This is a genomic window from Blastocatellia bacterium (assembly GCA_025055075.1).
GTDB lineage: Bacteria > Acidobacteriota > Blastocatellia > HR10 > HR10 > HR10.
Window position 1 is genome coordinate 115,344 of the sequence record JANWYV010000053.1, and the last position, 51,987, is coordinate 167,330.

Sequence of the window (51,987 nt, forward strand, 5' to 3'; positions counted from 1 at the left end):
CTCCTCCCACGCGGATGCGATGCTCGGCGAGTGCTCGGCGCGCGCGTTCGGCCTCCGCTTCGCCGAATTCGACCGTTGTCATCGCTCCCCATAACTCCGGGTGATCCGGGGTGAGCAGTTTCGCTTGCGGGAGACGTTGAAACCCCTCATACACAAGACGGGCCAACTGACGTTGTCGAGCGAAGATGCGTTCGGGCCCGATCTGCTGATGAAAGCGAAGGGCGGCCAACAGGCCTTTCAATAGAGAGAGATTGCACGTCCCCAGGTTGCTGAAGCGATAGGCCTTCAGCGCCTTGTTGTTCCATTCGCCACTGGCAATGTTGACCCACAGGCGATCCTGAACGGTCTCGCGCAAATAGAGAATGCCCGTGCCTTTGGGCGCGAGCAGCCACTTGTGCGGGCTCGTCCCATAGAAGTCACAGCCGAGCTCTCGCAAATTGAGGGGGAGTTGACCGATCGCATGCGCTCCATCCACGACCGAAAGGATTCCTCGTTCGCGCGCCATGGCGCAGATCTCTTTTGCTGGGAGGACGAGCCCCGTTGTCGTCGTGATGTGGCTGAAGCTGACGACGCGCACTTCGGGCGTGAGCGCTCGATCGAAGAGTTCGAGGAGTTGCTCTTTGGATGCCGGCGGGAGCGGTAGCCTCACATATCGGAGCCGAATGCCAAAGCGCGCCTCCTTTTGCTGCCAACAGCAGAGGCCTCCCGGATGCTCCTGATCCGTCGTCACCACAACGTCCCCTCGGGCGAGGTCCAAGCCATTGCAGACTGTATTCATGGCTTCCGTCGCATTGCGCACCAAGGCGATCTCATCCCGGGAGACGCCCAGGAATCGAGCCATCTCCTCGCGCACCTCACGAATGTGCTCATTCTCCCCGTAGCCCCACCACGGATAATCGGGCTCATTGAACGCCTCTGAGGTGAACAGATGCTCGGCGACGGCGCGGATCACCGGCAGTGGGCAAACGCCCAAAGAGCCGCAATTGAGATTGATGTGATTGGGATCGAGGAGAAACTGGCGTCGCATTTCCGCCCAGTACCATTCGGGATCGCGCTCATAAAGCGCGTCCGAGGGGAGCGGCGGCGCTTCCACTCGCAGTAAGTGCATCGCTTGCTCCCACGAGAGGCCGAGCACGGCCGCCGCCATCGCCTGTTGCATGAAATCGCGCCGCTTCATAAGAAGCCTCCCTCACTCGTGGGGAGAAGGCTGCACCGATTCTGACGCCGCGCGCGTTCGTCGCCGTTCCCGTTCGGCGACGAGTTGATTGGCTAAGAGCAAGCTCTCGAACGTCCCCGCGTCGGTCCACCATCCATCTAAGATGTCGTAGGTCAATTCCCCGCGTTCCAGGTAGGCGTTGTTGACATCGGTGATCTCCAGCTCTCCGCGCGCGCTCGGTTTGAGCGTGCGGATGATGTCGAAGACTTTCTCGTCGTAGAAGTAAATTCCAGTGACGGCGTAGGGGGACCCCGGGACCTTCGGCTTCTCCTCGATGCGCACGATGCGCCCATTCTCGATCACCGGGACGCCGAAGCGCGTCGGATCGGGGACTTCCTTGAGCAAAATCTTGGCTCCCGATCCCTGCTCCAGGTACCGCTGGACATAGGGCGCAATGGATTTCTCGATGATGTTGTCGCCGAGGATAACGCAGATCAAATGTCCATCGGCGAAATGCTCGGCCAGGCTGAGCGCCGCCGCAATACCTCCTTCGCCTTGTTGATACGTGTAGTGCAAGTGCTTCAGCCCGAACTCCGCACCGTTGCCGAGCAATCTGAGGAAGTCGCCGGCATTATTCCCCCCCGTCACGATCATGATGTCGCGAATGCCCGCCTGCACGAGCGTCTCTAGCGGATAGTAGATCATCGGTTTGTTGTAGACAGGTAGCAGGTGCTTATTTGTCACCTTCGTCAATGGATAAAGCCGCGTTCCTAATCCGCCGGCCAAAATCACACCTTTGATCGTCCGCTTCCCCATAGCTTAGCCCTCTCCCGCTCGATTCTTTGTCGGGGGAGATTTTGGCATGGTTCCGGATCAAAGGTAAAGGGGGAAGTCGCGAGCCTTTCAGGGGGGGCATAGGATCTTTCAACTTGACTCTTCCTCGAAGGGCGGCTATACTGTGGCCGACCTTTTTGAAGGAGTGACCGAAACTAAGGAGGGATTCGGTTATGCGTAAGACGTGTAGGCTGCTAGTGGTGGTCCTTCCCCTTGGGTTCTCCCTGGCAGTGGCAGTCCTGGCTCAGACGGCCACGAGTCGGATCACGGGCACAGTTGTAGATCCGACAGGGGCGGTGATTCAGGACGCCGTCGTCATTGCTCGAAACGAGGCCACAGGGGTTGAGTATAAGACGACAACGACGTCGGCCGGCACCTATGCGTTGGAGTCGTTGCCGGTCGGTACCTATACGATCACGGTGGAGTATCCGGGATTCCGAAAATACGTGGGGACGAACAACGTTCTGACCGTCGGGGCTCCTCTCGTGGTGAATGTAACGCTGGAGGTTGGACAGCCGACGGAGATCGTCGAGGTGACCGGCGCCTACGAACGCATCGCGACGACGCATGCGATGCTGGGCGGGGTTGTGACCCGGCGCGAGATCGTCGAGCTACCGCTCAACGGACGCAATCCCTTGAGCTTGATCATCTTGGAGCCGGGACTCGTGCAGCGCACGACGGGGGCTCTCGGTTCGGGGACGCACGTCTTTGGCTCGCGCGATCGCGCGCACAACGTGACCATTGACGGTATTGATGCGAACGAATCTTCGGTGCCGAATCCGCAGAGTAATATCTATCGGCTCAATCCCGACAACGTGCAGGAGTATCGTGTGGTCACGCACAATGCGACGCCGGAATTCGGGCGCAACAGTGGGGCTAACGTCAACATCGTGACGCGCTCGGGCACGAACGAGTTCCACGGAGATCTCTTCTGGTTCCATCGGAACACGGTGCTCAATGCCAACGAGTGGTTCAATAATGCAGCGGGGTTGGAGAAACCGGTGCTGCTGCTTCATCAGTTTGGTGCTTCCGGAGGTGGGCCGATCGTCAAGAACAAGACGTTCTTCTTCGCGAGCTGGCAGGGGAATCGCATCAAGCAGACGATGCCCATCGCGCAGTCCTTTGGCGTGCCGCTCGTTTACACGGACACGTTGAAGAAGCAAGGCATCTTCCGCTACTTCGTCCCCGATCCAGCGAACCCGCTTATCCTCGATGGGGTGGTCATCACACGGAATTCCCCGCGGCTGGTGGACCCAGTCACAGGTGCGTTGCGACCGGGCGTGCGCATGTGCGCGACGCCGACCGAAGTGGGGTGCATTCGCACGTACAATATCTTCGCGAACGATCCGGCCGGCATCGGTCCCGATCCCCTCATGCGAGATATGCTCGCGAAGTTCCCATCGCCCAATACGTTCAACGTGGGCGATGGCTTGAACACGGCGGGCTTCATCTGGAATCCGCCTTCGGAATTCAAGGGCCCGCACCTGATGTTCCGCGTGGATCACAAGTTCGACGAGAATAATAGCATGTTCGGGCGGTTGCTGCTCTCGAATTGGGACACGCGCGAGGGCGATTTCCTGAATGCGCGTCCGGCGATTTTCCCTGGTTTTGCTCCACTTGGAGAGGTGACTCGAGAATCGCAAGGGTTGGCACTCAACTACCGACGCGTCATCTCTCCCAGGTTGGTCAACGAGTTCACGACTGGATTCAGTCGCTTCATGTTCACCTTCCTCCTGCGCGAAGCCAATACGAAACTTGGGGTCGAACCTCCACCCTACGGACAGGAATGCTTCGGCGATAATTCTCTCTCACTTGTGGACACACCCTTCTGCAACACGCCCTTCACGCGTCGCGCAGTGAGCACAATCCAGTTCATTGATAACCTGAGCTACATGCGGGGGGCGCATAACATCCGCACGGGGATCAACTTCCGGTTCTACCGGCATAACGACAATCGGGGCGTGCCGGGTGGGTTCAACATGTGGCCGACGATCATCTTTAGCCAGAGCGTGCGTCCGCCGACAGCCAATACGGCGCCGGGGGTTGCCGCAGGGTTCCCTGGAGCTCCGGGGATCAACGCGACCGACAACGTGAACCTCCTGCAGGCGATCGTTGAGTTGATGGGCATCCCGGCGCGCGTGCAGCAGGCGTTCGTCGCTGATTTCAAGCGCGACCAGTATCTCTTCGCTCCCTTTGTCGCGGGTACTCGCGTCAAGCAGTACAACTTCTACGCTCAAGATGAATGGCGCGTGCGGCGGAACTTCACGTTGACCTACGGGTTCCGATGGGAGATCAATGCGCCGCCCAAGGACTGCTGCGATCGCGTCTTCGTGCCGGATCGCTCGTTGGATGGGAGTCAAGGTCCGGTGACGTATGTCCCTGCGGATAAGTGGTTCAAGCGGATGAACTGGACGACGATCGCCCCACGGGTGAGCTTCGCGTGGGATCCGCGCGCGTCGGGTAAGATGGCGATTCGCGCCGGGTACGGGATCGCTTTCGACACGATCTCAACGTTCCAGGTGACGGCGATCTCCGGGATGGTTCCCGGCAGTGTCCTCCGCTGCATCGTGAACGTGCAAGATCCGCCTACTGGTCCCTGTCGAGATATTCCAAACGACGTGCGATTGAGCCAGCTCATGGCCGCTTTGAGACCGCTCGATCTCGGGCCACCGACGCAGAAGCCGTCGGAGCAACTGCGACTTCCAGAGCGGCCGCTCGGTCTGGCGCCACAAGTCGGTGCGTTCGAGCCGAACCTCAAGGTCCCGACCGTCCACGAGTGGAGCTTAACCATTCAGCGTGAGTTACCTTATGCGTTTGTGGGGCAGGTCGGCTACATCGGCAAGCGCGGGATGCGCCTCTATCGTGCCTACGATCTGAATCAGTTCCGCTACCCGCCAGAGTTCCTGCAGGAGTTCCTGAAGGCGCAGAAGAACATCATGATCTGCAAGCTCAATCCGGATGCTTGCCTGGCCGCGCAAGCGGCAGCGGGCATTCCGGCCGCGAGCCGTACGGTGGATAATTTCGCCTATTTCGGATTGCCGGGACAGGAGCCCTTGCCCTTGCTCAGCCGATTGCTCAATGCGCCGTCACCGACGTCGGCGCGCTATCGCGGGGCCTTCGCGACCGACGTGCTCAATGGCGGCGTAGGTGATCTCGCAGTCCGAATTGATCAGCTCTCGGGGGCGGACTGGATCGTCAATCGTGGCTTCCCGGCCAACTACTTCCGACCCAATGCGCAGTTCGGGCAGATCTTCTACTTCGATTCCGGAGGCAGCTCGAGCTATCACGGCATGATCGTGCAACTGCAACGTCGCTATGAGAAGGGGCTGACGTTCGGCTTGGCCTATACGCTCTCGAAGTCCATTGATGACATGTCGGTGGATCCAGTGGCGGCGACTTCTGGTGGCGGTTTGAGCACGACCAATTCGCGCACGCCGACCGATGTGCGGAACTTCAAGCTCGATCGCGCGCGCTCGGACTTCGATAATCGGCACGTGCTCGTCGTCAATTGGCTCTACGATCTGCCCTTCGGACGCGGGCAGAGGTGGGGGAGCGCCTGGCCAGGCGTCCTGCAGCACATTTTGGGCGGCTGGACCGTCACGGGCATTTACATCTATCAGAGCGGCGAGCCGTACACGATCAATTCGGGCGTGCGCACCGTTCATCAAACCAAGCAATCGCGCGCCGAAGTGCGCGGGCCGATGCCCAAGTCCAAGCTCCAGTTCGTTCCCGGAATCCAAGGGCCTGTGGTCTTCCACGTTGGTGATCGCATCGTGGATCCGGCCAGCCCCTTCTTCAACTGCCGGCAAGTGATCGGGACCGAGAGCTACTTCTGCATTCCGGCTCCCGGGCAGGCGGGGATGGGTCGGAACGCTGTGCAGGGGCCTGGCTTCTGGAACGTGGACATGGGGCTCATCAAGAAGTTCCAGCTCACCGAGCGCGTGAAGCTCGACTTTCGCACAGAGCTCTTCAACGTCTTCAATCACCCGAACTTCGAGAACCCGCGGAATGCGAGCGTGGGATCGCCGACGCTCACAAGCGCTCTCTTTGGACAGACCTGCTGCGTGACGGCGGCTGTGCCCAGCTCGGCGACGATCATCGCCAGGGGCGAGCCCAATCGCGTGATCCAATTCGCCTTGAAGCTCAGCTTCTGATTCTCCGGAAGCGGCCGGGCTGTGACGGCCCGGCTGCTTCTCGTCCTCACGAGTGGTAGAACGCCGGGGGATGGCCCCTGGCGTTTTCGTTTGCGCAGTAAGCCGTTTTGAAATCATCTCCGCGCTCATTTCGATCCGTGAGGGGGGAAGTCCTCTCCATTGAGAAAACGCCTTGCTCGTGGTATCTTCCATCCCTTGGATACGGGGAACAGGGCGATGATCCGCGTCGGGCCAGCCGGATGGTCGTACGAAGATTGGAAAGGGACGGTGTATCCGGATCCCCCGCCGCGTGGATTCGATCCGCTCCCATACATCGCCGAGTACTTCGACACCGTCGAGGTCAACAGTAGCTTCTATCGTCCTCCGACGGAGAGGATGACCCGCAGTTGGGTGCGGCGCGTCGCACATAACCCCTGCTTCAAGTTCACGGCGAAGCTCTATCAGCGGTTCACGCACGAACGTGGAGCGGCCAGCGCCGAGGATGAACATCTCGTCAAGCGCGGAATGGAACCGCTCTTGGACGCTGATCGGCTCGGTGCCTTGCTCGTGCAATTCCCCTGGTCGTTCAAGAACACACCCGACGCGCGCGCCTACTTGCGGGAGCTTCTGGAGCGGTTTCGCGAATATCCGCTCGTCGTCGAAGTGCGTCACGGCTCTTGGAACGTCGAAGATGTGTATCAGTTCCTCGCTGAGCGCGGCGTTGGATTTTGCAATATTGATCAGCCCCTCTTTCATCGCTCCCTGCCGCCGACGTCGCGAGTGACGGCCGCCGTCGGATATGTGCGCCTGCACGGTCGAAATTACGAGAATTGGTTTGCGGAGAATGCTGATCCCGGGGCTCGTTATGATTATCTCTATTCGCCCGAGGAGTTGGAGCCATGGATCGAGAAGATCCGGCAGATCGGCGAGATCGCCCGCGAGGTCTACGTGATCACGAATAATCACGTGCAGGGGAAGGGAGCCGTCAACGCCTTGGAATTGAGAGCGACCTTAGAAGGGCAGAAAGTCGCTGTTCCACCGCCGCTCCTGCAGCATTATCCCCGCTTGCAGGCGATCGCGCGTCCATCGGTATGAGAGAGCGCCTCACCATCGTGATCAGCTATGAGGATGAGGCGATCTTCGAGCGACAGAGGGCGCATTGTCAGCAGCTCGGCGAGCCGCTGCCGATTCGCGGCCTGCGACTGGATCCCGGATTCTCCGGTGCGGCCCTGAACGCACTTCTCGATTCGCTGAAGACCGATTATCTCTTGCTCCTTCAGGCGGGAGCGTTCATTGAGATCGGCGAACGATCGCTCGCGCGGTTTCTTCAAGTCGCCGAGGAGAGTGAGGCCGGGATCGTCTACGCCGATTATTTCGAGGACAGCGCCGGCGAGTTGCGCGCATGTCCGCTGAACGACTACCAGATGGGGAGCGTCAGCGAGGAATTCGATTTCGGACCGCTCCTGCTCTTGTCGCATCGGATCGCGCGTCAAGCGATCGCGCGATGTGGACCGATCCCCGTGGATCTCAAATGGGGCGGACTCTATGATCTGCGGCTGAAGATCGCGACTGTCGGTGACATCGTGCGCATTCCCGAATGTCTCTACTCCTATCGTCGCGAAATTCGGATGTCGAGCGCGGAGCCTCCGCTGGAAGCGATCTTCCGCTACGTGGATCCCAGGAATCGCCCGGCGCAGCAGGAGATGGAGCGCGTCTTCACCGAGCACCTTCGGCGCGTGGGCGCCTATTTGGCGCCGACGTTCGCTCCGATCCCCCCGCCCGACGACGAGTATCCGGTGCTGGCGAGCGTGATCATCCCTGTGCGAAATCGCGAACGAACGATCGCCGATGCGTTGCGCAGCGCGCTCTCGCAGCGCACATCCTTTCCCTACAACGTGATCGTCGTGGATAATCATTCGGCGGATCAGACGACGGAGATCGTGCGACAGTGGGCGAGCGCGTTCCCGCATCTCATCCATCGGATTCCCCAACGTCGCGATTTGGGAATCGGGGGATGTTGGAACGAAGCCATCTTCTCTCCGGAGTGCGGGCTGTTCGCCGTGCAATTGGATTCGGATGATCTCTACGCGGATGAGACGACGTTGGAGACGATCGTGCGCGCGTTCTTCGATTTCGATCCAGAAGTCTTCGCTCAGGCGGTGGGGGAGCGATCGCGTCGAGAGGGGCCGACGCCCCGCTACGCGGCGGTCATTGGGGCTTATCGCACGGTGAATTTTCGTTTGGAGGAGATTCCGCCTGGCGTCGTGGATCATCGCGAATGGACGCGCGAGAACGGGCGCAATAACGCCCTGCGCGTGAAAGGCCTGGGAGCCCCTCGCGCTTACTACGTGCCGCTCCTGCGGCGCATCGGATTTCCCAACGTGAGCTATGGCGAGGATTACGCCGTCTGCTTGCGCCTCAGCCGCGAGTACGAAATCGGTCGCCTCTTTGAGCCGATTTATCTGGTGCGCCGATGGGAGGAGAACACAGATCACGCTGTATCGCGGGAAGTGTGGAATCGGTACGAGGCGTACAAGGATTGGGTGCGAACGGTAGAGATCCGAGCGCGGCAGCGGCGAAATCGCGAGATCGGGGAGGGACCATGATCGCGATTGATGGAAATTCGCTCACGCTGGAGCAACTCGAGGCCGTGGCTGTGGATCGAGAGCCGGTGGAGATCGCCCCAGAGGCATTCGCCCGCATGGAGGCCTCGCGCCGCGTGGTCGAGGAGATTTTACGAAGCGGGCGCGTCGTCTACGGCGTGAACACGGGCTTCGGAAAATTGAGCGGGGTGACGATCCCACAGGAGGCGACGCGCCGATTGCAACTGAACCTCGTGCGCAGTCACGCCGCGGGCGTCGGTGAGCCACTCGGCGAAGCTGAGACGCGGGCGATGATGCTGGCGCGGGCCAACGTCCTGGCCAAGGGATATTCGGGCGTGCGCCCGGTCGTTGTGGAGACGCTCGTGGGCATGTTGAACGCGGGGATTCATCCCATCGTCCCTTCGCGCGGATCCGTGGGGGCTAGTGGCGATCTCGCTCCGCTCGCCCATCTGGCGCTGGCGATGATCGGCGAAGGAGAGGTCTTATATCGCGGAGAACGCCGAAAGGCTCATGAAGCGCTCATGGAAGCGGGGATCGCGCCCCTGCAGTTAGAGGCAAAGGAGGGGATCGCCCTTTTGAATGGCACGCAGGCGATGGTCGCCGTCGGCGCGCTTTGCTTGCAACGTGCCAAACGCCTAGCCGATATCGCCGACGTCGCCGGCGCCATGTCTCTGGAGGCCTTGCATGGCACAAATGCTGCCTGCGATCCGCGTCTGCAGGCCGTGCGGCCACATCCCGGACAGCGCGAGGTCGCCGAGCGCATCCTCCGACTCACCGAGGGGAGCGAGATCATGCTCTCGCACAAGGACTGCCCGCGCGTGCAGGATGCGTACAGTTTGCGCTGCATGCCTCAAGTGCATGGAGCCGTGCGCGATGTCATCCGTCATGTCGAGAACGTCGTGAGCATCGAGTTGAACAGCGCCACGGATAATCCCCTAGTTTTCGCCGAGACGGGCGACGTGCTCCTTGGAGGGAATTTCCATGGCGAGATCCTCGCGCTCGCGTTCGACTATCTGGCGATGGCGCTCGCGGAGCTAGGGGCGATTTCCGAGCGTCGGATCGAACGACTCGTGAATCCGGATTTGAGCGAACTGCCGCCGTTTCTGACGACGAATCCGGGCATGTGCTCCGGAATGATGCTCTTGCAGATCGTCGCTGTCTCGCTCGTCGGGGAGAACAAGGTCCTTGCGCATCCGGCATCCGTGGATTCGCTGCCGACGTCGGGGAATAAGGAAGATCACGTCAGCATGGGGATGACATCCGCCTTGAAACTCCGGCAAGTGCTTGACAATGTCGAGTACATCCTGGCCATCGAGCTGCTCTGCGCAGCTCAAGGGTTGGACTATCTGAGCCCCTTGCGTCCCGGACGGGGGGTGCAAATGGCTTATGAGCGCCTTCGCGCGTTGGTCTCACCGTTGACCGAAGATCGAGTCTTGGCGTCTGATGTCGAGCGCGTGCGCGCGCACCTCATGGATTTCGCCACCATCCCGATCTGACGCGGTCATGGCTCCGTCTCTTGTGGGAAAGAACGCATCGGCTTGCAGCGCGCCTTGCGGCAGTGGCGGTCAAAGTCCCTCCCTTGAAACGCCGAGGATGGCTTCTTATCATATACTGCTCATGCGAGGACTCTCATGCGGTTCTCCGCAAAGCGAGGTCGCGAGAGCATAATGCCGTGGGACACGTCCGGATGAGCAACAGGAAGTCACCACAGCAAAGGAGGGGCCTTCGATGTGGGATGCGATCAAGGAAATGCTGCTCATTAATGTCATCTCTCTGGTGATCGCCCTGGTCTCATTGGGCTTGGCGATTTGGGCGGCGGTGAGCGATCGCTTCAAGGGAGGCATTGATGACCTTTTCCTTGTATTGGCGGGCGCGCTCTTAGCCTTGCTCTTCTTGATCCCCCCGATCCTAACGCTCAAGCGCAGCGGCGTGCTCGAACGCCTTCGCGCCCGTGCGAAGCATCCGGTAACCGAACCGGCTCAACCGACATCTCCTTCAGTGGCCGAGGAAAAGGCCACGGTCGAGTGAAGCGCCTGATAGGACAGGGGGGATGCCTCAGGTAAAGGACGTCGAGATCTCGCTTCCGATCGAGCGGAAGGTAGGTTTTCCTCCTGCGCGCCTCTCCGCTGGTCTCTTGGCGACGATCTCATTGTGGCATCGGGAGCTGATCCGCTTCTATCGTCAGCGAAGTCGCGTCCTCGGCGTCATCGGTTCTCCCCTGGTGTTCTGGTGGTTGGTCGGGTCGGGATTGGGAGATTCCTTCCGCGCGAATGGACACGGCACGGGGTATTTGCAGTATTTCTTCCCTGGCACCGTGTTGCTCATCGTCTTGTTCACGTCCATTTTTTGCATGATGTCGGTCATCGAGGATCGGCACGCGGGATTCTTACAATCGGTCTTGGCCGCTCCCATCCCGCGAGCAGCTCTCGTATTGGGGAAGGTTCTGGGAGGAACGACGCTCGCCACCCTGCAAGGAGCGATCTTGCTGCCGCTAGCTCCATTTGTCGGTATCTCGCTGACGCTCGGACAGGCGGTGGGGCTTGTGGCTTTTCTTTTCCTGCTCGCTTTCGGGATCACGGCGTTCGGATTTTTCCTCGCGTGGCGACTGGACTCGACGCACGGCTTTCATGCCGTCGTCAACCTGATCCTCATCCCGATGTGGCTCGTCTCCGGGGCGCTCTTCCCTATGAGCGGTGCATCCCCCTGGGTCGCTTGGCTGATGCGGGTGAATCCGTTGACCTATAGCACCGCTGGCCTTCAGCGGCTGCTCTTCCTTCAACATCCCCAGGCGGTGACACAAGCGCCGAGCTTTTCTCTCGCGCTCGGCGTGACGCTGCTCTTCAGTCTTCTGGCTTTCCTCCTGGCTTTAGTGGTCGTCGCTCGGCGCCCATATCAGGTCACAGGATGAGGACCCGTGGCCCACACCCTCGTCTCCGGAGGAATGGTCCTCACAAATGGTAGAGCATCACGTAAATCGCTACCCCCGTGACCGAGACATAAAGCCATAGCGGAAGCGTCCACCGAGCGATCTGCCGATGTCGGACATATTCTCCACGCAGTGCGCGAAGGAGCGTCACAAGGACCATCGGGAGGATCGCCAGCGCCAGGACCGTGTGCGAGATCAAAATCGTGAAGTACACGATTCGGATGGCCCCGCCTTTCGGAAAAGGCGTGGTGCCATGAAGGGAGTGGTAGGCCACGTAGGAGAGCAGGAAGAGAACCGAGCTGGTGATAGCGGCGAGCATGCACATGCGATGGGCGTTCACCTCCCGCCGACGGATGAACCGATATCCCGCGAGCAAAAGGAGCGCGCTTGCCAGATTCAACCCCGCATTCACCGTCGGCCAGAGCATACGTATCAGCTGGATGACAAGAGGGAGATTATACGCGACATTCCTCGCCTGTGGCGAGAGGGCGATGAAGAGTTGCCGTCTCCTCGGGAAGTTGATGCCGCCGATGCCAGCGGCGATGGCGGCATGCGTTGGACCGATGGCGTTAAGGCACTGGAAGCCCGGTAGAGGTATCGCGAGGGGAGATGTTTGCGCGCTGGCGGGAGGCCCGGATAAAATAGCGAAGGAAATTCCGACATATGGTTGAAGTCGTGAGCGCTGGGATTTAGCGACTGATCTGCAAGGAGCCTTATGCCGATATTTGAGGACGTTGAAAGGTATTGACGCCACAGAAGACGTGGAGGCAGAAGGAGGAGTATGCTGAAAACAGTCGAAGCGGTCATTGATGAGCAGAACAACGTTCGCCTATTGGAACCGGTTCAATTGCCGGGGCCGCGGCGGGCTCTCGTCGTCATTCTCGATGAGCCGGTAATCCGCGTCCCCGAAACGGCACTTTTGAGCGAACCTGCATTAGCTGAGGATTGGAATAGGCCAGAAGAAGACGCCGCATGGTCCTACCTACAGTCGGAAGCGTAGTGGTGGTGCCCTTCCCGTTCTCCGATTTATCGCGAGCTAAGCTGCGACCGGCCGTGGTCTTGGCAGATGCCGGGCGCGGAGATTGGATCTTGTGCCAGGTCACCAGTAATCCTTACGGCGACGCACGGGCGGTAATGCTCACGGAAGCGAGCTTTCGCACGGGCTCCTTACGAGTGACGAGCTACGCGCGCCCAGGTAAGCTGTTCACAGCAAGTCACAATCTTATGATGGCACAGGTCGGACATCTGAAGGATGAGTCCTTGAAAGCAATCGTTGAGGCGGTTGTGGATATCCTGCGAACTGGCCTCACGCCATGAGCGACTTGGGAGGGCGCCGAACCGTCCGCCGTGAGGCGTGCTCCATAACACTCCGCATGCCGGTCGGGAATCTACCCTTCGTCGCGAATGAATCCTTCGGGCTAATTGAGGAGGGGAGAGAAAAGGGCTGAGCAGGTTACGGCAGCGCGCAATGAGGGGGCACCTCCCGCCGACGGATGAACCGATATCCCGCGAGCAAAAGGAGCGCGCTCGCCAGATTCAATCCTGCATTCACCGTCGGTCAGAGCATGAGGTGTGGATGGTACACGACTTCTCCCCTTGCGCTCAAGGGCCAATGGGAAGGGCGGAATCCTTTGATGCGATTGACGTCGCTGAGCACGTTCGACTACCTTACTCCAACGGCATGAAGGCGTCATTCGTTCAGATTGTGATTCCGACGTACAACGAGCGGGAGAATATTCCGTCTCTCATCGCGGAGATTCGTGCGCGCTATCCGGATGCCGATATCGTCATTGTAGACGACGATTCGCCCGATGGAACAGCCGATATCGTGGAGATGATGGCCGTGAGCGACTCGCGCCTTCATCTCCTGCGTCGCCGAGGACGTCGCAGCTTCGCGCGTTCGCTCATTGAGGGCATGCTGTGGGCGCTCGCCCGCGAGCCGCAGTTCGTGATCCAGATGGACGCCGATCTCTCGCATCATCCGCAGTACATCGGCGATCTCCTTCGCGCAGCCGATGAGGCCGATCTTGTCATCGGTTCGCGATATGTGGGACGGCGCGTGAACGTCATCAATTGGCCGCTCTCGCGCTTGTTCTTGAGCGTCTTCGCCAACGCATACGTTCGGACGATCACACGCTTGCCCGTCTTCGATACCACGGGAGGCTTCCGCTGCTGGCGCGCTGAGGCGCTCCGGGCCATCGACCTTCCTTCGATTCGATCCGAAGGGTACGCGTTTCAAATCGAGACGCTTTACCGCGCCCATCGGCTCGGGCACCGCGTCGTGGAGGTCCCCATCATCTTCACCGAACGCAACGCTGGTGCCTCCAAGATGAGCACGCGCATCATCCTCGAATCAGCGATCTGCCCATGGTTGCTTCTCCTGTGGAGGAGTGCGCCTAGATCCCGCGCGTGAGCCAATCGCCTAGACGCCGTCGCCAACGCGGCGCATCGGTCGCGACGCGTGGGCCGAGATACCGACCGAGTGGAAAGGCCAATCCCTTCGCGAAAGCTTTGACAATGACGCGGGGCGTGATTCGCTCGTGAGGAAGCTTGAACAGGTTCACGTAGATGTTGTAGGGGATCGCGTTGAACAGCGTGAACCAGAGCGATGGCGGATCACCTCCGAACAATTCGTGATACAGCCGGTAGCTCGCCACGAACCGCTTGAAATCATACCACGCCGAGCGATCGTGCGAGTGGATGACGACCGAGTCGGGTTGGTAATAGATCGCGTATCCAGCTTCCATAACCCGTTTGGCCCAACGGATATCTTCTCCGAAAGCAGCGCGCCCGAACGGAAATCGCTCCCACACCGAACGTCGAATCGCTGAGGAAACGTTGTCGAAGCTGAAGAGTGCGATCTTCTCCTCAAGGGATAAGGCGGAGAGAGTTTGCGCGCTCTCAAGCTTCTGTAAGCGTGGTTCCGGGCGCGAGGCGATGTGATCGCTCACGTGTCGTCGGACGAAGGCATCGCTCCCGGGGCGCGGAACTTGTCGGCTGTACGTCCCAGCGATAGACGCATCTCGACGCATGGGTTCGATGAGGCGTTCCAACCACCATTCATTCGCAGGCAGGGCGTCTTGGACGAGGAGCGCGACGAATTGACCGCGGGTACGGTGAATTGCGCGGTCTCGTGTCTCACCGTGGTCGAATTCCTCGGGGGGAATGGAGAGGACCGTCACCGGGAATCGAGCACATCGCTCGACTGTCCCGTCCGTAGAACCGGAGTCGATCACGACGATTTCGAGAGGGGAGGAGGTGCGTTGCGCTAGGAGGCGTTCGAGCACATTGGGGAATTCCGGTCCGGCGTTGCGCGTCGGGATCACAATGGAGATGGCTTCGTTCATCGGTCGCTCACAGAAGCTTGCTCAATCGGCGCTGTGCGACGAGGGACCACAAGGTCTTTGAGCTCGCGTAATTCTGGGCGAAGGAGCAAGGCCAGAGCAAGCGCATAGACGATTCCACCTCCGAGGAAGAGCGCGAGGAGCGTTTGCCACTCGGGCAAGGCGAGCGACTCCGAGGCCTGCCGAAGTAACCACGTCACAAGCAAGACCCCTCCTGCGCCGAGGCCGACAGGACTCAGAGCCGTCCAAAGATCCGCGAGCTTCCAACGAAGCGTGCGGAGAGCGATCGCCGTGACGACTCCTGATAGACTCAGGAAAATGAGCGCCGTTGCTGCGGCAACACCGACGATCCCCCATCGCAGGCTCATCGCCACGGCCACCACGAAAACGGGAACCGCCGCGAGCGAACATTTAAAATTGAGGTCAGGTCGCCCGATCGCGTTGAATAACTCTCCAGCTCCGAGCATCAGGCATCGCCCGACGGCGTGAAGGAGTAGCAATTGGAGCGGAAGGACAGCGGGCGTCCATTTCTCCCCGTAGATGACGCGCACGTATTCTGGAGCAGCGACGATGAGGAGGAGAAGAGGAGGAATCGCGATCCCAGCACTCGTGCGCGCGAATCGAAAGTAAGCGGCGCGCAACTCGTCCGATCGCTCGCGGAGCCGCGCGAAGATAGGGAAGACAACGTGCGAGAAAACGCCCATAAACAGCGTGGGCAACATCAGGCTCTGATTGTAGGCGAACGTGTAATAGCCGAGCGGTGACGCGCCCATCCATCTCCCAATGAGGATGTAATCGGCATTCTGCATGGCATATGCCGTCAAATCGTTGCCGAGGACGTGTCGTCCGTAGCGGACGATCTCCCTCCACGAACGGCGAGACCAATGAGGTGCAGGACGCCACGGGGAGAGTTTCCAATTCAAAGCAGCAGTGATTAAAGCGGCGAGGACGAAAGGTACGACGAGACTCCAAACACCAGCTCCCCATCGAGCCAGAACCAGACCGATTCCTGTCCCAATGAGCGTCGCCACAACTTGGGGCAGCACGAGCTTCCCGATCTCCAAGCGTCGGCGCAGAAGTGCCGCGTGTACGCTCCCCCATGGAGCGATCAACAAGGTGAGACCCAAGGTGAGGAGGATGGGGACGAGATCCGGACGCCCATAGAACTCAGCAATCGGAGGGGCGACTGCGGCCTGAAACGCAAAGAGGCCGAGACTCACGATCACGCCAAGCCAAAATCCCGCCGTCAGGACTTCCGGGCGTTCTTCGGGATGATAGATGAGGTAATGCCCGATCCCCACATTTCCGAAAAGGGCGATGAGCGTCGTCACGGTGAGGCCCAAGCTCATGAGGCCGAAATCTTCCGGCGCAAGCCAGCGCGCGAGCGCGATCCCAGCGAAGAAATTGATGACGCGCACGAAGATCTGCGCGCCGATCCAAGAGATCGAACCCTTGTAGAAAGCGCGCTTCAGCGCTTCGTGGCGAATGCCCTCGCTCATCCCATCTCCCAACTCGGGTTCATGCTGCTTATGATAAAGAGCGCGCGCGCGTCAGACAACATTCATCCGCGGGGAACGAGCTTGCGCGGCATGCCGGGAACGCGTATGATCTCCTCTATTTCCGAACGGGGCAGAGGATATGAATCTCAAAGGAAAGGGCGCGATAGTCACCGGGGCGGCGAGGCGCGTCGGAAGGGCGATCGCGCTCGCTTTGGCCGAACGCGGCGCCGATGTCGTCGTGCACTACCATCGTTCCGAGGAAGACGCGCGGGAGACCGTACGCGAGATCGAGGTCCGGGGCGTTCGTGCACTCGCTGTGCGAGCGGATCTCGGGGAGGTCCGCGAGATCGAACGATTGATTGAAGAAGCGGTGCGATTCCTCGGTCACCTCGACGTCTTGGTGAATAACGCCTCGGTCTTCTTCCGAACGCCCTTCGGCTCGATCACCGAGGAGCAATGGGACCTCAATCTCGACGTGAACCTCAAAGCACCCTTCTTTTGCGCTCAATACGCGGCGCGGGTCATGCAGCAGCAAGGCGGGGGGAAGATCATCAATATCGCCGATTGGGCGGGATTCCGCCCATACGCGGGCTATATCCCATACTGTGTCTCGAAAGCGGGGTTGATCGCACTCACGCAGGTTTTGGCGAAGACGTTGGCGCCGACGATCCTGGTCAACGCGGTCGCGCCCGGTCCAGTTCTTCTGCCGGAAGAGTACGGCGAGGAGGAGACGCGCGCGATCATCGAAGCCACGCCGCTCAAGCGGCTCGGATCGCCTGAGGACGTCGCTCGCGCCGTGCTCTTTTTAATCGAGGGAAGCGATTTCATCACCGGACATACACTCGTCGTGGATGGAGGTCGGCTCATCGGTTCATGAGCCGAACGCGTGGACAAGCAGGAGGACGAGATGTTCAAGGCGACGAAGGAGATCTTCTTCTGCTACGGGCATCGGCTCTTGAATTACGCGGGTAAGTGTCGCAATCTTCACGGACATAATGCCCGCGCGGAGGTCGAGTTGGCCGCCGAACGCCTCGATGATCGCCACATGGTCGTTGATTTCGATGAGATCAAGGCGGTCGTGAAGTCGTGGGTAGACGAGCACATTGATCACAAGATGGTCTTGTGCAAGGACGATCCATTGCTGCCTGTGTTGCGCGAACACGGGGTCGCTTGCTTCGTCTTGGAGACAAACCCGACGGCTGAAGCGCTGGCCAAGCTCATCTTTGACGTAGCGGCCGAGCGCGGATTCCCCGTCGCGCGCGTGACCGTGTGGGAGACGGAGAGTTCGTTCGCGACATACGAGCCATCGCGCGGAGAGTGAGGCCAAACGCGTCTTCGCCGTGAGGGTGGCCATGGCGTTGCTTCTGACCGAATCGGATGTGGAGCGCTTGTTGACGATGGAGATGGCGCTCGAGGCCGTCGAAGAGGCGTTTCGCGAGCAAGCGGAAGGGCGCGCGATCAATGAGCCGCGTCGCCGCCTGCGCGTCCCACGTGGGACGTTACATCTGATGAGTGCCGCCGTGCTCGCGCGAGGCGTCGTAGGCTTCAAGGCCTACACCTCGTTCTCAAGCGGCACGCGGTTCCTCGTCTTCCTCTATGACGCGGAGGAGGGATCGCTTCTGGCCATTATCGAGGCGAATCGGCTCGGGCAGATGCGCACGGGAGCGGCCAGTGGCGTCGCCACTCGATACATGGCACGACCGGATGCGCGTACGCTTGGCATCTTCGGAACTGGTTGGCAAGCAGAAAGTCAGGTGCGCGCGATTTGCATCGTGAGACCGATCCGACGGGTTCTCGCCTACAGCCGTAGGCCGGAGCAACGAGAAGCATTTTGCCGAGAGATGACGGCGAAGTTGGGGATCGAGGTCATCCCGGCCGAGCGGCCTGAGGAAGTCGTCGCTGAGGCCGATGTTCTCGTTACAGCGACGACGGCGCGCGAGCCTGTCTTCGAGGGACGATGGGTACCCGAGGGGGTTCATATCAACGCGATCGGAGGAAATTCCCCTCTTCGTCGCGAATTCGATGATGAAACGATTCGACGGGCACGCGCGATCGTCGTGGATTCCAAGGATCAGGCGCGGATCGAGTGCGGAGAGTTCCTGCATGCCGTCGAGCGCGGGCGCTTGACGTGGGAAGCCGTCCATGAGTTGAAGGAGGTCGTCATCGGACGCTTCGTCGCCCGGCGGCACCCTTCGGACATCACGCTCTTCAAATCCTTGGGGATCGCCTTGGAAGACGTGGCGGTCGCCGTTCGCATCTTCGAGCGCGCCCGCGAAGAGGGCATCGGCCAGCGCATATCCCTCTTGGAGTAAGTTCAGGCCGTTTGCTAAGAGCGCTCACGTCTCGGATGGGAAGGGATTATGGAACGCACGTACAGGGCGATTGACGTTCATGTCCATATCATGCCGTGGTGGATGATCAAGCCGGAAGTGGCCGTGAGTCTGCGGCGAGGGACGCGAGAATTCGAAGAGCTGATTCGGATCATGGAAGATCCGGATCGCTTCATCGCCTTACTGGATGAAGCGGGGGTCGAGCGAGCGGGCCTTATTAATTACGTGAGTCCAGACGTCATGGGATTCACCGACGAGGTGAACGATTTCTCCGCGCGATACGCTCGTCGGTATCCCGATCGATTGATCCCCTTCGGCTCGGTCCATCCGCGATTCTCCAGGGATCCGGCGGGGGAGATGGATCGGCTGGCCGACCTCGGCATTCGGGCGATCAAGATCCATCCTCCGCATCAATTGATCTATCCGAACGATTACCTGAATGGCGTGAAGGCGCTTGAGATCATTTATCGCAAGGCCATCGAATATCGCATGCCGGTGATGATCCATACGGGGACATCCATCTTCCCCGGCGCGCGCAATAAGTTCGGTGATCCCATTCATGTGGATGATGTGGCCGTTGATTTCCCAGAATTGACGATCATCTTGGCTCACGGAGGACGTCCGCTCTGGATGTCGACCTGTGTCTTCTTGCTTCGTCGGCATCGAAACGTTTACATGGATATTTCGAGCATCCCGCCACAAAATTTGCTCGCGTATTTCCCTCAGCTTGAGAAGCTGGCCGATAAGGCCATGTTCGGCTCGGATTGGCCAGGACCTGGCGTTCCGGGGATCAAGACCAATATCGAAGCCTTCCTCCAGCTCCCTATCTCGGACGAGGCCAAGCGGAAGATCTTGCGGGAGACGGCTCTGCGAGTCTTTGGCGAATGAACGGGCCGATGGTTTCGCATATAGGAGTCACGTGACAAAAGCTCCGTTGAAGCCTTGACTCCAACGGAGCGAAGGGGCTCTATGAACTGTGACGATGGAGAGGATAGTGGAGAAGGGATTCGTGAGCCATACGGCGATCACCGTATTTTCCCGTTGGCTAGAGCCGTATTTTTTCTCTTTGACGGGACGTTGTCTCCCCGAGCGGGGAACATCGAGCTGTCTTCCGCTTTTTTCAAAAAGTCCTTGATGTCACGAGGGAGAGCGTACTATAAGATGCCGCTGTGGGGTGAACGGCCTGAGGAAAGGATGATGGTCACTATGTCTCAAGGCAGCGAAGGACTTTGGGAAAAGCTCTCTCGTTTATCTCCCCATATCGAAGCGATCACGGTGTTGCAAACCCTTCGGCAGTTGGATCGGGAATTCGAACACTTGCCTCCCGACCAACGGCTTCTCTTCCTAGCAGAAGCTCTGCGGCAACGGAACCTTTGCTCCTCATTTCAAGGAGGCTTGGAGATAGCGACATTGTGGATGGATTCGAACCTGCGCGACCACGCGGGCCCCGACGCCGTTATGGAAACCGCGGGCACTTCGCGCGATCGGCCGAAGGACGTAGAGAGGGCCATGGCATCTCCGACTCCAGCATTTGGCGTGGCGGTTTCACCGAAGCGGGAGGAGAATGAGCAGGCTTCTTCCATCGAAGGACGGGAGGCGCTGATCCGGGAGTTGATCCGCATGCTCATCGGTCAGATCGAGTCCTCGTGCGGATGGGGCGAACGTGAGTTGGTGAGCGTGGAGCGAGATGGAGTCATGCAAATCCTCGACCTGCTGCGCCTGCTACGTGCGGAGCCGGAGCTTTTCGAGTACGCAATCGAGAGGCTGCGAGAGCTTCTGAATCGGCTGGAGGCTGAGCGAAAGGCTCACGTGAGGAAGATTCGGCAAGAGGCGGAGACCGGGAGAGAACCGCCATGCGGAGAGATGGAGACGTAGATTGCACTTTTGCATCATCCGGTCATGAGACGAGCTCCAAAGGAGCGATCCCTTCTATGAATTTTCGCTTTCCGGCGCCTGCGAAGACGACGGTCAATGTGACGGAGCCCCCCCTCTCCTCTCTGCCGATGACCTGCCCAACGCCATAATGCGGATGACGCACGCGAGCGCCAACGGGGAAGCGCGAGCGTGGGGAAGTCGAGGCGTTCTCCTGCTGCTCGTGCGAGACGTTTTGAGTCGCTGCGGGGGATTTCCCGAGTGCGATCGTCCGGCCGCGCTCCCGGAAGAATTGCTCGATTTGCGCGATCGAGTTATACGTGGGGCCGGTATACGAGGGACGCTTCGGAATCGAAGAGAGGTCCTCCAGAAGATCGGATGGAAGTTCCCGCAGAAATCGCGAGGGAGTCGTCGAGGTGGGCTCTCCCTGGTAGCGTCGCGTGCGCGCGTGCGTGAGATAGAGCTGACGTTCGGCGCGCGTAATGGCGACATAGAAGAGGCGGCGCTCTTCCTCCAGTTCTTCCGGGTCCTCGCTCGAACGCGCGTGGGGGAAGAGCCCTTCCTCCAGCCCGACGATGAAGACGACAGAGAATTCGAGGCCTTTCGCGCTGTGCATCGTCATCAAGGTGACTGGCGCGTTAGGATCATAGTCGTCCGCGTCGGAGACGAGCGCGGTGCGATCCACGAACTCGCGAACACGTTCTCCCCGCTCATCAGCCTCGGCGGCGGCGCTGAGTAGCTCCTCCAGATTCGAGAGTCGGCTCTCGGTCTCAAGTGGATCAACCGCCGCGCGCAACGCTTGGGCATATCCCGTCTCGTGAATGGCTAGGCGGAAGGTCTCAGCGATCGTCCCTCGCTGTGCGCAAGTGCGAATGCGTTCGATGAGCTGAATGAAGGCGCAGGCACCGTGCAGAGCCCGCTCCGGCAGCCGTCGCTCGAGCACGGCCAGTCGCAAGACATCCCAGAGCGAAAGCTGAGCCGTTCGCGCCCATTGCTCCAGCGCATCGAGCGTCTTTCTCCCGATCCCGCGCGGGGGGACATTCAGAATTCGGCGCAGGCTCTCATCGTCCCACGGATTCAGCGCGAGCCGCACATAGGCGAGCACGTCGCGAATCTCCGCCCGCTTGTAGAAAGAAAAACCGCCGACGATCCGGAACGGCAGGCCCACGCGGCGACAGGCTTCCTCGAAGAGTCGCGATTGCGCGTTCGTTCGATAGAGCACGGCCACGCGCGTCTGGGACTCCCGTTCGAGATGCGCGCGAATTCTCTCTATGACGAAGTCCGCCTCGTCCTCTGCCGTCTCGGCCAGATAGTATCCGACCCGGGGGCCATCTTCGTTCTCCGTCCATAGGATTTTCTCCTTGCGTTTGGTGTTGTGACGGATCACTGCATTGGCGACGGCGAGGATGGTCTTGGTCGAGCGATAGTTCCTCTCGAGCGTGATGAGGCGCGCGTTCGGGAAATGACGCTCGAATTCCAGCACGTTGTGCGGATCGGCCCCGCGCCATCGGTAGATGCTCTGATCGGGATCTCCGACAACGCAAAGGTGTCGGTTGAACGACACCCCTCCAGGCGTCTTCGAAGCGGAGTGCACGGTGTGCTCCGCGGCGAGCAAGAGCAGAAGCTCCAACTGCAGAGGGTTTGTGTCTTGGTACTCGTCCACGAGGATGAACCGGAACTGCTCCCGGTACCGAGCGCGCAGATCCCGTCCCTGTCGAAGCAACGCCACGGCTTTCAACAAGAGGTCATCGAAATCGAGGGCGTTCGCCGCACGTAGCCGCTGTTCGTACTGCTCGAAGAGCGAAAGCGCGAGCGCGCGTTCTGGCGTCAGCATCCATTCCGGATCGTCGTGGAGATCCGCGGGGGTGAGCCCGCGACTCTTGGCGCGACTGATGCGCGCTTGAATCGCACGAAGAGACAATGTGCGTTCGTCAAGCCCGCGCTCCCGTAGACACGTCCGAAGCAAGCGAAGTTGATCTTCCTCGTCGTAGATGGAGAAATCCGATGTATAGCCTTGGCCCAGACGCTCGATGTGTCGTCGGAGGAGGCGCGTGCAGAACCCGTGGAACGTCCCGATCCAAGGGAGGGCACTCGATCCATCGGCGTTGAGCAGCCGAGCGACGCGTCCTCGCATTTCTTCCGCGGCCTTGTTGGTGAACGTGACAGCAAGGATATGCGCCGGATCGATATTAAGGTGGTCGAGCATATATGCGATCTTGTACGTAATGACGCGCGTCTTCCCCGATCCCGCCCCCGCGAGCACAAGCAATGGGCCTTCCATGTAAAGGACGGCCGCGCGCTGGGCGGGGTTCAAGTCATCCAAGTAGCTCATGGCGTCTTCTCTCCAAGGTGAAGAGCAGCGATTCCGCCGGTCAGATTGAGGTATCGCACGGCGGCAAACCCAACGGCTTCCATCAATCGCGCTAATTCGCGCTGATTCAGGAAGGCTTGTACGGAGTCGTAGAGATAATCGTAAGGCCCCGGCACGCCGGAGATCCACCTCCCAATACGCGGGAGGAGATTTCGGAAGTAAAAGAGGAAGAGATGTCGGAAGATCGGGAGTGAAGGCCGTGAGAATTCCAGGACGGCGGCGATCCCTCCTGGGCGAAGCACGCGATAGATCTCGCGAAGCCCTCGTTCCGGGGATTCCAGGTTCCGAAGGCCAAAGGCGATGGTCACCGCCGAGAAGACATCGTTGGGGAAGGGAAGATGCAGGGCATCGCCTTCGACGAGGAGAACGCGAGCTCGACGCCGCGCGATCTTCTCCTGCCCGATCCGAAGCATAGGACGGCAGAAATCCACGCCGATGACGTCGGCCTGATCGGCCAGCTCCAGGGCCAGATCGCCCGTGCCGCAGCAGAGGTCGAGGACGAGTGCTCCTGAGGATAAAAGGTATGGACGAAGCCGACGCACCGTGAAGCGGCGCCAGAACCGATCCACATTGAGCGAGAGGAGATGGTTGAGCAGATCGTATCGAGGCGCGATCGCTGCGAACATGTGCCGGACGCGCTCTCGATGATCGCCTCCCTTCGTGATGGAATTGCTCATGCTTCTTCCCCCTTCGCCTTGCGCCCCTTTTCTCACGAGAGGTAAAATACCGCTTGTGGTGACTTCCAGCAATAGGAGGGAGTCCCGCGTATGTGGGTGACTGAGATCTTCCATTCTATTCAAGGTGAATCCTCGTACGCGGGATTGCCGTGCACGTTCGTGCGCTTGACCGGATGCAACCTTCGCTGCGTCTATTGCGACACGACCTACGCCTTTTTCGGGGGCCAGAAGATGAGCGTCGAGGAGGTCATCGCGCGCGTGCTCGAGTTTTGGGAGGGGATCGAGCCGAGGTTTCCGCTTGTGGAGATCACCGGCGGAGAGCCGCTCTTGCAAAAGGACGTCTATCCGCTCGCGGAGCGGCTCTGCGATCTCGGATTCACGGTTCTCATCGAGACGGGCGGGCAGCTTCCCATCTGGCATCTCGATCCGCGCGTCGTGCGAATCATGGACATCAAGACGCCCGGAAGCGGACATGAACATGCCAACCTGTGGGAGAACATCGAGCACCTGCGGCCTCGGGATGAGGTGAAGTTCGTCCTCATGGATCGGCGCGACTTCGAGTGGGCGTCGGACGTCATCCGGCGATACGATCTCCCGCGTCGGGCGCACGTGCTCATGTCGCCCGTCTATGGCGTCCTCGATCCGAAAGCGCTCGCCGAATGGGTCTTGCAGAGCCGGCTGCCCGTTCGGTTGCAGATTCAGCTCCATAAAGTCATTTGGGGACCGGATGCGCGGGGGGTGTGAGCGTTGTTCGCTAGGCCCGCATGGCCGAGTGCCCTTCCTGGCCTCTTTTTGTGCAGGAGTGGTACACTTATTAAGCCCGATCGCACCCGGAGAAGGGAGATCGGGCGCAGGGATCAGCAAGAGGAGGTGAGTCATGAGACGAATGCTCGCGCTTCTCGGGTTCCTCGCGATGAGCGGCTTTGTCAGCTTTTCACCTGATGTGAGTGCGCAGACGGCGGGAATCGAAGGGGAGGTCATCGTCGTGCGACCGGATGGATCGCGGGTTCCAGCCGTCAACGCGCTCATCGAATTGTACCGCTTGGACGTCAAGGGGAAGTACCAGACGAAGACCGACAAAAAAGGGCATTTCGCACATATTGGACTTCCGTATGGGCGATATGCCATCATCGTGTCCGGTGAAGGGCTGACGCCTTATTATGAGTACAACGTGCGCATTCCGCCTCCGGGAGAAGCGACGCTGCGGCGTACGATCGAGATGGTACCCGGAGATGGGCGGCGTCCGACGCTGGAGGAAGTTCAACAGGCGGCCACACGCTCCGGACAAGCCGGAGCAATTGTGCCGCAGATGACCGAAGCTGAGCGGAAGCGCTTGGAAGAACAAGCTCGACAAATCGAGGAACAACGCAAGCGGGCGGCGAAGGATGAGGAGATGATCCGGCAGTTCAACGCGGCCAATGAATTGGCGCGCGCTGGGAAGTATGCGGAAGCGATCCCGCTTTATAAATCGGCCTTGGAGACGAGCCCGGATCACCCTCAACTCTATGTCGTGATGATTCGCATGGCCGAAGCTTATCACAATCTCGGCGTGGAACGCTTCAACAACCGGCAGCGGGAGGAAGCCAAGGAAGCGTTCAACCTGGCTATCGAGACGGCTCGCAAGGCGATCTCGATGATCCCGCAGGATAAGCCGGAGCAGAAACCCGAGTATCACGGACTCCTCTGCCGCTCGTTGGCGGTTGTGGCGACGTATTTAGATCAGACGCGACTCCCCGAGGCGATCGCAGCGCACGAGGAATTGATGACCATGCAGACAACGCCAGCGGATCGCGCGCGCACGCAGGCGCAGATTGCGAAGATCTATCTCGATACGGCGAAATCGGAAGAGGCTGTCGCCGCGTATCGGAAGGCACTGGAGATGGATCCCAATAGCCTCGATGCCCTCTTCGGACTGGGGAATGCGCTCGCGCAGTCGCCGGATCCCTCGAAATATCCAGAGGCGCTAACTATTTTGAAGCAGTTCGTCGAGAAGGCGAAGAACGATCCGCAGCGGGTCAATCAGGTGCAGCAAGCCAATGAGATGATCGCGGCCTTCTCGGCGTTCCTTGAGGAGCACAGGAAGGGGCAGCGGAGGCGACCCTGAGCGGCGTCGCTCCTTCCGAACGTCCCCGCGGAGGGGAAGGATGATCCTTTTCCACGCGGGGCGTTTCTCGAGTGGGGGGGAGAAGGATGGTTCGCGAACGCGGATTCTCGCTCATCGAGCTTTTAATCGTCATCGCGATCATCGGCATCATCTTGGCGATCGCGATCCCGCGGTTCACGCGCGTTCGCATCCCAGCCAATGAGACAGCGGCCATCGCCAATCTCCGGGCGTACAATCAAGCGCAGCTTTCGTTCTCGATCTCGCACAATAACCTCTACGGCGATCCGGCCGACTTGCTCGCTAGCGGTGACATCAGCGAGAGCTTAGCGGAGCTTTTTGGAGCGAAAGGGGCGCCGGTCGCGCGCTCTGGATACGAAGGGAGCGCGGCCGATACGGGCGATGCGCCGAACGGCTTGGGAACGGGATACGCCGCTGAGTTGCATCCCACGGCTCCGGGCTCGACCGGCACGCGATACTTCGGTACGGATCAAAGTGGCACGATCTACGAATCCTCGACGGCCGCCTTCTCGGCGAGCAATGGGGTTCTCTCCAAGCCTGGAGACGCGCGCCCTGTGCAATGAGAGTTGGCGCCGATGAATCGTCGCAATGTTGGGCGTAGAGGAGAGGGTCGAGGCTCAGTAGGAAATGCGATGGTCGAGGCGAGGGAGTCGCCGCCCTGTGGTGTAGGGTGCGAGCGGAAATGAGGAATGACCTCGGCACATGACAAGGCGACTTCAGGTGGCACGCTCTTCTCCACGCCCGTCCGAGCTCGTCCTTTACGGTTTGGACGAATCATTGCCATAGCTCTTGCATCCTTTCGAGAGGTCCTTCGGGAGCGAACCCTCTACGTTCTCGTCTTCTTCGCCCTGCTTTTGATCGGAATGGCGCTTTTGCTCGGCGAGTTGTCCGTCGGCCAAGAGCGCCGAATCGTCCTCAACGTCGGATTGGGGGCGATTCGAATCTTCGGGACGGTGATGGCGATCGTCCTTGGGGTCCGATTGGTCGAGCGGGAGATCGAGCGCCGAACGATCTACGTCCTCTTGGTCAAGCCCGTTCGACGATGGGAGGTGCTTGTCGGCAAGTTCATTGGCGGCGCCCTCGTCTTGCTCCTGAATGTGACGCTGATGATGGGAGGATTGGTGCTCACCCTCACGGCGGTGACGCAAGCGTGGGTCGAGACGCTCCCCCTTTTGCTTCCCGTCGTCTTCCTCTTTTGGCTCCAATTCCTCATGGCGGCGGCCATCGCTATGATGTTCTCGACGTTCTCCACGGCCGTGCTTTCGCTGTTCTTCGCCTCGGGCATCGTCCTCATCGGACATGCAAGTCGAGAATTCGCGTATTGGGCAGAGGCGGTGCGATCGCCCGTGATGGCGTTCGTGTGCCGGGTGCTCTACTATGCGCTTCCGAATCTGCAGAATCTGAACTTCACGGCTGCCGTCGTTCACGAGCGAACGATCCCGCTCTCGATCGTGGGGTTGGCTTCGGCCTACGCCGGCCTTTATCTCCTCGTGATGCTCCTTCTAGCGGCGATTCTGTTCGATCGGCGAGAATTCCGATGAAGGGACAATCGGCGATCGTCGGTCTCGTGCTCGTGCTGGCGATCGGGGGGATCGTCGAGTTTGAACGGCGTTTGGAAGCGCGAGTCGTTGCGTATGAGCGTGAGGATGAGGCGTTGTGGCTTCCTTCGGCGGAGATCCTCAAGCGATGGAGCTTTGGGTTCGACGGGCTCTTGGCCGACCTCTATTGGTTGCAGGCCGTGCAGTACTACGGGCGACGCCTCTTTCATCCAGGAGCACGGTTTGAGCAATTGGCAGCCCTGCTGGATCTGGTAACGACGTTGGATCCGCAGTTCCTTGCGGCGTACCGATTTGGAGCGATCTTCCTCGCGCTCCCACCTCCGCAAGGGGCAGGGCAGCCGGATCGCGCGCTGGCGCTTTTGGATCGAGGTATCGCGGCCAATCCCGGGGAATGGAGGTTGATTCTCGATAAGGGATTCGTCCTGCTTTGGGACGTGCGCGATTATGCCGGGGCAGCGGAAGTCTTCCTGCAGGTGAGCCAGCATCCTCGGGCGCCCACGTGGACGCGGGACTTGGCGGCTGCCGTTTACGCGCGCGCGGGTCGTCGCGAGATCGCGCGGCGCATCTGGCGGGATCGTTTCGAGCACGGCGAGAGCGAGCAAGTGCGAGAGAACGCGCGGTACCAACTCCTCTGTCTCCAAGCCGAGGAAGAGCTGGAGCGCTTGCAGGAATTGGTGCGTGCGTTTCGGAGAGAGCGCGGGCGATGGCCTGCTTCTTGGCAGGAATTGATCCTCGCGGGCGCGTTGAAACATCCCCCCCGAGATCCCCTGGGATATCCGTACCGATTGGATGCGACGACGGGGACCGTGCACCTCTCCGAGCAGTCGCCTCTTATTCTCCCGCGATTGTGAACACTATGTCAGCCGTCATCATCGCGGAGAATTTGACGAAGGAGTACGTGAGCGGATGGCTCGGTCGTCGGCGACATCGTGCCGTGGACCATGTGACGTTGGAAGTAAGAGAGGGAGAGATCTTCGGCCTGCTCGGTCCCAACGGCGCGGGGAAGACGACGACGATTAAGCTCCTCCTGCAGTTAATCCGACCAACGGAAGGAACCGTTCGCCTTTTCGGACGCCCGCCGGGAGATCCCGCGGTGCGCGCGCAGCTTGGATTCTTACCGGAGCATCCTTATCTCCCCGAGGCTTTGACGGCGCGCGAACTCCTGGACTATTTCGGACGGCTCTTCGGCCTCTCTCGCTCAGAGCGGTCGGCGCGAGCGACCGTTGTGTTGCATCAGGTGGGGATTCCCACGTCGGTCGCCGACCGACCACTGCGGCACCTCTCGCGAGGGGAACTCGCGCGCGTGGGGTTTGCGCAAGCTCTGCTCCATGATCCGAAATTGCTCATCCTGGACGATCCGTTCGGAGGATTGGATCTCGAAGGGCGACGCCAAGTGCGTGATTTACTAATCCGGTGGCGCGAAGAGGGGAAGACGATCTTCCTCAGCACGCCACTTATCACGGAAGCGGAGATCATCTGCGATCGCGTGGCTCTCCTTCATCGCGGGCGCTTGTTGGCATCCGGATCGCCAACCGAACTGGTGCCGCCGACCGAACGGGGGACAATGGAGATTCTCGCGCGAGATCTCGCTCCGCAGACGTGTGAATCTCTTCGCGCGCTTGGGTGCGATCTCCATGCCGATCGGACTCTGGTGCGCATCTGCGCGCCGGCATCAGCGGATGCTTGGGAAGTCGTGGACTTCATCCGACGGTCTGGCGGGCGCGTGATCACCGTGAATCCCTTGCGGAGTCCGTTGGAGCGATTCTTCGAGGACGCCGTCACCGCTTCAGAAGCGACGCCGATGTGATCAGGTCGTCCAGGGCTTGAAGAGATCCCGTGGGCAGACGCATCTGGAGCCATGAGCGTTCGGTCAGATAATAAGCGCGCATCCCATCCAGGTCCCCTTGCGTGCGCAGCGCGAGCAATACGCGGGCGATAGCGCGAAAAAGCGCGGAATGATCGCGTTCGGTCGCGGGCCGTTCGATCAATCGGCGTTTGAGCGTCTCATACTCGGTGCGCGCAGTGCTGGCGAGTGCGGAGAAATAGGCGGCGTATCGGTGAAGCGACATGCGGCGGAAAGTCCCATCTTCGTAGGCGAAGACCTGCGCTGGGTAACGCACAGGAGATTCTGGCTCCATCGGGTTCGCGTATTCCGCATGGAGCACGATCTCCATGATCTCATCGCCGTCGAGGTCGCTCAACTCGGGCGTTCCTTCCCACGAGGCGAAGAGTTGGTGAAGATACCGCCCGCGCTTCGTCAAGATCACCAGGCCATCGGTGTCGTTCGACGGCGATGAGGTCTTCCGCGGGCGAATGACGATCTCCATCCGGCCATCGCGGGTGAGATCTTCGAGTGTCACCCGCGTCTCCAGGGGAAAGAGTCGGGATTCGCTTTCCTGACTCTCATTGGTGATCTCCGTCGGCGTCCACGTCCGCGATTGTGGATCGAAGTCGAAGAAGCGGATGCGGAGGCCCTCGTCTTCCTCCCGCGAGGCTTTTCGCAAGAGGACGAGGTACTCCAGCTCGGGATCCTCATCGGCGTTCCCGACGAGGACGTTGACGAGAACCCATCCCTCTTCCGGTATTGATGGGGGAGGAGGGATTTGTCGGGCTGAAGAGAGGAGCAGAGGGGAGCCACAGGCGAGGATCACGGAGAGGAGAATTCGCGGCAGCATATTCGACCAATGACCAACGTCCCTCGACCTTCGCCAGCGGTCGCTCCGCCTATCGGACGACGCCTTCCAGAGGGCTGCTGGCGCTGGCATAGAGTCGCTTAGGAATGCGCCCGGCGAGGAAGGCTTTTCGACCCGCCTCGATCCCGAGCTTCATCGCTTCGGCCATGAGCGGCGGATCCTTTGCCATCGCGATCGCCGTATTCATCAAGACGCCATCGTAACCCATCTCCATAGCGATCACGGCATCGGAAGCCGTGCCCACGCCCGCGTCCACGATCAACGGCACCGAGGTGATCTGTTCGCGAAGGATGCGCAGGTTCGTGTAATTCTGGATGCCGAGGCCAGAGCCAATAGGCGCAGCCAGCGGCATGACGGCCGCGACTCCGAGATCCACTAATTTCTTCGCAACGACGAGGTCGTCGTTGACATAGGGCAGGACAATGAAGCCTTCCTTCACCAATTGTCGCGCGGCTTTGATCGTCTCCTCGACATCGGGGAAGAGCGTCAACTCATCGCCGATGACTTCGAGCTTGAGCCATGGCGTTCCGAGCGCTTCGCGCGCCAGATGCGCCGTGCGAATCGCTTCCTCCGCCGTATGACAGCCCGCTGTGTTCGGGAGCAACAGGTAACGGCTCGTATCGATGTAGTCGAGCAGGGAAGGTTCCCTTCGGTCCAAGTTCACGCGACGCACGGCGACGGTGACGATCTCCGCCCCGCTGCGCCGATGCGCTTCCACCATGATTTCTGGCGAGGGATACTTCCCCGTCCCGACGATCAGGCGCGAACGAAAGGCGCGACCGGCGATGACCAGCTTGTCGTCGTCCATAGGTCTTTATTGTACTTCGTCAGCGTCGTGGACGAAAGGGTGACCGCTCATCCCCTCAATAGCTCCTCGATCTTTCGGCTCATCCGCTCGACATGTGTCCCCGCCCAATAGAGGCGGGCGCAGTTGGGACAGCGATAGAACTCCTGCTGCTGCTCGTAAACCTTTGCAGGCACTCGCGAGCGAACGCTCTCCCGATCGACCTCCACGAGTCGGGTGTTGCACTCCGGGCATCGAGTGAAGGCGCGGATAAGAGCGCTCAAGTGAAACTCGGCGACGACCTCCCGAAGCTGATCCTCCCATCGCGTGCTTTTGACCAAATATCCGTTGACCCGTCGGTCGCGAAGCAACCGCGCGTCCTTGGTGAGAAGCGTGCGCTCCTCGGCCTCGGCGAGGGCGATCAGTTGTTCATCTTGAGCGTTGGGCTGGTAGACGACATCGAAGCCGAGCAACCGCAACCATCGCGCGAGACGACCGAGCATGACATCTACGACGAATTTCATCGCGATGGCCTACAAATATCCCGCCTCGCGGAGCCACGCTTCTGTGCGGCGCATTCCCTCCTCGAGGGAGACGCGAGGCGTATAGCCGAGGCGTTCTTTCGCCCTCTCGATGCGGAACAACGCGCGATGCTGCAGATAATCCACGATCGTGGGACTGGGCGGTAGGGGGCGGCCGCGCCAGCGAGCGATCCATCTGGCGAATCGCAAAAGCACCTTCGCTGATGCCGCTGGAAGCTGTGGGATAGAATCTCGGCCGAGCATCCGTGCATAATGGCCGAAGAATTCCCTCCACGTCGTCGCCTCTCCATCCGTGATGATGAAGGCCTCCCCCACGGCATCGTCGCGTGTCATCGCGAGCAAGATCGCATCCACGACGTTGTCCACATAGACATGATTGCAGATGCCATCGGCGCGACCGAGGAGGAACAAGCGATTGGTCTTCAGCAATTCGATGATGCGGATCGTCCAATGTCGAGAGTGAGGGCCATAGACGATCCCCGGTCGAAGGATGACGAGCGGCACGCCACGCTGCCGGAAATATTCGAGCGCGACTTTCTCTGCTTCGATCTTCGTGTCGCAGTAGGCGTTCCCGCAGGGTTGGTAGGGGAAGGTCTCATCCGTTTGATCTCGTGGGAAAATCCCGTAGACGGCGACACTGCTCACGTGCACGAAGCGCTCGACGCCGGCGTGGGCTGCGGCTTCAAGCACATGGCGCGTGCCCTCGACATTGCTTCGCCAAAATTCCTCCCACGATCCTCGCTCGGTGACGCGGGCTGCGCAATGGACGACAACGTGACATCCAGCCAAGGCCGCCGGGAGCGTCTCCGGACGCGTGATATCACCGATGGCGATCTCGACTGAGGGCGCTCGAAGCCGATCGGCCTTCGCCGGATCGCGCGCCAGCGCGCGAATCGAAACGTCAGGATGCTCCCGAAGGCGTTCGATCAGGCGTCCGCCGATGAGCCCTGTCGCACCGGTGACCAGTATTCGCTTCCTCGCGAGATCCATTCTTTCGCTTCCTCCAACGTCGCTTTGGAGGAGAATCGGAAATCATGCGGTCGTACACGTCGTGTCCTGAACGGGCATGATCGTGAAACAGCTCGCCTCATTGCTGCTGCGCTTTTCTCGAAGACTGAGGGAGCACCACAGAGGAAGCGTTCGGCAATCGAATCGCCTCCTGCAAGATCCTTCCTGTCGCACCAGCAGGGATTTCGATGCCGAGTAGGGCGGCCAAGGTCGGAGCGAGATCGGCTGGCGTGCACGTATGCCGATAAATTCCAGGGACGATCCTCCTCCCGAAGAGAATCAGCGGGACGTGCGCGTCATAGCTGTAAGGGGAACCATGCGTGGTTCCCGTCCGACCGCCGGAGATGAATGCGAAAGGCTCCGGGACGAGCGTGACATCGGGACTGCGAGTCGGATGGAAACTCGCGGCCACGCGCCGACCCACGAGATCCGTTGGGAATCGCCCTTCGAGGAGTTGTGTCCTTGTGTAGTAGCGAGCGATACCTGGGACCTTCAGCGCCGCTTCCCCAGCCATTTGCTCCACCGCGGCAGCGTCGAGTTGTTTTCGAACGATCGCCTCGCGATTGAGATAGACGAACCCGCTGGAGAGCAGCGGAAGAGCTTTCGGCTCAATCCACGGGCCCTCCCCAAAACGTGCGCTCAAGGCCTCTTCAATCGCTTGGCGCACAAGAGTTGGAGAGATGCGTCGGCTGCCGAGCTTCATCCGAGCGGCGTACTCTGGGATCGGCGCGACTCCGTGATCGGCCGTCAGGGCGAGGACGTAGTTAGCATCCGGCCGCGAATCGAGATAGGCCAACAGCGAAGCCAGAGCGCGATCGGTTCGCAGCGTCAGATCCACGACCTCTTGGCTGTCGGGGCCGAAATAATGGCCGACCAAATCATTGGTGGAGAAGCTGATCGCCAAAAGATCGGGGAACTCATCGCGCCCGAGTTGCTCGCCTTCGATCGCCCGTTTCGCCAGTTCGACGAGCACCTCATTGGCAAAGGGGGTGAAGGTGAACGCCGTGTAGAAGGCTGGCCCCGGCTGCGTGAGGCCGCCGGTGATGTGATGGGGGAAGGTTCGGCTCCCGCCCGGCAAGGGGGTTTCTTCCGGACGATCGTCCGGAGCGGCGAATGCATAGGCGGCTTCCGGAAAAGCCTTCTCCCACCGCGCGCCGAAATACCGATCCGCCGGACGCGCAGCATTGAAGCGCGCCGCCCATTCCGGCAGCGCGCTCACGTAATAATCGCTTGTGATGAAGGAGCCGCTCGTTTCATCGAACCAGAGGGCGAGATTGGCGAGTTTTCCCCCAAGGAGAATAGCCGAGCGATCCTTATACGAGAGCGTGATGACCTTCGATCGGAAATTCGTGCTCAACCGCAGCTCGTCAGCGAACGTCGTGCCGAGCAATCGGTGGGGAGAGGACGCCCGCCCGGAAGAAGCGCCAACGACATGCCGAGAGGGATCGGAGACGCTCGTCACGATCTGGCCCATTTCGCGATCATACCAATCGTTATTGATGATCCCGTGAACGGCGGGTGTCGCTCCCGTCGCGATAGTAGCATGGCCGGGGGCCGTGACCGTCGGCGCATGTTCGTAATGACAGTTGGTGAAAGCGGCTCCATGCGTCAGGAGTCGACGAAAGCCCCCGTCGCCGAAGAATGGTTCGAATCGGAGCAAGTACTCTTCGCGAAACTGATCAATGACCACGAGCACGATGAGGCGCGGGCGGTCGTCACGTCGTTGCCGTTGGGCGGAAGGAAGGGCGGCCCACGGAAGCAGCAGCAGAAGAAGAAGCATGAGGCTTCGCCGATATGGTGATTTCATCTCCTAGACCTCCCCGGAGGCGTTCCGCTTCGGAATCCTCTCACCACTCATACGGAGGAAAGCAGATGACCGAGTTTCTCTTTCTTCGCTCGCAAGTAGGTGATCGTCTCTTCGGTGGGTTCGACTTCGAGCGGCACGCGCTCGACGATGCAAAGGCCTGCTTTCCGAAGCGCCGCGATCTTATGCGGATTGTTCGAGAGGAGGCGAACCTGACGGATACCGAGCGCGCGCAGAATGGCGACGCAGTCTTCATAGGATCGCTCATCGGGAGCAAAGCCCAATCGCAAATTGGCCTCCACCGTATCAAGCCCCTGATCTTGCAGCTCGTAGGCGCGGATTTTGTTCAAGAGGCCGATGCCGCGTCCCTCTTGTTGCTGATAGATGAGAACGCCAACCCCTTCTTGCTCGATCAGCTCCATCGCGCGTCGCAGCTGCCGTCCGCAATCGCATTTGATCGAGTGGAAGACGTCTCCCGTCAGGCATTGGGAGTGAATGCGAACTAAGCAGGGGCGATCCGAGGAGAGATCCCCTTTAGCCAGGACGACGTATTCCCGCCCCGTCGTCATGTCTTGAAAGCCGATCACGCGAAATTCGCCGATTTCAGTCGGAAGTCGCGCCTCGGCCACTTTCTGCATGCGCGGTGGCGCGTTCGATCCGCCCACTCGTTGGCGATCTCCATTTCCTCCCATCGCCGTCCTCCCGAATGCGATCTTGCGCTTTCTCTGGTCGAAGCGGAAATTATTCCACATCTGATGCGGTTCGGCAAATGCGCGTTTTGATTGCTCGCATCTTGACAGGCGATCGGATTCGCCGCATAATCGCCACTCGCAAGCGGAAGGGGGGGGAGCAGAATCGTGCGAGAACCATACGCACCGGGAGGCGAAGGAGCATGACGCGTCAACTCTTCGCGAAGAAATCGGTCGAGACCTTGAGGGCTGAAGCGTTCGATACGGAGCATGGGCTGCGGCGAGCGCTCGGTCCAATTAATCTCGTCTCCTTGGGGATCGGAGCCATCATCGGGGCGGGGATTTTCGTCCTCACGGGGAATGCGGCGGCGCAATATGCGGGGCCGGCGATCGTTCTCTCGTTCATTCTGGCGGGGATCGGATGCGCCTTCGCCGGATTGTGTTATGCGGAGATGGCTTCGATGATCCCCATTGCCGGGAGCGCCTACACATATTCGTATGCGACGATGGGCGAATTCTTCGCCTGGATCATCGGCTGGGACCTGATCCTGGAATATTCGCTCGGGGCGGCGACGGTTGCGATCGGATGGTCCGGATACGTCGTCAGCTTCCTGCGCGATTTGGGCATCGAGATCCCCCCGCAATTGACGGCGGCGACGGGAACGCGACTTGTCGAAGTGCCGGGCGAGGGATGGCGCACTTTGACGACGGAGCTGACCCGGCATTTAGCCGAGAAGGGGATAGACGTCGCCACCTTGCCGCAGGTGACGGCGCTCTTCAATCTCCCAGCCGTCTTCATCATCGCTGTGGTGACGGCGATCCTCATCGTCGGGATCCGGGAGTCGGCCAACGTGAACAATGTCATCGTCGCGCTGAAGATCACCGTCCTGTTGGTCTTCTCCGCTGCCGGGTTGGCGTACTTGATTCAGAATCCGGAGGTTTGGAGGGAAAATTGGAGCGACTTCATCCCGGAGAACCAGGGGGAGTTCGGTAAGTACGGTTGGAGTGGCATCCTGCGCGGTGCTGGCGTGATCTTTTTCGCGTACATCGGCTTCGATGCGGTTTCCACGGCGGCGCAAGAAGCCAAGAATCCACAGCGGGACATGCCCATCGGGATTTTGGGGAGTCTGGCCATCTGTACGCTCATCTACATCTTGGTCTCCGGGGTGTTGACAGGGGTCGTGCATTATTCCCGTTTGCTCGTCCCAGATCCGGTCGCCGTCGGCATTGACGCGACCGGAGCGAAGTGGTTGGCGCCGATCGTGAAGCTTGGGGCGATCGGCGGCTTGACTTCCGTGATTTTGGTCATGTTGCTCGGGCAACCGCGCATCTTCTGGACGATGGCGCGCGACGGATTGCTGCCGCCCGCTTTCGCGAAAGTTCATCCACGATTTCGGACGCCGTACATCACGACCCTTGTGACCGGCCTCGGCGTGGCGATTGCGGCAGGGCTTTCGCCAATCCACGTAGTGGGCGAGTTGGTGAGCATCGGGACGTTGTTGGCGTTCGTGCTCGTTTGTGCGGGAGTGCTCGTGCTCCGATACACGAATCCCAATGCGCCGCGACCGTTCCGCGCGCCGCTTGTGCCGCTGACGCCGATTCTCGGTGCTTTGATCTGCTTGGCCCAAATGGTCGGGTTGCCCTGGCATACGTGGGAGCGCTTGCTCATCTGGATGGCGATCGGAATGATCGTGTACTTCGCCTATGGCATTCGCCGAAGCAGATTGCGGCTTGCGACTTCCGGCGCCGCTGAGCCCGGGGCGAGCGAACGGGCGTAGGAGACACCAGCGTCATTAGACTTAGAGGTCGCGAGGAGTTGAGGCTATGGCCCAACCTAAAGAAGCCGTCGCTCATCGTGAAGGAACATTCGTTCGAGGATTAGGGTTGTTCGATTCGACGATGATCGTCGCCGGCTCCATGATCGGATCGGGGATTTTCATCGTCTCGGCGGATATCGCTCGGCAGGTGGGATCGGCAGGATGGCTCTTGAGTGTATGGGCGATCACAGGAGTGCTCACGCTAGCGGCGGCGCTCAGCTATGGCGAGCTGGCGGCGATGATGCCGCGCGCGGGCGGGCAATACGTCTACTTGCGCGAGGCATATAGCCCCTTCTGGGCGTTCCTCTATGGTTGGACCCTCTTTCTCGTCATCCAGACGGGAACCATTGCTGCCGTCGCCGTCGCTTTCGCCCGATTCCTCGGCGTCTTGGTCCCGCAGGTCTCCGAAGAGCAGAAGTTCTTCGAGTATGGTCGTCTGTCCCTTTCGCCGACACAGTTGGTGGCGATCGCGGTGATCGTCTTCTTGAGCTGGACGAATTCGCGAGGGCTCAAGACGGGGAAGATCGTGCAGAACGTCTTCACCCTGGCGAAGATCGCGGCCCTCATCATGCTCATTGCCTTGGGGATCATCGTGGGCCGCAATCCCGAAGCCATCGCGGCGAACTTCCGCGACCTCTGGTCGGCGACGTTCACGCAGCCGATCGCCCGAGGCGCGAGCCAATATACGACGATGCCGCTTGAGGGCTTGGGACTTCTCCTGGCGCTGGGAACGGCGATGGTCGGCTCGCTCTTCGCCTCCGACGCCTGGAATAACATTACGTTCACGGCGGGGGAGGTGAAGAATCCCAAGCGCACGCTGCCGCTGAGCTTGTTGTTCGGCGTCGGATTGGTCTCGCTGCTCTATCTGCTGGCGAACGTGAGCTACTTGTGTGTGCTCCCCTTGCGCGGGGATCCTAACGGTGCAACCGTGTTGGAACGCGGCATTCAATTCGCCACGAACGATCGTGTGGGCACGGCGGCGGCCGAAGTCATTTTCGGACCGAGCGCGGCGGCCATCATGGCTGTGCTCATCATGATCTCTACCTTCGGCTGCATGAACGGCTTGATCTTGGCGGGCGCGCGGGTCTATTATGCGATGGCCCGCGATGGACTCTTCTTCCAGAGCGTCGGAGCCTTGAATGCACATCATGTGCCGGCCAATGGATTGCTCGTGCAATGCCTGTGGGCGTGTGTGCTCACGCTCTCGGGGACGTATAGCGAACTGCTCGACTACGTGGTCTTCGCCGTCCTGATCTTCTACGTCTTGACGATCGCTGGTCTTTTCGTCTTGCGTCGGAAGTGGCCGCAAGCGGAGCGGCCCTATCGTGCTTTCGGCTATCCGTGGGTCCCGGCGCTCTATATCCTCGCGGCTTCGTTCATCGCGCTCGATCTACTCATCTCCCCGAAGACGCGGCCCAACACGTGGCCGGGGCTGCTGATCGTCTTAGCCGGAGCGCCCGTCTATGCGCTTTGGAGATGGAGAGCGGCGCGAAAGCCCGCTCTCGATCATGGTCCCGTGACGGCGGATTGAACGTATGAGCGAGAGCATGATGAAGGAACGGCGCTCGCTCCCCCTGCACACGAAGATCTTCCTCGGACTCGTCGGGGGAGCTGTCACGGGGATTGGCGTCAACGTCTTCCTCGGCCAGCGGCCAGAAGTCGAGTGGGTCGTCCGAACGGTGACCGAGCCAATTGGACAGATCTTCCTGCGGATGCTCATTATGGTCGTCGTGCCGCTCGTCTTCGCCTCTCTGGCCTTAGGGGTAGCGGGGCTTGGGGATTTGCGAAGACTGGGGCGCATCGGCATGAAGACGCTCTTGTATTTCCTCATGGTGACGACGCTCGCTGTCACCATCGGGTTGGTCTTGGTGAACGCCATTCGACCCGGCGAGGGACTGCCCGAAGAAGTGAAGGTTCGGCTTTTGGAGACATATCGCGGGCAGACGACGCAGACACTGGAGCAAGCTGGGCAGACACGGTTTGGGATTCAAACGCTCGTCAACATTGTTCCCCGAAATCCGATCGCGGCGGCCGTGCAAGGGGACATGCTCGGGATCATCTTCTTCGCCCTCATGTTCGGCGTGGCTCTGACGTTCCTGCCGGCGAGCCGCGCGCAGCCCGTGATGGCCGTCCTCTCGGGGATCGGGGAGGCGATGGTCGTCCTCATTGACTTGGCGATGAGGCTCGCTCCTTTTGGGGTGGCCGCCTTGATCTTCAGCGTTACGGCGCGCTTCGGCTTCGACCTGCTCGTCAAGCTCGGACTTTATGTCTTCACGGTCATCCTCGGGCTTGCTCTCCATCAATTCGGCGTTTATTCGATCCTGGTGCGCGTCTTCGCACAGTTGAATCCCTGGCGGTTTTTCAGTGCCATTCGGACGATCATGATCACGGCCTTCTCCACCAGCTCCTCCAGCGCCACGCTGCCGACGACGATGCGCGTCTCGGAGGAGAATCTCGGTATCCCTCGAGAGATCGCCGGATTCGTCCTCCCGCTCGGTGCGACGATGAACATGAATGGGACGGCGCTCTTCGAGGGAGTCACCGTGCTCTTTCTCGCGCAGGTCTTCGGCGTCGAGCTTTCGCTCTCGGCGCAATTGATCGTCGTGGTCATGTCCGTGCTCACGGCCATTGGAGCCGCGGGGGTGCCCGGCGGCTCGCTCCCTCTGCTCATCCTCGTCTTGCAAGCGGTGGGAGTGCCCGGCGAGGGCATCGCCATCATCCTCGGGGTGGACCGATTGCTCGACATGTGTCGGACGACGCTCAATGTCACCGGAGATGTCACGGCGGCGGCCTTCATCGCGCGCTCGGAAGGATACGTGCTCACCCCGCTGCCCGCGATCGCCGAACCGATCGCAGAGATCGAGCGAACGGATGCACGAGGAGAAGGACGATGGTAGAACGCACGGAACCCAAACGATTCAGTTTTTGGGGGATCCTCTCCATCCTGCTCATCGGTGTGGTGATTTATCTCTTCATGCAAGGCGGCCATCTGATGCTCCTCTACGCTGTGGCGACGATCGCACTGTGCGTCATTTTGATCGTGGTCGCCTTTGATCTCGGCGTGCGAAAGCGGTCGAAGGAAGAAGAACATCCGTGATCGCGCGTTTCCCGAGCGATCATGGGCGAGGTTCAGGGGTCGCCCGTTCGTCTTCGGCCGATCGATCGGCTCGAGCGCGATAGCGCGCACGCACGATGCTTTTCATCCCCCCTCGGACGTTAAATTCTCCGGTCACCTCCGCCCACACGGGCCGACACGCGGCGACGAGATCCCGAAGGATACGATTGATGGCGTTCTCGTAGAAGATCCCGAGTTGGCGATAGCCCAGGATATAGTACTTGAGCGATTTCAGTTCCACGCACAGCTCATCGGGTTCGTAGCGGATCGTGATCGTTCCGAAATCGGGCAGCCCCGTTCGCGGGCATACCGAGGTGTATTCGGGGATGATGATGGTGATCTCATAGCCCTTGAATTGATTGGGCCAGCATTCGATCGGAGGCAGCTCGGCATCTAAGCCTGCCCGAGCGTGTTCTTCCGTGTACTCGCTCATAGGGGCACAACTATAGCCAAGAGGAGCAAGACAAGACAAGTCAACGGCATGCGGAGAGGGCGGCTTCCTCAAAATCTCTCCAGGAAGCCGCCACTCTTTCATCGCAGGGAGGGCGCAAAAAGCACGCTATTGAGGAACAGGCGCGTGAGTGAATGCCAGAAGAGCCGGAAATTCGGATCCTGGGCGTAGAGGATGACGTGACCACGTCCTGTCGGCTCGTGAATGAGATAAGCCGTCCCGCTCAAAAGTTCCACCGTATTGTTAGGCCAGATGAAGCCGCTCAGATGTAGCTCTTTGCCCTCGAAGGTGACAACGTTCGCTCCGTCTCGGCTGCGGGTGAAGAAGCGCGCCCCATTCACGAGGACGGGCAGATGCTCAGCGTCGTATCCGAACGTCAGAAAGTGATGCCGATCCACCGTGGCTCGTAAGATCGCTCCAGGAACAGGAAGAGGACGCGCCGACTTATCGGCTGGCGTCTGGGCTGATGCGGGGCTAGGGGCGCTCGCTCCTGGCGAAGGAAGCGCTTCTTCCTCAGCGCCGAGGACGCGGGAAGTCGTTAGTTCGATCCCTTTCTGTGTGAAAAGCTCTGCCGCGCCTCCGATTCCGATGAGCACGCCGCCTTCGTTCACCCATCGCTTGAGCCGATCAATACCCCGATCTCCCAGGATCGTGCGATAGACCGAGGGATTGCCATCGGGGAAGAGGATCACGTCGTACTCGAAAATGTGAGCACGTTGCAGCGAGGCGAGCGTCATTGGAGTGAAGGGGATGCCGAACCGTCGTTCGAAGAGGAACCAGATCGCGCCGAAGTTTGTAACGGAGACGCCATCTCCAACGATGACGATGATCTTAGGCTTTCGCAGGGGGATGACAGCCGGCGATCCAATCCCCGTGTCACCGCGATCCGCGTATGCGCTCGCTGCCGCGTAGACGTTCACGCCATATTCGCGGGCGAGGGTGGCGATGCGCTCGTGCACGGATTCGGGATTGCGCTCGATGGGGACGACGAGCGTGCCACGCGGGAAATCGCGACCGTCCACGCGCAAGGGCTTCGTTGAAACAGCAATCTTGTATCCTTCGTTGAGTAAGGCGAAGGCCAAGCGCGCCGCCGCGTTCGTCTCATAGGAGAACACGTAGGCCGACGTCGCGCGACCGGTAACGCCGCCCGTGACGATCGGCTTCCGATCATCGCTTGTGACCACGCGCCCAGCGTCATCAAGCGTCAGCAGGGCGGAGCGCACGCGTGGCGCGTCTTCGGTCCAATAGGCTTCGACGCCGAAAGCCAGGGGCAGGGACCATGCTGTCACATCGTAAAACTCATAGCGCTCCTTCGGAACATTCTTACCCCGTCGCTCGTTCCGCTCGCGGATCTCCAATTGGCGCTTGACGAACTGCGGGTCCAACTCGGCTTCGGGTTCAAGCAACGTCTTCGCCAAGCGCATTTGCGGCTGCGCCAAGTCCACCAGGAACGCGCCCACGGGGAACGAGCGCGCCGTCGTCGTCTTGGTCAGATAGTCGCGCGCCGCGCGCGAGGAGAAGGCCTCCTGAGCCACGTGGACTTCGATCCCCGCGCGCAAAAGTGTCGCGACGAGTTCCGCTGCCCGCCCCGGATCGTTCCCTGGCAGGAGGACGAACCGTCGCATTGGACCGCGCGCGCCCTCTTCGATCGCCGTGCGCTTGAAGTCGTAGAAGTATTGAAGCAAGCGTTCGCGATAGCGGACCGCCGTCTCCACCGTCGCCAAGCTCGCGAGGAAATGTTTCGCGATCCCATCGCGCAGGGTCACGAGAGCTCCATCCTCGCGCCGCCAACGTAGCCCCAGACTTCCACCTCCATCGGTCTCATAGGTCATGCCGATCGCTCCGTTGAGCGAAGGCCAACTGTCCCAATATCCCGGATAGAAGAGGTCGAAGACGTCTCGGACGAAATACGCCCACCCTTGACGATCGAAAGCTTCGGCATTGCCCCGTCCGAATATTTCCATCCACTCGTGATACGCCTTCGGGAGATTCGCATTCACGGGAGCGGCCGGCGGCGGGAAGAAGAAGTTCGTCGTCTGACCATGATGATCTACGAAGACCTGCGGATTCCACTGCAGATAGGCGCGCATGAGGGCTTGGGTTTCGATCTGCGTGCTCGCCAAGGCATCGCGATTGAGGTCAATCTGATAGTGATTGTTGTTCGTCGAGAGCCCCCAGGGGGCGTTGTGTTCGTAAGCGAAACGATCCTCGGCTCCGACGGCGAAAGCGTTGTACCAGGCGACGAAACGCTCGTGACTCTCGGGATTATGGGCGGGGTTGATGATGATCAGGGCATTCTCTAAAAGCGTTCGTGTCTTTGGCTCCTCGCTCGCGGCGAAGTGATAGGCGACCTGCAACGCCGCTTCGAAAGCGGCCGATTCGTTGCCATCGTTGGCGTAATTCAGCCAGACGACGACGGGCGTCGTGCGAATGATGGCCGCCGCCTCCTCCGGAGAGCTGAGCCGCCGGGGGTCAGCGAGCTTTTGAACGCGCGCTCGGATCTCCTCGAGCCGATTCATATTCTCCGGCGCACTGATGAGGAGCAGACGGAGAGGACGCCGCTCGTAGCTCTGCCCGTATTCGATCACGCGCACGCGATCAGAGGCCGCTTGCGCGATGGCGAAGATGACGCGCTCCATTCCGCGGAAGTCCGTGTGGAATTCGCCCGGTTCATATCCGAGCAGCTGCGATGGGCGCGGAACCGACGGGCGATAAGGCCCTCGCGCGTAGAAATCGAAGGCGTCGGCGAGGGCCGCAGGCCATGTGGAAGAGAGCATGAAGGAGATCCCACACAGGATCGTCGCAACGAATCGTTTCATCGCTCTTCCCCCTTTTGTGGATTCGCATCGCCCCCTTGAGGCGATGCGTCCTAATCATACGCGGCCATCGGCGCTGCGCCAAGCGCCGTTCGTCCACGTCGAGCGCGTTCGATAGGCGGTGGTCTCAAGCGCCTATCAACTTTTCGAGAGATTGACGCGCTGGCATCGCCCCTGCTTTGATTGAACGTGTGGCGCGAAGGAGCAGGCCGCCGTCGGGCGGCGTGGCGAGATCGGTGGCGCGCGTTCCTCGAGCGCCATCGAAAGCATGGGCCGCTTCTGGCCTTTGTCCTTGGATTCGTGTATGACAGTGTGACGCTCACGCGCATTGACCGGTGGCGGGATAACCTGATCTTGCTCGGATATCTGCTGGCCTCGGGCGTCCTGATCGCGATGGTGGGACGAGCCGAACGCGGACGCCTCAAATCGCCATGGCTGCTCCGACGGCTCGATCTGATGACCTGGGGGGTGCACTTCTTCCTCGGTGGTCTGCTCTCGAGCTACGTCGTCTTCTATTTCAAGAGCGCGGCCGTCGGTCGGTCGTTCATTTTCGTCGGGCTGCTCGTCGGCCTCATGCTGGCTAACGAGTTCTTCGCCCATCGGCTGCGGGATCTGAGGTTGCTCTTGCCCCTTTATTTCTTTTGCGGCTCGGCTTTCTTGACCTTCTTCCTGCCGCTCCTGGTTCGACAATTGAGCGCAGCACTCTTTGTCCTGAGTGGAGTGCTGAGCCTCATGCTGACGGGTATCCTCAGCATAGCGATCTTCGGTTACCGACCCGAGGCGATACGGGTCTTCCCCGTTCCGATGATCGTATTCGGCGGCTTGCTCCTCAGCTATTTCGGCGACGTCATCCCGCCTATTCCTTTGGCGTTGAAGGATGGAGGGATTTACCGGAATGTCCGGCGCGTGGGGACGCAGTATGAGGTCGTCTATCGAGAACCTTCGCGCTGGTTCTTCTGGCGTCGAGATGAACGCGAGTTCGCGTACGCCCCGGGTGATGCCGTCTATTGCTTCGCTGCCATCTTCGCCCCGACGGCATTCACTGAGCAGGTGTGGCACTACTGGCAGCGGCGGGATGAGAACGGCCGGTGGATCACGACGGATCGCCTCTCCTACACGATCATCGGCGGGCGCGAAGGCGGCTATCGGGGCTATACCGTGAAGCGCAAGATCACGCCTGGTCGGTGGCGCGTGGAGGTGCGCACGACTGAGGGACGGCTGCTCGGACGGATCCCCTTTGCCGTCGTCCCCGCGTCGCATCGGCCAAAACGCTTGCGGATCGAGTACCGATAGAGTCCCGATCTCTTGGTGGGAACCGATCAGCATGGTATCCCGTAATAGGGATAGCGATGAGCAACTGGGGAGAAAGGCGATGGTAAGTCGAAGCTTGATCTTTGCGTTTCTCCTGATGCTCTTGCTTGGTGCGATCATAAAAGGATTCGCTCAAGCAGAACGTCCACGCCTGCGCCTCTCTCGCGTTTCATCCCCTCCACGGTTGGAAGAGTACCTGCAAGGGGTGAGGAACGCGGGCGAGGTGTGCGTGTCCGATTTTCGCCAGCGGGAACCGGGAGACGGAATTCCCGTCAGCTTGGAGACGACGGCTTGCCTCTCCTACGATCAGCACCATCTCTACGTCGTCTTCATCTGCAAAGATGATCCGGCGAAAGTTCGCGCGCGCCTCTCTCGACGCGAAGCGATCTTAGAAGACGACCTGGTGGGGGTGACTCTAGACACATTTCAAGATCGGCGTCGGGCCTATCTCTTCCTCGCCAATCCTTTGGGCATTCAGGCCGATGGGATTGTGGGAGAAGGGCAGGAAGATGATATGAGCTTCGATACGCTCTGGTACTCCGAAGGTCGGCTGACGGAAGACGGTTTCATCGTCCGGATGGCCATTCCCTTCCGCAGCCTTCGATTCCCCGCGACGCGAACGCAAACGTGGGGGATCGCGCTCGGACGAATCATCCCACGTCTCAATGAACAAGCGTTCTGGCCCTATATCACCCGGCGCGTGGCCGGGTTCCTTCAACAATTGGCGACGTTGGAAGGACTGGAAGACATCTCGCCGGGACGCAATTGGCAGTTCATCCCCTACGGAGCGTTCGCCGCCGCTCGATTCCTGGATTCAGGTCGGGCGAATGCACCCGCCTGGCGAGCGGAGATCGAAGGACGAGGAGGAATGGATGCTAAGTTCATCTTACGCGACGCCTTCACGCTCGATCTCACGGTGAATCCCGATTTCAGTCAGGTCGAATCCGATGATCCGCAAGTAACGCTCAATCAACGGTTCGAGGTCTTCTTCCCGGAAAAGCGCCCGTTTTTCCTGGAAAATGCCGGCTTCTTCCAGACATTGGAGAACCTCTTCTTCTCCCGCCGGATCGTTGACCCTCAATTCGGCGCGCGGATGACGGGGAAGGCGGGACGTTGGGCTCTTGGCGCGCTCGCCATTGACGATCGGGCTCCAGGCAAGCGCGTCGCTCCTACTGATCCCAGATATGGCCAGCGAGCCGCCATTGGCGTCCTGCGCGTGCAACGGGAATTCGCCGAACAATCGAGCGTCGGCGTCCTCTTCACGCGCCGGTCCTTCCTGTCGCAGTCCAACAGTGTCCTGGCCCTCGATACATTGCTTCGAATGGGTCGGAATTGGACGTTCACCGGTCAGATCATGCAGAGTTTCACCCATCGCGATGGTCGGCGATTCTCCGGTCCCGCCTATTCGCTCGATCTCTCGTACTCGGGGCGGCACTTCTTCTATTCCGGAGAGTATGTGGATCGCAGCCCGCGATTTCATACGCAGCTCGGCTTCATCCGCCGTGTGGACGTGCGGCAGATGGAACATTTCGTCCGATACCGCTGGTTCCGCGAGGGGAAACGCTTGCAGAGCTTCGGACCGAACATCTTCACCCTTGCGAATTGGGATCGGCGTGGTCGTCTTCAAGATTGGGTCATCAGCAATGGGTTCCAGGTGCAGTTCGCCGGACCAACGGAGATCTCCTTCCGCCGTTCGGAGTCGTTCGAGCTGTTTCGCGATCTGGGATTTCGGAAACATGAGACGTCGCTTAGCGCTGCGACCGCGTGGCTCCGATGGCTCACCCTCGGAGGAAGTTATCGCTTCGGAAAGGGGGTCAATTTTTATCCTGCGCCCGGATTGGCTCCCTTCTCCGCGACCACAGCCGGTGGGGAATTGGAGCTGACCCTTCGACCCACCTCGCAACTTTTGGTGAGTCAGGTCTATCTCTACAGCCGCTTGGGCACGCACGGCGAATCCTTGCCCTCATCACTGGCGGACGCGCTTGCGTTGCGCCGGGCGACCGTCAGCATCTTCAACAACCACTTGCTTCGCACAAAGGTGAACTATCAATTCACCCGGGAACTGTCGCTGCGAACGATCATCGATTATACGGCCGTGCTCCCGAATCCCTCTCTGGTGCGGGCGGAGCGAGAGAAGCGAGTCGCCGTGGACATCTTGGTCACATATCTCGTTAATCCCTGGACGGCGCTCTATGTGGGATACACGGATCACTGGGAGAACATTGGTCTCGACCCGACTTCCCCAGGAGGACTTCGACGCCTCGGCGCGCCCACGCGTTCGACCGGACGGCAAGTCTTCGTGAAGTTCAGCTACCTCTTCCGATTCTGAGGTTCATCGCGGTATGCTGAGACACCGATGTTCGCGGCGCGGACCAATTGGCCGACGGCGGTGAATGAGCTGACGCGTCGAGTGCGTGAGCGGCGCGAGCGAGGATTGCCGATTCTGGATTTGACTGAGTCGAATCCCACGCGATGCGCCTTCGAGTATCCGGATGAGGCGATCCTTGCGCCTTTTCTCTTCCCGGAGAATTTGCGGTATGAGCCCCTCCCGCAGGGCGCGCGGTCGGCTCGCGAGGCGATCGCGCGATATTATGCGGAGTACGGAGCGCCCGCCGATCCGGAGCGGATCTTTCTGACGGCGAGCACGAGCGAAGCGTATGCGTTTCTCTTTCGATTACTGGCCGATCCGGGAGATCACCTCCTCGTCCCTCGGCCGAGTTATCCACTCTTTGGATTTCTCGCTGATGTGAACGACGTGCAGCTTGACACTTATCGGTTGGTATATCGCGAGGGATGGCAGATTGATCTCGAGAGCGTGCGAGCAGCATTTCGGCCGAAGACGCGCGCGCTCATCCTGGTGAATCCGAACAACCCGACCGGATCGTTCGTGAAGCGCCGCGAGTGGGAGCGTCTCCGCGCTTTCTGCGCGGAGCACCATCTGGCCGTGATCAGCGATGAGGTCTTTCTGGATTACGCCTATGCGGAAGATCCAGAGCGGATCGGGACCCTCCTTCGGGAGGAGAGTGGGGACATCTTGGTCTTCGCCCTTGGCGGAATCTCGAAGCTCCTTGGGCTCCCGCAAATGAAGCTCGCTTGGATTGGCATCGCTGGTCCGGAGGAGTTGGTGCGCGAGGCGCTCTTTCGGTTGGAGGTCATTGGAGACACGTATCTCTCGGTGAACACCCCGGTGCAGCAGGCCTTGCCGCACTGGATGGCGCTGCGGAGGGCGATGAGCCGACAGATCCTGGAGCGCGTGCTGACGAATCGGCAATTCTTGGAAGAGAACGTCGCTCGAACCGAACGATGTCGTTGCTTGAAGGCCGAAGGGGGATGGTATGCGATCTTGCAGCTCGCGGATGCGCGCGATGACGAGGCGTTCGCGCTTGAACTGGTGGAGCGAGAAGGGGTTTTGGTGCACCCCGGATATTTCTTCGAGTTCCAGGAGGAGGGACATCTCGTCCTCAGTCTCTTGCCTCCGCCAGAGGTCTTCCGAGAAGGCGTTCGGCGGATCCTTCGCCAAATCGAGGGAGAGTGAGGGCATGGGGCGCAGTGCCTCCTATCGCGCGGGAGAGGAAGATGAGGCCGATGAGGGAGAAGAACGAGAAGCTTGAGCCGAAAGATCGCGTGATCCTCGCCCTCGACGTCTCGACGGCAGAGGCGGCTCTGCGCCTCGTCGAAGAGACGGGAGGATTGGTCGGCATGTACAAGATCGGGAGCCAACTCTTCACAGCCGCTGGGCCAGATCTCGTTCGCACGCTCCTTCAGCGGGGAGAGCGCGTGTTCCTCGATCTCAAGTTTCACGACATTCCGACGACGGTCGCGCGTGCTGGGATCGAAGCGACGCGCCTAGGCGTCAGTATGTTTACCGTTCACGCTCTTGGTGGTGAACCGATGATGCGAGCTGTCGTTGAAGCTGTTGCAGATTTCTGCGCGCGCGAATCCATTGCGCAGCCACGCATCCTCGCCGTGACTGTGTTGACGAGCTTGGGGGCTGAGGATCTGGTGAAGGTAGGCCTGCGCGACGAGCCTGAACAAATCGCCATCGCCCTAGCGCGCCTGGCCCATGCATGTGGCGTGGGAGGCGTCGTCGCTTCCGCGTGGGAGGTTGCGCGGATTCGCGAAGTCGTTCCCCATCGGGAATTCGCAATTGTCGTTCCCGGGATTCGTCCTGCAGGCGCTTCTGCGCACGACCAACGGCGCTCAGCGACACCGCAAGAGGCCATCCGAGCAGGAGCGGATTATCTCGTCCTCGGTCGTCCGGTCTTCGAGAGCGCTTGTCCACGAGAAGTCTTAGAGGACATCTTGCGAGAGCTGTCCCTGGGAGCTTTCGGCTAGGCGTCAGGAATGCACCGTCACTTCCATAGCGGCCTCAGAGGTCTTCCTTCCGAAGCGGGGAGATGCGGACCTCAACGATCTGACGAGGACGCACCTTGATCATGCGGGCTGAGGAGAAATGCCTCTCGATCAGGGTCTCGATCTCGATGGAGACTTCTACCGGAACAGCGAACAGCCAATAGCGGCCTGCCGGTATGCCACGAAAGATGAACGGAAATGGACCGGTCGTCCAGGCGAACTTGACCTGTTCCACATCGTGCCGTTTCGTCGGATCTTCAGAGATGAGAAGGAGGCGATATGCGGTCATGTCGCCCTCTTCGGCTTCCACGCGACCATGGATTTCCCCCGTCTCATCGGAGAGCACGACGCGCACGTTCGAAAGCGTGATTCCAGGGTGGAGAGATAGCTCGAAATCAGGCACCTCGCGACCTCCGACCATGAGCGCCTTTATGTAGTACCGCTCGTTGGGGGAGAAAATCGAGAGCCGCGCTCTCCCTTTCGGCAATCCGCCGATACGAAAGGTGCCGTCCGGTTCCACCGATTTGGAGATCATCGAGGGAGCGCCTTCCGGCCCTTCGATTCGGGTCATCGTGAGAGACACGGTGAGAGAATGCATTGGGTCCAAAGGACGGCGATCCTCAAGCTCCACCCAACCCTCTACTCGAGCGGCTTCTGGCAATGCGAAGTCATGGCGGACGGGGTGTTGGGAAGGGATGTGAACGAATTGCCAACGTCCCACGGCATCCCCATCAAGAGATTCCACGCTCACGTGATACTGTCCTGGAGGGAGGTCGAGGAATTCGTAACACCCGGCGGAATCGGTATGTGTCGAGAGGGTGAGGAACTCTTGTCCCGAAAGCGTTAGGCGCGCGCGAACGGGGCTGCCCTGTTTCTCCAAGATGACGCGCCCCATCAATCGAGCTCCTTTCAGGGGCTTAAACGCGATGTCTATGCCTTCGACTTCCTGTCCTTCGCCCACTGAAATGGGGGTAGCCTCTTGGCGGGAGAGGGCGCTGGGAAAATATCGAAGCGTCCATTGGCGACTTCGCCCATGATCCGGGAAGCGAACGCCGACCACATATTGTCCTGGGGGTAGGCCGAAAAAGCGATAGGCTCCCCGATCATCCGTCTGGACAGTGCTTTGATGAGCTGCCTCTCCATTGGCCAGAAGCCGTACAGCCATCACTTCCACAGCGATCATCGGGTCGCTATCTTCATCGAAGACTCGACCGGCAATGGCTCCTCCCGCGATCAACACGAGATCGAGATCTTGCGCGTGCTGACCTGCGAGAAGCTCGATGAATTCTGTGAAAGCTCGCTCCGATTCTGGAGCGAAGAAGCCGATCTGCGAGGCCCGGAGAGCGTACCTCCCGGGAGCCACATTCTCAAAGGTGAAGCTCCCGCGTGCATCCGCGCGCGTTTCTGCAACGAAAGCGGAGTCTGAATCAGAGACCCGATGCAGCTCGACGCGCGCGTATTTCACTGGACGACCAGTGTTCGAGAGGACCCGTCCAGAGATTTTCCCCGTCGCCGATTGAACGGGATTGGCGACCAGCGGCTGTAGGGAAATGAGGACGACCATCACGGCGATGAGCGGCTCATACCCCCGGCATGCCCGTCGCATACGCTCCTCCGCGCTTCTTTTCGTCGTCTCTTTAGATGAGGGCGACCGTCGCCGTGTTCGATGCCCTCTCGCGACGGGATGCTCTTGCACGCGAGCGGGGAACGAACGTTCGCCCGTTGGCGTATGGGGAAGCGGTCTGGTAAGCTATGGCCTGATGCGGAGCGGAATCGTGTTCGGGATTCGGGCCATTCTCATTATTGCGCTCGTGGGATTGGCGCTCGGCCATCTGGCGCATGGCCAGGATTTCCCGTCCCCCCGAGGCTATGTGAACGACTTCGCCGGTGTGCTCGATCCAGAGAGTCAAGCGCGGATGGAGGCCTTGATCCGCCGAGTACGATCCCAGATGGGGGTGGAGATCGCTATCGTGACCGTCCCCTCGCTCGGGGAGAGGCCCATCGAAGACTACTCGATTGAATTGGCGCGTCGGTGGGGGATTGGACAAAAGGGAGAGGATACGGGCTTGCTCATCCTCGTCGCTCCGAACGAGCGCAAGTGGCGTATTGAAGTCGGATATGGGTTGGAAGGGGAGCTGCCTGACGGGTTGGTCGGAGAGGTGGGTCGTCGCATGGTCCCCTATTTTCGGGAACGGAAATATGGCGAAGGGCTCGAGCTGGGACTTCAGACCATTGTTGCGACGCTCGCCCAAAAGCGCGGCGTGACGATCGAGGATGTTGATGCCTCACTCGCCTATGCGCCAGAACGACGACCTGCTCGAACGACCGGTCTTGGCCTCGTTCTCCTGTTGCTCGTTCTCTTCATTGTTGCCTTTGTCTTAGCGGCGACTACAGGCGTAAGCCGGCGGAAGGGAGGACGCGCCTTGCGGTCGCGGCCCTATCGGGACTCAGATTGGCTTTGGTATCCGATTATCTTCAGCGGCGGGGGATCGGGGGGCTTCGGCGGCCATATCGGCGGCAGCTCTCATGGATGGGGTGGATTTGGGGGAGGAGGCTTTGGCGGCTTCGGCGGGGGATCGTTCGGAGGAGGCGGCGCAAGCGGGAGCTGGTGAGAGATCGCGTGCGGCGAAGTGCGTATGGCGGAGGAGCTGGCCAAGCTCGTCGAAGGATTGAAAGCGGCGCATGGCGCGCAGCTTGTCTCCGTCGTGCTTTATGGATCGGCCGTAACGGGAGACTTCGATCCCGAACGATCGAACTATAATGTCCTCGTCATTCTGGAAGCGGTCACTCCGGCCGACCTTCGAGCAGCTCGCCCGCTCATTGAGGAGTGGCAGGCCCAAGGGCACCCGCTGCCGCTGTACTTCACTCGCGAGGAGATGGCCGATGCTTCGGACGTCTTCCCAATGGAGTTCCTCGACATGAGCGCGGCCCATCGCGTCCTTTATGGCGAGGATCCCTTCCTGGGGCTCGCGGTTCCGACTGTCAACCTCCGCCATCAGCTCGAATACGAATTGCGGGGCAAGCTCATCCGGCTGCGGGAACTCTACATCCCGGCGAGCCATAGCGCCGAGCGGGTGACGGCCCTCATGGCAGATTCGATCGTGAGCTTCGTCGTCCTCTTCCGACATGTTCTCCGACTCTTTGGGATCTCCGAACCACCCCTGAAGCGGCAGGAAGT

General features: G+C 60.1%; 46 protein-coding genes (1 of these 46 cut by a window edge). 30 read left to right on the top strand and 16 right to left on the bottom strand.

All coding sequences use genetic code 11. The features are described from left to right. Positions 1 to 1,177, bottom strand: partial view of an aminotransferase class V-fold PLP-dependent enzyme gene (locus NZ746_12205; GenBank protein MCS6818119.1) — the 5' portion only. The gene continues 92 nt to the left of window position 1, outside the view; 1,177 of the gene's 1,269 nt are visible here — the first part of the coding sequence; it begins with the start codon at positions 1,175 to 1,177; its stop codon lies off the left edge, out of view. Positions 1,178 to 1,189: 12 nt separating this feature from the next. Beyond that, positions 1,190 to 1,957 (bottom strand): sugar phosphate nucleotidyltransferase, encoded by a 768-nt coding sequence (locus NZ746_12210; protein ID MCS6818120.1) that lies wholly within the window; start codon positions 1,955 to 1,957, stop codon positions 1,190 to 1,192. 206 nt (positions 1,958 to 2,163) lie between these two features. Between NZ746_12210 and NZ746_12215 the strand changes: the two genes are divergently transcribed. From NZ746_12215 to NZ746_12240, 6 genes are all read left to right on the top strand, one after another. Then, positions 2,164 to 6,144: a carboxypeptidase-like regulatory domain-containing protein gene (locus NZ746_12215; protein MCS6818121.1), complete on the top strand. Its 3,981-nt coding sequence runs from the start codon at positions 2,164 to 2,166 to the stop codon at positions 6,142 to 6,144. 216 nt (positions 6,145 to 6,360) lie between these two features. Continuing rightward, a complete protein-coding gene (locus tag NZ746_12220; GenBank protein ID MCS6818122.1) occupies positions 6,361 to 7,218 on the top strand; it encodes a DUF72 domain-containing protein in 858 nt (285 codons plus the stop codon). Next, positions 7,215 to 8,729 carry a glycosyltransferase family 2 protein gene (locus tag NZ746_12225; protein MCS6818123.1) on the top strand — a complete coding sequence of 505 codons (1,515 nt, stop codon included), beginning with the start codon at positions 7,215 to 7,217 and terminating at the stop codon, positions 8,727 to 8,729. Before NZ746_12220 ends, NZ746_12225 begins: the two co-directional genes overlap by 4 nt. Next, entirely contained in the window at positions 8,726 to 10,222 is a 1,497-nt protein-coding gene (gene hutH / locus NZ746_12230; GenBank protein ID MCS6818124.1) for a histidine ammonia-lyase, read from the top strand. The genes NZ746_12225 and hutH overlap by 4 nt, the downstream gene beginning before the upstream one ends. Before the next feature lie 232 nt (positions 10,223 to 10,454). Beyond that, complete coding sequence (locus tag NZ746_12235; protein ID MCS6818125.1) at positions 10,455 to 10,754, top strand: hypothetical protein; 300 nt, start codon at positions 10,455 to 10,457, stop codon at positions 10,752 to 10,754. A 22-nt stretch (positions 10,755 to 10,776) separates the two neighbouring features. After that, positions 10,777 to 11,634, top strand: coding sequence for an ABC transporter permease (locus NZ746_12240; protein MCS6818126.1), 858 nt, complete (start codon positions 10,777 to 10,779; stop codon positions 11,632 to 11,634). 40 nt (positions 11,635 to 11,674) lie between these two features. Here the strand turns inward: NZ746_12240 and NZ746_12245 are convergent, their stop codons facing one another. After that, on the bottom strand, positions 11,675 to 12,079 hold the full coding sequence (locus NZ746_12245; GenBank protein ID MCS6818127.1) for a DUF420 domain-containing protein: 405 nt from the start codon (positions 12,077 to 12,079) through the stop codon (positions 11,675 to 11,677). 354 nt (positions 12,080 to 12,433) lie between these two features. On the opposite strand from NZ746_12245, the gene NZ746_12250 reads away from it, so the two are divergent. From NZ746_12250 to NZ746_12260, 3 genes are all read left to right on the top strand, one after another. Then, positions 12,434 to 12,652, top strand: a complete 219-nt coding sequence (locus NZ746_12250; GenBank protein MCS6818128.1) for a hypothetical protein — start codon at positions 12,434 to 12,436, stop codon at positions 12,650 to 12,652. Next, positions 12,625 to 12,969: a type II toxin-antitoxin system PemK/MazF family toxin gene (locus NZ746_12255; GenBank protein ID MCS6818129.1), complete on the top strand. Its 345-nt coding sequence runs from the start codon at positions 12,625 to 12,627 to the stop codon at positions 12,967 to 12,969. The genes NZ746_12250 and NZ746_12255 overlap by 28 nt, the downstream gene beginning before the upstream one ends. Positions 12,970 to 13,228: 259 nt before the next feature. After that, positions 13,229 to 14,065 carry a polyprenol monophosphomannose synthase gene (locus tag NZ746_12260; protein ID MCS6818130.1) on the top strand — a complete coding sequence of 279 codons (837 nt, stop codon included), beginning with the start codon at positions 13,229 to 13,231 and terminating at the stop codon, positions 14,063 to 14,065. Here NZ746_12260 and NZ746_12265 read toward each other — a convergent pair. Next, positions 14,049 to 14,999, bottom strand: coding sequence for a glycosyltransferase (locus NZ746_12265; protein MCS6818131.1), 951 nt, complete (start codon positions 14,997 to 14,999; stop codon positions 14,049 to 14,051). The two genes, NZ746_12260 and NZ746_12265, sit on opposite strands and share 17 nt — an antisense overlap. Next, positions 14,996 to 16,495: a lipopolysaccharide biosynthesis protein gene (locus tag NZ746_12270; GenBank protein ID MCS6818132.1), complete on the bottom strand. Its 1,500-nt coding sequence runs from the start codon at positions 16,493 to 16,495 to the stop codon at positions 14,996 to 14,998. Before NZ746_12270 ends, NZ746_12265 begins: the two co-directional genes overlap by 4 nt. 139 nt (positions 16,496 to 16,634) lie before the next feature. Here NZ746_12270 and NZ746_12275 point away from each other — a divergent pair, with 139 nt between their 5' ends. The 5 genes from NZ746_12275 (at position 16,635) to NZ746_12295 (ending at position 20,700) form a co-directional block, all read left to right on the top strand. Then, positions 16,635 to 17,372 (top strand): glucose 1-dehydrogenase, encoded by a 738-nt coding sequence (locus NZ746_12275; protein ID MCS6818133.1) that lies wholly within the window; start codon positions 16,635 to 16,637, stop codon positions 17,370 to 17,372. 30 nt (positions 17,373 to 17,402) lie between these two features. After that, a complete protein-coding gene (locus NZ746_12280) occupies positions 17,403 to 17,816 on the top strand; it encodes a 6-carboxytetrahydropterin synthase (protein MCS6818134.1) in 414 nt (137 codons plus the stop codon). Between the two features lie 31 nt (positions 17,817 to 17,847). Continuing rightward, a complete protein-coding gene (locus tag NZ746_12285) occupies positions 17,848 to 18,807 on the top strand; it encodes an ornithine cyclodeaminase family protein (protein ID MCS6818135.1) in 960 nt (319 codons plus the stop codon). 48 nt (positions 18,808 to 18,855) lie between these two features. Beyond that, the gene (locus NZ746_12290) at positions 18,856 to 19,713 is read left to right on the top strand and encodes an amidohydrolase family protein (GenBank protein MCS6818136.1); all 858 of its coding nucleotides are present in this window, start codon (positions 18,856 to 18,858) and stop codon (positions 19,711 to 19,713) included. Between the two features lie 306 nt (positions 19,714 to 20,019). Next, entirely contained in the window at positions 20,020 to 20,700 is a 681-nt protein-coding gene (locus tag NZ746_12295; GenBank protein ID MCS6818137.1) for a hypothetical protein, read from the top strand. Positions 20,701 to 20,722: 22 nt separating this feature from the next. Here the strand turns inward: NZ746_12295 and NZ746_12300 are convergent, their stop codons facing one another. Both NZ746_12300 and ubiE read right to left on the bottom strand, forming a co-directional pair. Continuing rightward, positions 20,723 to 23,029 carry a UvrD-helicase domain-containing protein gene (locus tag NZ746_12300; protein ID MCS6818138.1) on the bottom strand — a complete coding sequence of 769 codons (2,307 nt, stop codon included), beginning with the start codon at positions 23,027 to 23,029 and terminating at the stop codon, positions 20,723 to 20,725. Continuing rightward, a complete protein-coding gene (ubiE, locus tag NZ746_12305) occupies positions 23,026 to 23,745 on the bottom strand; it encodes a bifunctional demethylmenaquinone methyltransferase/2-methoxy-6-polyprenyl-1,4-benzoquinol methylase UbiE (GenBank protein ID MCS6818139.1) in 720 nt (239 codons plus the stop codon). The genes NZ746_12300 and ubiE overlap by 4 nt, the downstream gene beginning before the upstream one ends. Positions 23,746 to 23,835: 90 nt before the next feature. On the opposite strand from ubiE, the gene NZ746_12310 reads away from it, so the two are divergent. The 6 genes from NZ746_12310 (at position 23,836) to NZ746_12335 (ending at position 29,233) form a co-directional block, all read left to right on the top strand. Continuing rightward, complete coding sequence (locus tag NZ746_12310; GenBank protein MCS6818140.1) at positions 23,836 to 24,489, top strand: radical SAM protein; 654 nt, start codon at positions 23,836 to 23,838, stop codon at positions 24,487 to 24,489. Between the two features lie 133 nt (positions 24,490 to 24,622). Then, a complete protein-coding gene (locus tag NZ746_12315) occupies positions 24,623 to 25,849 on the top strand; it encodes a tetratricopeptide repeat protein (protein MCS6818141.1) in 1,227 nt (408 codons plus the stop codon). An 86-nt stretch (positions 25,850 to 25,935) separates the two neighbouring features. Beyond that, positions 25,936 to 26,430, top strand: a complete 495-nt coding sequence (locus NZ746_12320) for a prepilin-type N-terminal cleavage/methylation domain-containing protein (GenBank protein ID MCS6818142.1) — start codon at positions 25,936 to 25,938, stop codon at positions 26,428 to 26,430. Positions 26,431 to 26,556: 126 nt separating this feature from the next. After that, a complete protein-coding gene (locus tag NZ746_12325) occupies positions 26,557 to 27,408 on the top strand; it encodes an ABC transporter permease (GenBank protein ID MCS6818143.1) in 852 nt (283 codons plus the stop codon). After that, positions 27,405 to 28,277 (top strand): hypothetical protein, encoded by an 873-nt coding sequence (locus tag NZ746_12330; protein ID MCS6818144.1) that lies wholly within the window; start codon positions 27,405 to 27,407, stop codon positions 28,275 to 28,277. Before NZ746_12325 ends, NZ746_12330 begins: the two co-directional genes overlap by 4 nt. A gap of 5 nt (positions 28,278 to 28,282) precedes the next feature. Then, positions 28,283 to 29,233, top strand: a complete 951-nt coding sequence (locus NZ746_12335; GenBank protein MCS6818145.1) for an ABC transporter ATP-binding protein — start codon at positions 28,283 to 28,285, stop codon at positions 29,231 to 29,233. On the opposite strand, the gene NZ746_12340 is transcribed toward NZ746_12335, so the two are convergent. From NZ746_12340 to ribA, 6 genes are all read right to left on the bottom strand, one after another. Continuing rightward, the gene (locus NZ746_12340; protein MCS6818146.1) at positions 29,205 to 30,101 is read right to left on the bottom strand and encodes a hypothetical protein; all 897 of its coding nucleotides are present in this window, start codon (positions 30,099 to 30,101) and stop codon (positions 29,205 to 29,207) included. The two genes, NZ746_12335 and NZ746_12340, sit on opposite strands and share 29 nt — an antisense overlap. 49 nt (positions 30,102 to 30,150) lie before the next feature. Then, positions 30,151 to 30,927, bottom strand: coding sequence for a thiazole synthase (locus tag NZ746_12345; protein MCS6818147.1), 777 nt, complete (start codon positions 30,925 to 30,927; stop codon positions 30,151 to 30,153). Positions 30,928 to 30,974: 47 nt separating this feature from the next. Then, positions 30,975 to 31,427, bottom strand: coding sequence for a Mut7-C RNAse domain-containing protein (locus NZ746_12350; protein MCS6818148.1), 453 nt, complete (start codon positions 31,425 to 31,427; stop codon positions 30,975 to 30,977). A gap of 9 nt (positions 31,428 to 31,436) precedes the next feature. Continuing rightward, positions 31,437 to 32,435, bottom strand: a complete 999-nt coding sequence (locus NZ746_12355; protein MCS6818149.1) for an NAD-dependent epimerase/dehydratase family protein — start codon at positions 32,433 to 32,435, stop codon at positions 31,437 to 31,439. 97 nt (positions 32,436 to 32,532) lie between these two features. Next, complete coding sequence (locus NZ746_12360) at positions 32,533 to 34,260, bottom strand: alkaline phosphatase family protein (GenBank protein MCS6818150.1); 1,728 nt, start codon at positions 34,258 to 34,260, stop codon at positions 32,533 to 32,535. A 47-nt stretch (positions 34,261 to 34,307) separates the two neighbouring features. After that, on the bottom strand, positions 34,308 to 34,895 hold the full coding sequence (ribA, locus tag NZ746_12365) for a GTP cyclohydrolase II (GenBank protein ID MCS6818151.1): 588 nt from the start codon (positions 34,893 to 34,895) through the stop codon (positions 34,308 to 34,310). A gap of 254 nt (positions 34,896 to 35,149) precedes the next feature. Between ribA and NZ746_12370 the strand changes: the two genes are divergently transcribed. The 4 genes from NZ746_12370 to NZ746_12385 are packed head-to-tail and all read left to right on the top strand — an operon-like array spanning position 35,150 to position 39,860. Beyond that, positions 35,150 to 36,724, top strand: coding sequence for an amino acid permease (locus NZ746_12370; GenBank protein ID MCS6818152.1), 1,575 nt, complete (start codon positions 35,150 to 35,152; stop codon positions 36,722 to 36,724). A gap of 46 nt (positions 36,725 to 36,770) precedes the next feature. Next, positions 36,771 to 38,294, top strand: a complete 1,524-nt coding sequence (locus NZ746_12375; protein ID MCS6818153.1) for an amino acid permease — start codon at positions 36,771 to 36,773, stop codon at positions 38,292 to 38,294. A 16-nt stretch (positions 38,295 to 38,310) separates the two neighbouring features. After that, a complete protein-coding gene (locus NZ746_12380) occupies positions 38,311 to 39,660 on the top strand; it encodes a dicarboxylate/amino acid:cation symporter (GenBank protein ID MCS6818154.1) in 1,350 nt (449 codons plus the stop codon). Further along, complete coding sequence (locus tag NZ746_12385; protein MCS6818155.1) at positions 39,654 to 39,860, top strand: hypothetical protein; 207 nt, start codon at positions 39,654 to 39,656, stop codon at positions 39,858 to 39,860. The genes NZ746_12380 and NZ746_12385 overlap by 7 nt, the downstream gene beginning before the upstream one ends. A gap of 19 nt (positions 39,861 to 39,879) precedes the next feature. Here NZ746_12385 and queF read toward each other — a convergent pair whose 3' ends face one another. Together queF and NZ746_12395 are read right to left on the bottom strand one after the other, a co-directional pair. Continuing rightward, positions 39,880 to 40,311, bottom strand: a complete 432-nt coding sequence (gene queF / locus NZ746_12390) for a preQ(1) synthase (GenBank protein MCS6818156.1) — start codon at positions 40,309 to 40,311, stop codon at positions 39,880 to 39,882. Between the two features lie 98 nt (positions 40,312 to 40,409). Continuing rightward, positions 40,410 to 43,148: a M14 family zinc carboxypeptidase gene (locus NZ746_12395; protein ID MCS6818157.1), complete on the bottom strand. Its 2,739-nt coding sequence runs from the start codon at positions 43,146 to 43,148 to the stop codon at positions 40,410 to 40,412. A 186-nt stretch (positions 43,149 to 43,334) separates the two neighbouring features. Between NZ746_12395 and NZ746_12400 the strand changes: the two genes are divergently transcribed. The 4 genes from NZ746_12400 (at position 43,335) to pyrF (ending at position 48,791) form a co-directional block, all read left to right on the top strand. Continuing rightward, positions 43,335 to 44,438, top strand: a complete 1,104-nt coding sequence (locus NZ746_12400) for a DUF2914 domain-containing protein (GenBank protein MCS6818158.1) — start codon at positions 43,335 to 43,337, stop codon at positions 44,436 to 44,438. A 79-nt stretch (positions 44,439 to 44,517) separates the two neighbouring features. After that, positions 44,518 to 46,785: a carbohydrate binding family 9 domain-containing protein gene (locus NZ746_12405; protein MCS6818159.1), complete on the top strand. Its 2,268-nt coding sequence runs from the start codon at positions 44,518 to 44,520 to the stop codon at positions 46,783 to 46,785. Positions 46,786 to 46,812: 27 nt separating this feature from the next. Beyond that, positions 46,813 to 47,991 (top strand): pyridoxal phosphate-dependent aminotransferase, encoded by a 1,179-nt coding sequence (locus tag NZ746_12410; GenBank protein ID MCS6818160.1) that lies wholly within the window; start codon positions 46,813 to 46,815, stop codon positions 47,989 to 47,991. A 41-nt stretch (positions 47,992 to 48,032) separates the two neighbouring features. Further along, positions 48,033 to 48,791 (top strand): orotidine-5'-phosphate decarboxylase, encoded by a 759-nt coding sequence (gene pyrF, locus NZ746_12415; GenBank protein ID MCS6818161.1) that lies wholly within the window; start codon positions 48,033 to 48,035, stop codon positions 48,789 to 48,791. Positions 48,792 to 48,825: 34 nt separating this feature from the next. Here pyrF and NZ746_12420 read toward each other — a convergent pair whose 3' ends face one another. Next, entirely contained in the window at positions 48,826 to 50,415 is a 1,590-nt protein-coding gene (locus tag NZ746_12420) for a carboxypeptidase-like regulatory domain-containing protein (GenBank protein ID MCS6818162.1), read from the bottom strand. 169 nt (positions 50,416 to 50,584) lie between these two features. Between NZ746_12420 and NZ746_12425 the strand changes: the two genes are divergently transcribed. Then, positions 50,585 to 51,421 (top strand): TPM domain-containing protein, encoded by an 837-nt coding sequence (locus NZ746_12425; GenBank protein MCS6818163.1) that lies wholly within the window; start codon positions 50,585 to 50,587, stop codon positions 51,419 to 51,421. A gap of 24 nt (positions 51,422 to 51,445) precedes the next feature. Beyond that, the coding region (locus tag NZ746_12430) for a nucleotidyltransferase domain-containing protein (protein ID MCS6818164.1) at positions 51,446 to 51,987 on the top strand (542 nt) is incomplete at its 3' end.

Bases quoted from the DNA above. Each gene is read 5' to 3' on its own strand.
- NZ746_12215 (MCS6818121.1), top strand. From the start codon at position 2,164: ATGCGTAAGACGTGTAGGCTGCTAGTGGTGGTCCTTCCCCTTGGGTTC.
- NZ746_12220 (MCS6818122.1), top strand. From the start codon at position 6,361: ATGATCCGCGTCGGGCCAGCCGGATGGTCGTACGAAGATTGGAAAGGG.
- NZ746_12225 (MCS6818123.1), top strand. From the start codon at position 7,215: ATGAGAGAGCGCCTCACCATCGTGATCAGCTATGAGGATGAGGCGATC.
- hutH (MCS6818124.1), top strand. From the start codon at position 8,726: ATGATCGCGATTGATGGAAATTCGCTCACGCTGGAGCAACTCGAGGCC.
- NZ746_12235 (MCS6818125.1), top strand. From the start codon at position 10,455: ATGTGGGATGCGATCAAGGAAATGCTGCTCATTAATGTCATCTCTCTG.
- NZ746_12240 (MCS6818126.1), top strand. From the start codon at position 10,777: ATGCCTCAGGTAAAGGACGTCGAGATCTCGCTTCCGATCGAGCGGAAG.
- NZ746_12245 (MCS6818127.1), bottom strand. From the start codon at position 12,079: ATGCTCTGGCCGACGGTGAATGCGGGGTTGAATCTGGCAAGCGCGCTC.
- NZ746_12250 (MCS6818128.1), top strand. From the start codon at position 12,434: ATGCTGAAAACAGTCGAAGCGGTCATTGATGAGCAGAACAACGTTCGC.
- NZ746_12255 (MCS6818129.1), top strand. From the start codon at position 12,625: ATGGTCCTACCTACAGTCGGAAGCGTAGTGGTGGTGCCCTTCCCGTTC.
- NZ746_12260 (MCS6818130.1), top strand. From the start codon at position 13,229: ATGGTACACGACTTCTCCCCTTGCGCTCAAGGGCCAATGGGAAGGGCG.
- NZ746_12265 (MCS6818131.1), bottom strand. From the start codon at position 14,999: ATGAACGAAGCCATCTCCATTGTGATCCCGACGCGCAACGCCGGACCG.
- NZ746_12270 (MCS6818132.1), bottom strand. From the start codon at position 16,495: ATGAGCGAGGGCATTCGCCACGAAGCGCTGAAGCGCGCTTTCTACAAG.
- NZ746_12275 (MCS6818133.1), top strand. From the start codon at position 16,635: ATGAATCTCAAAGGAAAGGGCGCGATAGTCACCGGGGCGGCGAGGCGC.
- NZ746_12280 (MCS6818134.1), top strand. From the start codon at position 17,403: ATGTTCAAGGCGACGAAGGAGATCTTCTTCTGCTACGGGCATCGGCTC.
- NZ746_12285 (MCS6818135.1), top strand. From the start codon at position 17,848: ATGGCGTTGCTTCTGACCGAATCGGATGTGGAGCGCTTGTTGACGATG.
- NZ746_12290 (MCS6818136.1), top strand. From the start codon at position 18,856: ATGGAACGCACGTACAGGGCGATTGACGTTCATGTCCATATCATGCCG.
- NZ746_12295 (MCS6818137.1), top strand. From the start codon at position 20,020: ATGATGGTCACTATGTCTCAAGGCAGCGAAGGACTTTGGGAAAAGCTC.
- NZ746_12300 (MCS6818138.1), bottom strand. From the start codon at position 23,029: ATGAGCTACTTGGATGACTTGAACCCCGCCCAGCGCGCGGCCGTCCTT.
- ubiE (MCS6818139.1), bottom strand. From the start codon at position 23,745: ATGAGCAATTCCATCACGAAGGGAGGCGATCATCGAGAGCGCGTCCGG.
- NZ746_12310 (MCS6818140.1), top strand. From the start codon at position 23,836: ATGTGGGTGACTGAGATCTTCCATTCTATTCAAGGTGAATCCTCGTAC.
- NZ746_12315 (MCS6818141.1), top strand. From the start codon at position 24,623: ATGAGACGAATGCTCGCGCTTCTCGGGTTCCTCGCGATGAGCGGCTTT.
- NZ746_12320 (MCS6818142.1), top strand. From the start codon at position 25,936: ATGGTTCGCGAACGCGGATTCTCGCTCATCGAGCTTTTAATCGTCATC.
- NZ746_12325 (MCS6818143.1), top strand. From the start codon at position 26,557: ATGACCTCGGCACATGACAAGGCGACTTCAGGTGGCACGCTCTTCTCC.
- NZ746_12330 (MCS6818144.1), top strand. From the start codon at position 27,405: ATGAAGGGACAATCGGCGATCGTCGGTCTCGTGCTCGTGCTGGCGATC.
- NZ746_12335 (MCS6818145.1), top strand. From the start codon at position 28,283: ATGTCAGCCGTCATCATCGCGGAGAATTTGACGAAGGAGTACGTGAGC.
- NZ746_12340 (MCS6818146.1), bottom strand. From the start codon at position 30,101: ATGCTGCCGCGAATTCTCCTCTCCGTGATCCTCGCCTGTGGCTCCCCT.
- NZ746_12345 (MCS6818147.1), bottom strand. From the start codon at position 30,927: ATGGACGACGACAAGCTGGTCATCGCCGGTCGCGCCTTTCGTTCGCGC.
- NZ746_12350 (MCS6818148.1), bottom strand. From the start codon at position 31,427: ATGAAATTCGTCGTAGATGTCATGCTCGGTCGTCTCGCGCGATGGTTG.
- NZ746_12355 (MCS6818149.1), bottom strand. From the start codon at position 32,435: ATGGATCTCGCGAGGAAGCGAATACTGGTCACCGGTGCGACAGGGCTC.
- NZ746_12360 (MCS6818150.1), bottom strand. From the start codon at position 34,260: ATGAAATCACCATATCGGCGAAGCCTCATGCTTCTTCTTCTGCTGCTG.
- ribA (MCS6818151.1), bottom strand. From the start codon at position 34,895: ATGCAGAAAGTGGCCGAGGCGCGACTTCCGACTGAAATCGGCGAATTT.
- NZ746_12370 (MCS6818152.1), top strand. From the start codon at position 35,150: ATGACGCGTCAACTCTTCGCGAAGAAATCGGTCGAGACCTTGAGGGCT.
- NZ746_12375 (MCS6818153.1), top strand. From the start codon at position 36,771: ATGGCCCAACCTAAAGAAGCCGTCGCTCATCGTGAAGGAACATTCGTT.
- NZ746_12380 (MCS6818154.1), top strand. From the start codon at position 38,311: ATGATGAAGGAACGGCGCTCGCTCCCCCTGCACACGAAGATCTTCCTC.
- NZ746_12385 (MCS6818155.1), top strand. From the start codon at position 39,654: ATGGTAGAACGCACGGAACCCAAACGATTCAGTTTTTGGGGGATCCTC.
- queF (MCS6818156.1), bottom strand. From the start codon at position 40,311: ATGAGCGAGTACACGGAAGAACACGCTCGGGCAGGCTTAGATGCCGAG.
- NZ746_12395 (MCS6818157.1), bottom strand. From the start codon at position 43,148: ATGAAACGATTCGTTGCGACGATCCTGTGTGGGATCTCCTTCATGCTC.
- NZ746_12405 (MCS6818159.1), top strand. From the start codon at position 44,518: ATGGTAAGTCGAAGCTTGATCTTTGCGTTTCTCCTGATGCTCTTGCTT.
- NZ746_12410 (MCS6818160.1), top strand. From the start codon at position 46,813: ATGTTCGCGGCGCGGACCAATTGGCCGACGGCGGTGAATGAGCTGACG.
- pyrF (MCS6818161.1), top strand. From the start codon at position 48,033: ATGAGGCCGATGAGGGAGAAGAACGAGAAGCTTGAGCCGAAAGATCGC.
- NZ746_12420 (MCS6818162.1), bottom strand. From the start codon at position 50,415: ATGCGACGGGCATGCCGGGGGTATGAGCCGCTCATCGCCGTGATGGTC.